This is a genomic window from Dolichospermum sp. FACHB-1091 (assembly GCF_014697585.1).
GTDB lineage: Bacteria > Cyanobacteriota > Cyanobacteriia > Cyanobacteriales > Nostocaceae > Dolichospermum.
The window spans coordinates 1-57,671 of sequence record NZ_JACJSB010000024.1 but is presented as its reverse complement, the minus strand read 5'-3'; the positions used below and the strand labels follow the sequence as shown (position 1 = coordinate 57,671).

Below are 57,671 nucleotides of genomic sequence, written 5' to 3'. Positions count from 1 at the left end.
GGATTTTACTAGGTTTAAAACTTGGACATAGCTTACCAGTAATTGATAATATTAATCTTAATCAGGAGCCGATTCTTGATCCGTTGGATACCGTGTAAACGTCGAGACTTTATTAGCAAGTTAAGAAGGTTAGGTTTTGAGGGTGCTTTTTCCGGTACAAGACACCAATTTATGGTTTATGCTCAAAATCGTCTCACTATTCCTTCTAATGATGAGTATTCTATACCTCAACTGCGAATGATGATTCGAGAAGTAGAGGTTATTTTAGAACGGGAAATAACTTTAGAAGAATGGAATAGTTTATAGAAATAGTATCTTCATATACAGCGATTCCTAGGTCGCGCTTCGCTATCGCACTCCCTCAACTCCCCAACATCCTTTTTTAACGAACCACTCCAGACACAGAGGACACAGAGAGTTTCGCGCAAAGTCGCAAAGGAGCAAAGACGCAAAGAATCGCACTTTTCCCCAATATCCTTTTTTAACGAACCACAAAGACACGAAGAGCGCGAAGGAAGAAGAGAAGAAAAGAGCGATCGCATAGCATATCGTATTAAAAGAAACAGATTGAGGTAAAATATGTAAATATACTTACATTCATAGTTTTACAGATTGATACAGATGAAATTAAGACAAGTAGCAAGCGGATGGGAATTTGAAAGCGAAAAGTATTTAGAAGATTTAGTTTGGAATAATTTAGAAAAACTATTTGGATATAAACCTTTAAAGCGACAGTATCAAGTCAGTGGACAATATTGTGATATTTTAGCTTTTAGTAAAAATAAGGAACTTGTAATTATAGAATTAAAAAACTCTGAAGATAGATATATTGTTCAACAACTTACTCGTTATTATGATGCTCTTTTAGATGAAAAACCTTTTGCTCAACACATCAATTTTCAAGTTCCTGTAGTTCTAATTGCAGTTACTCCAAATTTTCATAGAGATAACTATACTGATCGAAAATATCATCAGCTAAAATTTCATTTTTTGCAGTTTAAAATTATTTGTCAAGAGCAAAAATTTAGTCTAAACATAATTAATGTAGATACTACTCTCAACTGGAAATTAGACTTTGATTATTCTCCAGAAAATCATGTAAATAGAAATATTCCTAGTCCTCATAAGCGATTGTATCAATTAATTGAAAGATGTAACCTTCAACAAAAACAAAAATCTAGCTTACTCAAATTTAGAGAAACAATTTTACAATTTGATGATCGTATGCAAGAAATAGCCGAAGACGGTGGTATTTATTATGGTAACGGTAAAACTAAACATTGTGCTGAATTAAGGTTAAATAGCAGCAAAAAAGAACTTGTACTTTTTTTGTGGCTACCTCGTAATTTTTTATGGGGAGATATACAAGAAAATATTGATAGATTCAGAATTTGGACAGATTGGAATAAGGCAACTATAGTTAAAGCAGTTGATAAAGGACTTGGTGAAATAACTGCAACGGATATTGAATTTGCAAAGCAAAATTCTAAAAATCGAAGTTTAAATATCTTTATATATGAAGCTTTACGTAGATGGTTTGAAAGAATTTAATCTTATTTCTTCTTCTTTGCGCCTTTGCTCCTTAGCGACTTTGCGCGAAACAAACCTCTCCGCGCCTCTGCGTGAGAAAAAAAGGGCGTAGTTCACAAACTACACCCCTAAAATTACCCTAAAGTTGCTTCACCTCACTAACCAACTTAGCCACCATATCCTTAGCACTACCAAACAACATCGTCGTCTTATCCTTATAAAACAACTCATTATCCACACCGGCAAAACCAGCACTCATACCGCGCTTAATCACAATAGTTTGCTTTGCGCGATCAACCTCCAAAATCGGCATCCCATAAATAGGACTATTCTTATCACTACGCGCCGCCGGATTGACCACATCATTAGCACCAATTACTAACGCTACATCAGCCTGTTCAAACTGGGGATTAATATCCTCCATATCATACAACTGCGTATAGGCCACATTAGCCTCCGCCAATAATACATTCATGTGTCCCGGCATTCTCCCCGCCACGGGATGTATCGCATATTTCACATCCACACCCATGCGCTCTAATTGGTCAGCCAACTCCCGGACGCTATGCTGTGCTTGAGCAACCGCCATACCGTATCCTGGTACAATCACCACAGAACGAGCGTAACCCAACATCATCGCCCCTTCTTCAGGATCAATACTGCGGACAGTTTGATTACTCGCACCAGCAGCAGCACCACCACTAGCAGTAGAGACAGAACCAAAAGCACTAAATAAGACACTGAACAAAGAACGGTTCATGGCCTTACACATAATTTCGGTCAGGATTAAACCAGAAGCCCCCACCAAAGCACCAGCGATGATTAACATATTGTTCATCACCACAAAACCCGCAGCAGCAGCCGCTACACCTGATAAAGAATTTAACAGCGAAATGACAACGGGCATATCACCGCCACCAATAGGCAGTACAAACATCACACCCAAGACCAAAGAAACAGCCACCACCCCTAAAAATACGGGGAGGCTATCGGGTGTTATGATTAAATAAGCACTTCCAGCCAGATAAGAACCCAACAGCAACAGGTTAAAAGGTTGCTGTAAGGGGAAAGTAATCGGTGTACCGCTAATTAATCCCTGCAATTTGGCAAAAGCGAGAAAACTACCTGTTAATGTCACACCACCGATTAACACATCTAACAACATAGAAATGTTGACATCGAGGGGGATAGGCTGTGAACTATCTAATAATCGCCAAAATTCAGCGACGGCAATTAATGCGGAAGATGCTCCACCTAAACCATTTAGTAAACCCACCATTTGCGGCATTTCTGTCATTTGCACTTTGTAAGCAATCACAGTACCAATTACCGAACCAATGGCCAAGCCTACCAAAATCATCTCATAATTTAATACTTGTTGATCTAGCAACGTGGCGACAATAGCCAATAACATTCCCACCGCAGCGACAAGATTACCGTTTCTAGCACTAGCGGGAGAACCCAGCTTTTTCAAACCTAAGATAAATAATGACGCAGCGACTAAGTAAGTTAGCTGAATCCCAGTTGGTAAAAAGTCGCTCATGCTTTAACTTCCTTTTTTTTAAACATTTGCAGCATTCTGTCAGTGACTAAAAAACCACCGACAACGTTAACCATTGCCAAAATTACGGCAATTAAACCGAGAATTACCGATAAATTCGTGTTTTTCTCCCCCGCAGCCAGAATTGCGCCAATTACGGAAATCCCAGAAATGGCATTTGAACCAGACATTAACGGAGTGTGTAACGTGGGGGGAATTTTGTTAATCACTTCAAAGCCGATAAAAGAGGCTAAGACGAGTACAAATAAAGCCGGAAGTAATGCTTGTGTCATGTGATTTTTGGATTAAAGAATAAGGCTTACGCAAAGGCGCAAAGGCGCAAAGGCGCAAAGGAAAGAAAGATAGGATACGCAAAAACTCTCTCAAACTCGTATTTCTCTGTGAACTCGGTGCCTCTGTGGTTCATTATTCCGTGATTTTTATTGATGTAAACTAAACCGCTACCGCTTGCAAAGCGTCCTTTACTCGTTGGTTTCTAATTTCTCCACCATGAGTAACACAAGCTGCGTCAACGATATCGTCACCAAAGTTGATTTCTAAGGCTTTGTCTTTAATTAACAATTGCATTAATGAGGTAACGTTCTTTGCGTACAGTTGACTGGCGTGTACTGGCATGGATGAGGGTAAATTAATTGGTCCGATAATTGTTACCCCGTTCCAAATAATATCTTTACCCGCTTCTGTACAGGCACAGTTACCACCCTGTTCTGCGGCTAGGTCTACTATGACTGAACCGGGTTTCATTTGCGCTACCATTTCCTCTGTCACCAGTCTGGGGGCTTGTCTTCCTGGTACTTGGGCTGTGGTAATGACGATATCGGCGTTTTTGACGTGGCTGGCTACTAGTTCTTGGGTGCGCTTTTTACTGTCTTCTGAAATTTCTTTGGCGTAACCACCCGCTGCAACGGTTTCCTCTTCGAGTTTGACTTCGACGAATTTCGCCCCTAAGCTTTGTACTTCTTCTTTGACTGCTGGACGAATATCAAAGGCTTCTACTACCGCTCCTAGTCTTCTGGCGGTCGCTATGGCTTGCAATCCTGCTACTCCTGCCCCCATAATAAATACTTTGGCGGGGGCTATTGTCCCCGCAGCGGTGGTTAACATGGGGAAATATTTCGGTAATGCCGCAGCCGCAATCAATACGGCTTTATAGCCCGCCAGTGAAGCCTGGGAAGATAAGGCATCCATGCTTTGCGCTCTGGTGCTACGGGGAATCAATTCCATGCTCAAAGCGGTAATTTGCCGATTTGCTAATTGTTGGGCTATGACCGGATTTCCCAGGGGATTGAGGAAGCTAATTAATACAGATTCTGGTTTGAGTAACTCAATTTCTGCTCGGCCATCTTCTCTGGTTTGCGGTGGGCTAACTTTGAGTAATATGTCCGCTTCACTCCATAATTGGGCAGAATCGCTGATAATTTTAGCCCCTGCTGTTTCATAGTCGGCATCAGTAAAAAATGCTTTCTCTCCCGCTCCCGCTTCTACAAAAACCTCTAGCCCTTGTTTGACTAATTTGGCTACGGTGTCGGGAATTAATGCTACACGACGTTCACAAACTTCTATTTCTTTCGCAACTGCTATTTTCATGAAATCTCCTCAAGATAAATACTTGATCTGTGCTAAGTATTGATTGATGTAAGTCTTTTATAAACTGATACAGGAAACATAACATGAAGCAGGAATTTTGATAAATTAAAGATGAACTTTGTCTTTCTCTCTGTAAAGAAAAAGAATCTTTGTATGAATATGTAATCATTCTGTACAAACCCAGTTTGATGACTGAAAGGTCAGAGCCACTCATGCCAGAGACAAATTGCTGTAAGATGCAGAACAGAATATGGGAAATTTGAGTCTAACCAATCTATCGTAATTTAAGCGGCGATCGCCACATACTTATTTTAATTTTTATAATAAAATGTGATATTTCTCAATATTTGTATAGGATTAAGTCCCGTTAATGCACTGAATTCTCCAGAATGGTGCGTTAGGCTGTTGCTAACACACCCTACTGTCAAGAATCACTGACTTTCTAGGTTGGTGAGTATGTCAAAAATAAAATCCCTAATAAATACATAGGGTGGACATTCCCCACCCTACCGTATTATTCCATCATCTGTGCTGAGTTCTGTTTATCCAACTTGAGCATTAATACACCCAAAGGAGGTAAACACAAATCTAAGGAATAAGGACGATTATGTAAAGACCAATTATCAGTCCACTTGCCACCTAAGTTACCCATATTACTACCGCCATACTGACGGGCATCACTATTGAACAACTCGGTATAAAAACCCTGTTCTGGAACACCTATGCGATAGTGGGAATGGGGTTGAGGAGTAAAGTTACAAACCACAATGATAAAATCACTGGAATTTTTGTCACGACGGATAAAAGAAACTACACTATGGCTGTTATCAGTACAGTCAATCCACTCGAACCCTGCTTGGTCAAAATCTTGACTGTATAAAGCAGGTTCAGAACGGTAAAAATAGTTAAGAGACTGGAAAAAATCTTTTAACTGTCGGTGTGGTTCATACTGTAATAAATGCCACTCTAAATCTGCCCAAACATTCCACTCACTCCATTGTGCAAATTCCATGCTCATAAACATGGTTTTCTTACCAGGGTGAGCAAACATATAAGTAAATAAACAACGGATATTAGCTAACTTTTGCCATTGATCACCCGGCATTTTACCGATCATATTACTCTTGCCATGGACGATTTCATCGTGGGACAGAGCTAACATGAAATTCTCGCTGTGGTTATACCACATACTAAAGGTAATGTTGTTTTGATGGAACTGACGAAACCACGGGTCCATACTGAAGTAATCCAGCATATCGTGCATCCAGCCCATATTCCACTTTAAATTAAAACCCAATCCCCCTGTATAGGTAGGCCAGGATACCATTGGCCAAGATGTGGATTCTTCCGCAATGGACAGTACACCCGGATAATAACTAAACAGCAGGTGATTAACTTGACGTAAAAAATCCGCAGCTTCTAAATTTTCTCTACCACCGTATTCGTTGGGCAACCATTCCCCTGCTTTCCGGCAATAATCAAGGTAGAGCATGGAAGCAACTGCATCAACACGAATGCCGTCAATGTGGTATTTATCAAACCAGAATAGGGCATTGGCCACCAAGAAATTACGGACTTCATGACGATTGTAGTTAAATACTAAAGTTCCCCATTCCTTATGTTCACCTTTGCGGGAATCAGCGTGTTCATACAAGTGACTACCATCAAAGAAGGCTAAACCGTGACCATCTTTAGGGAAGTGACCGGGAACCCAGTCTACAATTACACCAATGCCATTTTTATGACATTCATCCACAAAATACATAAAGTCTTCGGGAGTACCAAAGCGGGATGTAGGCGCAAAGTAACCAGTTACTTGATAACCCCAAGAACCATCAAAGGGGTGTTCGGCAATGGGTAGAAGTTCCAGGTGGGTATATCCTAATTCCTTGACGTAGGGAATGAGTTTAGCTGCTAATTCCCGATAAGTGAGAAACCGGGCGCCGGTTTTTAGTTCAGAAACCACAACTACAGCTTCATTTTCCCCATTGGGTAATTTTGCAGGTTCAGCACTAGCAGCGTGTAACCAAGACCCTAAATGGACTTCGTACACGGAAATAGGTTGGCTGAGGGGGTCAGTATGTCGGCGCTTTTCTATCCAGTCTTCGTCATTCCAGGTGTAGGAATTTAAGTCTGTAACAATAGATGCTGTTTTCGGACGTGGTTCTTGCTGAAAACCGTAAGGATCAGATTTTTCGTAAATATGTCCTTCAAAATTTTTGATTTCGTATTTGTAATGTTCTCCTACACCGATTTCGGGAATAAATAATTCCCAAACCCCTGTGTGTCCTTTCCGCATTTGATGTTTGCGTCCATCCCACAGGTTAAAATCTCCTAATACAGAGACGTTGCGGGCATTGGGTGCCCAAACCGCAAAATAAACGCCTTTAATACCATCTACTTCTGTAGTATGCGCTCCCAATTTCTCATAAATGCGGTGATGATTGCCTTCACTAAATAAATGCAGATCAAATTCTGTTAAGTGGGCAGAACGGAAGGCATAAGGATCATTCACAACCCGCTCATGTTCCCCTTCTTTAATCCGTAACTGATAATTTTTCAGTTCTGCGGTTTCAATGGTACATTCAAAAAAGTGAGGATCATGCACTGTGTCCATTGGGTATTCTTTCCGCTCTTCTGGAACTACCACCCACACAGCACTGGCATTTGGTAGGTATGCTCGCACTGCCCAAACAGTTTTACCATTTTGCTCGATGAGATGAGAACCCAGGATTTCAAACGGATCATGATGTTGATTATGAACGATGCGATTAACCTGTTCAGGGGCGACCGTGGTTATGGACATGAAGCTACCTATGTGATATACGATGATTAGCTAAATCTACTTTTTATCTCTTTATATTCTCGCATCTTTAGTCATTAGTCATTAGTCATTAGTTATTAGTCATTGAGTAGTGGTAATAATTATTACTTGTCGTTCATACCTTTTTCCTGACTAAATATTTAAAAATGGGAAAAGTTGTAGTAATGCCTTGCGTATTTGTAACAGAAAAAATCGATCGCGGATAGTAGCATTTAATCGTGGTGGCGGACTAATTTCCATTTGTGCTTGTAATTGGGCATATTCGGCCGGCGTAACCACTTTACCATCAATAGGCGATCGCGCTGCTAAAATAATTTCTGTTCGCAATATTTCTTCTGGTATATCTTCTTCTGGTGGTAATGCCATCACTGTTTGACCATAATGACCTACTAAAACGACTAAAATACTAGTAGTAACACTCAGAATAAAAAGAAGTATGGGTTTCATCTATCAAACTTCCCCTGCTTTAATTTCTCAAGTCCCGGTGGTAATGGTTCAGAGCATAATTGGTGGATATTGATAATTCGTGCAAAAACCTGTGGATATTGTTGACGATAATCGGGAATTAGTGCTAAAGGACTCAACAAAGCTGCTGCGGCAATATCAGCTATACTCAAACGGCCACCCACTAAATAATCGCTATTTTGCCAATACATAGATAATACTGACAAAGCATTGGCGAGTCTTTTCTGAGCTAATTCAACAGTAGTATCATTAATACCATATTGTTGTCTAACTATTTTAATCACCATTTGGCTAAATAGTGATGGGTCAATTGATTTACCCTCACCAGCGCGAAATTGATAATATACAAACCTAGTAGCCGTACCTATGCTTTCATCTAACCAATCTTCTAATATCAGAGCTTGACTTTGCTGTGCTGAATCGGGTAAGAATAGAGGAGGTTCAGATTGATAACTTTCTAAAAATTTGAAAATTTCCGTAGAATCAGCAATAGTTGCAGGTTGTCCTGGAATTTCGGGTAATAGAACAGGTAGTGTTGTTAACCCAGTTAACGATTTTACCCTCAAGATATGCAGCCCTGGAGTAAGATTTTCAGTTCGATAACTAATCCCCTTATAACCCAAGGCTAATCGAGCTTTCCGACAATAATGGGATGTACTAAATTGCAGTAGCAACATACACTGACATTATTATGATTACTGGCAAAACCAACAGGAAGAACTGACACTGGGCAAGAATTAAATCCAGCCCAGGAGTTAAGACTCACAATCCTATACTAAGGTTTTTTGGAGGGAGTCGCTGCAGGAGATGTTGTCGCTTTAGGAGATGTTGTCGCTGCAGGAGGTGTTGTCTCTTTAGGGGTAGCGCCAGTATCTGCTGGTTCACCACCTGTTGTTGCAGCTGGAGAACTAGGAGTAGCGGTTGGTCCACCGCCACCTTCACAAGCTCCAAGCATAGTAGCCAGACTTAACATGAGAGCCAAACCAAAAACTTTTGTCTTCATAACTCCTCTTTCACCAATTGTGGGCATAAAATATTTCGCCTGTTGAATAAGATACCTTATTTATTGATTTTTTTTAACGGTTTTTTGATTACATATTTCAACTTATTCTATTTCGTAACACTTCTGTGGGTTATATGTAATATGAACAAATCGTCATTTCAGCTTTCTGAAGGGGTTACAATAGCTCCAACCCGATTTGGAAATGTAACTTTAGGCAAAATCTCATAATCATCGAAGATACAGAATTTACCATCAGAAAAATTATGGTTGTTGAACGTAAATCAGCAGTTTTGGCAAAAAATACTTGGTTCTGGCCTAACTCTCCTTGGTCATTGAAAAGACGACGTTCTCGAAGTCTGGATAAAAAAACACAGAGTTCCTCCAGGCTTGGTAGTGAAACGGTAGCAGTTAAATCCTCTGGTACTCGCAATAACTGGATGAACTTTTCCTTTGCTCCCAGAAATAATACAGCAATAGGGAATTCAATCCCAGAATCAGGAAAAAAAACCACTACTTATGCCCATGAGCAATCAAGGACGAGTGTACACAACATTAGTGATACTGAAACTATACCTGTTTGGTTGCTACGTTTGTATATAGCCAATCGCTATTCGTCCGTTTTAGCATTTTTATTAGTGGTGGCGACATTAATAGTTTATGGTGGGACAGTATATTCCCAGGAGCTTTGGAGTCAGTCTTACCGCAAACTACAAAGTTTACAACGCCATGAGCGACAGTTAAATACTGCAAATGCAGCACTGACTAGCAAGATGGCAGAGGAAGCAGAAAAGCCTGGTACGGAACTGGTATCACCGACTTCCGAGAGAACAATTTTCTTACCACTGACCTCTAATAATTATCCGCACTCATTATTCTCAACTTCCCAACCAGATCCACAACCAGAACCTCCATCTCCACTGGGATATTAAAATAATTTAGGACTTACCCACGAGTGAGCATGGGTGGGAAAACTCCACCCATGAAGCAGAAACCGAGCGACTAACTTGCAAGATACTCATTCATGATGGCTTTAGATTTGCGAAGTTTGCTTAAGGCTTCGCGTTCAATTTGACGAACCCGTTCCCGGCTAATATTCAGGACTTCACCAATTTTAGCCAAAGTTAAGGATTGTCCATCTTTTAGTCCAAAGCGTAGACTAATTACATCCTGTTGTTGGGGGGTGAGTTCTGACATCATCCGCTCTAAGTCATAAGATAGGGAAGTTTGCATGACAAAATCTTCCGGTGTTGCACCTGTATCTTCTAACATTTCCCCAAGTTCAGTATCATAATTATCTCCTAAACGCAAATCTAGAGATAATGGCAGGCGAGCTTTTTCTAGATATTCTCGTACCTGTTTGGGTGTTAGATCCAATTCTTGGGATAATTCAGCTACCGTGGGTGCACGTCCCAATCCCTGGGATAGTTGACGCTGGGCTTTTTTAATTTTATTGAGTTTTTCGGTAATATGAATAGGTAGGCGAATAGTCCGGGCTTTTTCGGCAATAGCACGGGTAATAGCTTGACGAATCCACCAATAAGCATAAGTAGAAAATCTATAGCCTTTGGTAGGATCAAATTTTTCGACACCTCTTTGCATACCAATACTGCCCTCTTGAATGAGGTCAAGTAAATCAACATTGCGCTTAATGTACTTTTTGGCAACAGAAACGACTAGTCGGAGATTGGCTTCTACCATTTTTCGTTTAGCTGTTTCACCTTCGGAAATCGCCCGATTTAATTCTGATACTTCTAAATCAGATGCTGCTGCCCATGCTTCTAAACTTGGTGGATGACCCAACCGGGTAGCAAGACCTTCCCGGATCTCATGCAAGGCAGTAGATCGTTGCACCTGTTTACCATAAAAAATCTCTTCTTCGTGGGTGAGGAGTGGCACACGGCCAATCTCACGCAGGTAAGTCCGCACGAGGTCGGTAGCTGTTTTAGCGGTCTTCATGGCGCTACTCTTTGGTAATGGTGGGTTACACTATTGTGTGCTGTGTTTTGATAGACTCGTGAATCGAATCATCATATTGGGAGGTTGCTACCTAATTGGACTAGAAACCATGATGATGGTTGACAACAAAAGCGCCTAGTCAAAGACTGTTGCTCATCTTTTGGGAAATTAGGTATTTTACCGCTAAATACTACATTTATATCCTGATTTTTACAAGTATCTATGGCCTAGATACAGGGTAGCAAGTCAGATATTTTTTGCGTTTTTAGCGATATTAAGAATTGTAACATTTATGAGAATAATTTGACTACCGCAAAATCCGCACTTTCCCAGCCAACTGACATCACCTCAAAATCTCAAGTTGCTGAACATCTTACATTTAAAGGGTTTGAGCCAAATTCTTCCCGAAAAAAATTCCTTCCTCATATTTGTTAAAATATCTCAATAATAACCATAATTATTCTCTTATAATAATTGCTTAATGTTTGTGTTAATGGTCCATTGTCCATGGTTAGTGGTTAGTGGTTAAGAAAATAGGACTGGGGTAAAGGTAAAATCCGGTTAAAACCTTTTTCCTTCCTGTCCTATCCTTTGACAACACCTTCGCTGAACGCTTCTAGTTCTAGAATGTGGTTCATTCTCTCGTCACTGGGGCTGAAGTCCTAAAAAAATAACTGACAATTGACATTAACTTTGATGACAGTATTCTTGGATAACTTTGACATCTAAAGTAGTATTTTGCAGAGAACGGATAGCAGCGACTGTAGCCCTAGCGCCTGCAATGGTGGTAATAATGGGAATTTTGTAACCTAAAGCTGTGCGACGAATTAGCTTAGAATCTGCATGGGCTTCTTCTCCAGAGGGTGTATTGATAATGAGTTGAATGTTTCCATTTTTGATAGCATCAAGAACATGAGGACGACCTTCATGGAGTTTAAGAATTGATGTCACCTCTAACTCTGCTTTTTGCAGAATTTGGCGTGTACCTTGGGTGGCCATAATTGTAAAGCCTAATTTAATAAACTCTTTAATCACATCAGCGGCTAAAGGTTTATCTCTGTCACTCATAGATACAAATACAGTCCCCTGCAGCGGTAGTTTTTCCCCTGCACCTAATTCTGCTTTAGCGAAGGCACGGCCGAAATCCCTATCAATGCCCATTACTTCCCCTGTTGAGCGCATTTCTGGACCTAATATGGTATCTGTACCCGGAAATTTACTAAATGGTAAAACGGCTTCTTTAACGGCTATATGTGAGGGAATGACTTCTTTGGTGAATTTTAGTTCCTCTAAGGTTTTACCCGACATAACTAAGGAGGCTAGTTTGGCTAATTGTACGCCTGTAGCTTTAGATACGAAAGGAACAGTCCGTGATGCTCTGGGGTTAGCTTCCAGAATATACACCTGGGGAGAATAACTATTATTACCAACTATGGCGAACTGAATATTCATTAATCCCACTACGGATAGAGCTTGTGCTAGTTGTACTGTCCATAAACGGATTTGGTTTAGCACTGCTGGAGATAAGGAAATCGAGGGCAAGGTACAAGCGGAATCACCTGAGTGAATACCCGCTTGTTCGATATGTTCCATGATGCCACCGATAACAACGTTACCAGTGTGATCTGCGATCGCATCTACATCTACTTCAATGGCGTTTTCCAGGAATTTATCAATTAAAATGGGGTGTTCTGGTTCTACTTGAACTGCAAAGGTCATATACCTTTCCAATTCAGTATCAGAATAAACTATTTCCATCGCTCGTCCTCCTAGTACATAACTAGGACGCACCACCACTGGATACCCAATACGTTTGGCAACAATTAAAGCATCTTCATAACTTCTAGCCATACCATTAGGCGGTTGAGCGATATTTAATTCTTGAAGAATCTTTTCAAACCGTTCTCTGTTTTCCGCCATGTCTATAGAATCAGGTGATGTTCCCCAAATCTTTGTATTAATACTATTCCCTGTTCCTTGTAAATACTCTTGCAACGGTACAGCCAATTTTAATGGTGTTTGACCACCAAATTGGACTATTATCCCCTGGGGATTTTCCGCTTCAATGATATTGAGAACGTCCTCTTTTGTTAACGGTTCAAAATAGAGGCGATCGCTGGTATCATAGTCTGTAGAAACCGTTTCTGGGTTAGAATTGACCATAATAGTTTCATACCCGGCATCATGTAAAGAATACGCAGCATGACAACAACAATAATCAAACTCAATCCCTTGGCCAATACGGTTGGGACCACCTCCCAAAATCATCACCTTGGGTTTATCGCTAGGTAATACTTCCGTTTCTTCTTCGTAAGTAGAATAATAGTATGGAGTCAAGGCCTCAAATTCTGCCGCGCAGGTATCAACGGTTTTATAAACGGGGATAACTTCTAAGTATTTGCGATAGGCGCGAACTTCGTCCTCCTTAGTTTTAGTACAATATGCTATTTGGCGATCGCTAAAACCATTTCTTTTGACTGCATACATCTGTTCTTTTGTCAACTGCTTTAATGGAGTGCGTTTGAGAAACTTTTCTATTTCTAGCAGTTCTTGTAACTTATCTAAAAACCAGGGGTCAATAGCTGTTAATTCGTAAATTTCCTCATTACTAATTCCCAATTGCATAGCATGACGTACAGAGAAGATTCTTTCTGGGTTTGGTGTCCGCAACTGGGCGCGAATTTGTTCACCGCTGGGCAATTTTTCGGACTTATCAGCGCCCCAACCAGCGCGGCCTGTTTCCAGGGACCGCAAAGCCTTTTGAAAGGATTCATTAAATGTGCGGCCAATGGCCATGGCCTCACCCACTGACTTCATTTGTGTCGTGAGTACCGAGTCAGAACCAGGGAATTTTTCAAATGCAAACCGGGGAATTTTTGTGACAACATAGTCAATTGTCGGTTCAAAACAAGCGGGAGTTTTCTTGGTAATATCGTTTTGTAGTTCATTCAACGTATAACCCACCGCCAACTTAGCCGCAATTTTGGCGATAGGAAAACCCGTAGCTTTGGAAGATAAAGCCGAACTTCTAGATACACGGGGATTCATTTCAATTACGACTACATCACCATTTTCGGGATTTACTGCAAACTGGATATTAGAACCACCGGTTTCTACACCAATTTCCCGGATAATTTTAATGGCCATGTCCCGCAGCCGTTGATATTCCTTATCGGTGAGAGTTTGAGCGGGGGCAACCGTGATAGAATCTCCTGTATGAATCCCCATGGGGTCGAGATTTTCAATAGAACAGATAATAACAACATTATCGGCTAGATCTCGCATTACCTCTAATTCATACTCCTTCCAGCCCAATAAAGACTGGTCAATGAGAATTTGGGAAACCGGACTAGCGTCAATACCCACCTGGGCCATTTCTTCAAATTCTTCTTGATTATAGGCGATACCGCCCCCCGTCCCCCCCATTGTAAAGGCTGGACGGATAATTAGGGGATATGTACCGATTTCTAAAGCGATCGCTTTAGATTCTTCTAAAGTAGAAGCTGTACCGCTGGGACACACTGCTACGCCAATTTTCGCCATGGCCTCGTTAAACAGTTTCCTATCTTCGGCTTTTTCAATGGCTGGTAATTTCGCACCAATTAACTCGACATTGTACTTTTCCAAAACGCCATTTTTTGCCAAAGCCACAGCTAAATTCAACGCGGTTTGTCCACCCATAGTTGGTAACAAAGCATCTGGTCGTTCTTTGTCGATAACTTTTTCCACTATTTCCGGTGTCAGCGGTTCAATATAAGTGCGGTCTGCTGTTTCAGGGTCAGTCATAATTGTCGCTGGGTTGGAATTTACCAGCACTACTTCATAGCCTTCTTCTCGCAAGGCTTTACAGGCTTGAGTTCCAGAATAATCAAATTCACAGGCTTGGCCAATGACAATGGGACCTGAACCCAACAGGAGAATTTTTTTGAGGTCTTGACGACGGGGCATAGTTTTTACCTTAGATGACAAAAATACAAATCTTGGACTATTTTAAAGGTCTTTACCCCCCATCATGCCATTCATTATCAACTTTTCCGGGTAGCAATTGCTAACAGGGGAAAGAATTATGGATATGGAGGATTTTTCTGACTAGTTTTCATATTTTTTGTTCACGCAGAGGCGCAAAGACGCAGAGAGGTTAAGTGTTTATTTATTGGTTATAAGTTATAATAATTAAGTTGTTGCTAAATATTTTTATTTGCTTAATTATTCTTTTTGAAATAGATTATCAATAAGTTATTTTTAGATATATGTGAAATATTTGAGAAATTGCATTTATATTTACATGGATAAATGAGAATATTTTTAATTAGCTAAATATAGAAAATATGCAATTATAAAAAATGGCAGAAAGGATAATTTACACTTTTCTGCCAAAAGGATTAATTTTGTAAAATTCTCAATTACTAAAAATTTTTACCATTTAAGTTTAGTTGAGTTGAGATTACGAAAAGTTTAGTTTTCAGCCCGTTGGACAAAACCCAAGGTTAAACTATCTTTAGCTAAGAAGTGAGCTAAATGATAAGCTCTTTCTTCAGTTTTTAAGAGGATTTTTTCGTACAAATACCTTGTACCTCTATCACCCAAACTCTCAGCCTGTGAAGCTTGACGGCGAATTACACCAATTAATGCTTGTTCGGCTACTAGATCATTTTCTACCATCTTCCGCGCCGAAAATACACCATCTGCTTCTGTTTCAAAACAGCATAATTCAGCTAATTTACTAAAACTTGCTGCTGGTATTCCACCCAAACCATTTAAACGTTCACCGATTTCATGAATGTGATCTTGTACTTCTTTGTAGCTGGAATTGAAAAATTCATGCAGGGAATTAAATTCTGCACCTTCAACTACAAAATGATGTTTTTGATATTGTAGATACAATGCCTGAAAACTAGCTAATACGACATTGAATCCTTCAACAACTGGTGCGGTTACACTGTGATCTAATAATACAGGATTGTCATAAACCTGACCAAAATTGTGTAATATAGTTTGCGTATCAGACATGGTTTTCCTCTCTTTTTAAGAGTTATGGTTTTTAACTGCTTACCTTTAACATCTTAGCATTTTTAAAATAAAAACAAGGCTACTAAATATTAAAAAATTTGACATTACTAGTAATTGCAATCATCAATTTTTGTAATATATCTACCTTTGTAGCTATATATATTGACTTAAATTGCAAAATGTGCATATCCCCCAATTTAAAAACGATGAGATTTTTTCTCAAAATTAATGACAATATTTTGCACTTAGTGTATTCTGGAGAAAGAGGCTAAACTCCCACTAAGTTGTAAATTTAGGCTGTGAGTTTCTAGTTTAACTGCAATTTTATGGCATTTTGGGGGCTATCCACTTGAAATCTTCTAGCTCAGAAACAGACAAAAAGCACGTTATTGATATAGATTGGGCAGACCGTTGGCAGGTTTATCAACGCTTACAAGAATTAGATATAATTTGTATTTGTGAGACTAACCAGCCCTTAATGGTAGAAATAAATAACCCCACCGCAGCTATTCAACTCTGGAGTGTAATTCAACAATTCAGTGCTTCTCGTCAAGACTTGATTGAAAACATCGAAAATAGTTGGCGTATTCGTTACCAAAAATTTTAGTTAGATAGGGGAAAAATGAGTATATATACTAATTCACAAGTGACAGAATTTTGTTTTGAGGGCAGATTTTTGGATTTTGTCATCAAGGATGGATATAAGCTAAAAGGCTTGTTATTATGGACTTCCGAAGGTGAATGTTATATAAAATTAGCCAAACATTTACGGAGTGCTTTTGATTTGCGTTTACCTCAAGGGACTTGGTTACAAGTTGTGGGGACAAAACAATACAACGCCAAAAAAGATCAGGTAACATTGGTAGCGGAACGAGTTATGGCTGCAAGTGCTGATATGGGAACAGTTACAGCCCAAAATCTAGCTAAGACGAAACCGGACAAAGTGCAAACAATTCTAGTTTGTCAAAAATCTGATTGTATGAAGCGCGGAGGTAAAGCTTTGTGTCAAGCTTTGGAGTCAGAATTAACAAATTATGGTTTAGAAAATTCAGTCGCTATTAAAGGTACTGGCTGTATGAAAAACTGTAAAGCTGGTCCTAATTTAGTTATGCCTGATAAAACTCGTTATAGTAAAGTTAAAGCCGAACAGGTTGCAGATTTAATAGATAAGCATTTTTCTGGGGAAATTCGGGAGAAAAGGGAGGATTTAATGGTAAATATTCCCAGCTTTGTTGAAGTTTAGTTTAGATCCGTAGGGTGCGTTAGCGACAGCGTAACGCACCCTAAACTTGATTAAGAAAACAATCATTACTTTTAATTATTTATTATCATTAATTCTACGTTACGCTGTTATTGGTTATTGTTGGGTTTCCTTGCGTCAACCCAACCTACGTTCTTTTAATTATTTATTATCATTAATTCTACGTTACGCCGTTATTGATTATTGTTGGGTTTCCTTGCGTCAACCCAACCTACGTTCATAATTGTAAATCCTCATCTAATATTGTTCCGATATCTCTTGCACTATGAATAACTCGCAAAATATCAATTTCTGATTCAAAAATGCGATAGAAAATCAGATATTTTCTAAATCCTTTAATTGATTGTTGTCGAATATCTGTTAAATTAGGATGAGAAAATTGACAGATTTTTCCCATAGCTGGAGTTTTAGCTAATTGTTTAAATGTTGTTTCTGCTGCTATTAAAAAACGGTCAGAAACATCTAAATTATCTTCTGCTATGTAGGTTGCTAAATCTATCAAGTCACGGATAACTTGAGGTCTTTTTTTAATTTCAAACATCACAGCTAAATTGCACCTTGACGGTTGTTAATTTTGTCTCTGACTGCTTGACGAATATCTTCCCATTCTTGTGCTGTCATTTCTGTAGCTTCTCCAGAATTTAATCCTTCTAAAAGCATGGTCTGTAGTTGTTCTTTTGCTCTTTGTTTTTGGTCTTGTCGTACTAATTCCCGAAAGTATTCGCTAACACTGCTGTAACCACCTTGTGCTACCAGTTGTTCTACGTAAGCTCGCATGGTGTCAGGTAAGGAAATATTCATACTTTTCATGAGGTGATTTCCGTGAATGTTATTTTCTATATTATGGCAGGTTTTGTCATTTTCTGCCATTACTAGAAAAAACGATTGATTATAGTTGGTGTTGTTGGGTTTCCTTGCGTCAACCCAACCTACAAATATATGGTTAGTTAATTGCAACAGAAGATACATTAAGGGATGATAGGAAAATCATTATTTCTTGTATTAATGGATGTTGTTGTAATATCTTAATTTCTTCATCATTGATATTGCTAAATATTTTCTCGTTGATTGATTTTTCTGTGCCTAAAACTATCTCTAAAAATTCTTTAGGTTTACTTTGCGCTAGTTGCCATTCTAAATCATTAAATTCACGTTGGGCTATTTTTTCAATTAATGGTTTATTTTGGAGAAATATAATTTCCATTTCGGGAATAGCTAAAGATACTTGAAAAGGGGTTTTAGCCGCAGCACGACGTAATAAATAATTAATTAAATCCGTTTTTTGAAATATTTGAGATTCGTTATCTGTATGTGTATCTAACATTAATATTACAGGAATATGTCTAGTAGCAATGAGGGAACTTGCTAATGATCTTACTTCATACTGACTTTCACCTACTACTATTTTCACATCTTGAATTAAATTTTTAGGCAGTAATTTTTCTAAGATTTCTTGGTTTTTATTACCTTCTAATACTATATAAGATAAAGTCATAATACAGCCTCAGTTTTAATATTGAAAGTTAGAGTCAAAATAAATATGGCTCTACCGTTTCCTTTATGTGAAACAACATTTATTGTAGGTTGGGTTGAGGTACGAAACCCAACACTCCTTACTATCCTATCACTAATGTTGGGTTTCCTTGCGTCAACCCAACCTACTTTGATTATTTTAGGTTAATTTGATTTTAAAAAGTTTGGTTTGAAATGTTTAAAATGCTTAAAATCAGAAAGTCTACTTTCTAAACTTTCTATTGCTTTTATAACATCATTTAAAGTTCCATTTACTGAAACTGCTTCAACATCATCAATCCATATAGCTAATTCAAGAGCAAGTTTTTTATTTTCGTTTTTCCTGTAGTTAACCTGTCCTCGTTCTCTTATATATTGATAAGCCTCACTAATACTTTTTGGCTCGGTTTCTGTTATCTCATGACTATACATTTCAAGTAACAGATGATCAGCACATTTCCGAAATAGCAGCATTTCTTGATTTTCACGATGTATACTGCCATATATCCACATTGTTCCTGGATTGGGGTGAATCTTGTAGTGATCATGTATCCTATTAACTTCTGATTTTAGTTGTTCTACTAAATGCTCAATGTCTTTCTCAAATTGAGTCGGTTCTTTTTGTGAGGCAATACTAAATGGGTTATTGAACATAATTAAGATTCAGAACAATTTATAGCCTAATATTATATTAGTATATCATAGCTTTTTTGTCTATAATTAATATCAAAATTACGTAAGGCGTAAAATATTTTAAGTGATGAACAAAAATAATATTTACGCCTTAACGCATAATTATTTGGATGCCAAAAACCTAATTACCAAGTAATTCTCTTCTCCGTCTCTCCTGTTCCTGCTGCCAAACCCTTGCGCGTGTTTCCTGATATTCTCCTACTGCTTTTTGGGATTCATTCTTTAGTGATTGCCTCAATACACGAGCTTCATCTTCATCTCCTAAAAGAGAAATCACTTCTCTTCTTTGTGGTTTATCAAGTTTAATAAACCATTGGATAAAAGCTTTTAAAATTGCCTCTCTTGAACCTGATACTTCGTCATTAGCCATAACACAAGAAGGACAAACGTATGGTAAGTAGGATGAAAGCCAAGATGATATTAAAGCCGAATAAGACCTATATTTTTGGCCGTCGGAAATACTTAGTTTGCTCTTGTTGCATACGTCACCAGAGATATTTTTAGCAATAATACAGTCTAACAACTTGGAACCGTAGTGTGGATTCTCATAGTTATTAAAGTTATTTGCTAATCTTCCAACAGCTACAGAACCAGGATACCCTGGTAGTATTTCTCCTGTTGAAGCGAGTTCAGGGAGTTTATCCAAAATTAAGGAGTAATGATATCGGGAGTAGATACATTCGTTTAAATTTTCGTTATCTATCCGAGAAATATCCAAGAGCATTTGTTGATAGTATTTTTTAGAAGGAACATCTTCCTGACAACTATCAGCCACCTCAGCCAGTGATTTCATATTAACCTGAGCATCACTTTTCATTGGCGTTAAAAACAAAGCCGAGCTAGTTACAAATAAAGCAATTAAACCTTTAAAACTTTAACTGTGAATTTCATTATTGATTACCCTCTTTGATTACCTGTTCTAATTCATCGGAAGCTTTAGGAATGAGATGTGTATTTTCCGAAGGTTTAGTCACATCAACTACATTATCATGTGAACGTGGTGTATTTTCCTGTTTTTCCCTCGCTTTTTGTGGTTTAGGTGGTAATTGTCGTTTCTTTGGAGTTAACACAATTGTTTTTTGTGATTTTCTTCGCAAAGCCTGGTTAGCCTTTTCAGCTTGTATTGCTGCTTGTTGTCTTTGTTTCTCTCGCAGTGCTGCTTGTTCTTAAGGAAAGGGATTTAGAGGAGCAACTGGGAAAATTGGAAATTTGCACAATACCCACCCCTTCATCTCCCCAGATGTGTCAAAATAAGAAATTGTCATCCGAAATATTATAAGGTAATTTAGTGACTTCAACTGCTCAAGCTAGTGCGAGTGCGCGTCGTGCGGTCTTTCCATTTACAGCCATTGTCGGTCAAGAAGAAATGAAACTGGCGCTACTGCTAAACGTAATTGACCCAAAAATTGGTGGTGTAATGATTATGGGCGATCGCGGCACCGGAAAATCTACAACTATCCGCGCATTGGCGGACTTATTACCGGAAATACCTGTTGTTGCCAATGACCCCTTCAACAGCGACCCCAACGACCCGGACTTAATGAGTGATGAAGTGCGTCAACAAGTAGCCCAAGGGTTAGAAGTTCCCATTGCTCATAAAAAGGTGCAAATGGTAGATTTACCATTAGGCGCAACAGAAGACCGGGTTTGTGGCACAATTGACATTGAAAAGGCTTTATCTGAGGGTGTGAAGGCTTTTGAACCAGGACTACTAGCTAAAGCCAACAGGGGGATTTTGTACGTTGATGAGGTCAATTTGTTAGATGACCACTTAGTAGACGTTCTTCTGGATTCCGCAGCTAGTGGTTGGAATACCGTTGAACGGGAAGGAATTTCTATTCGTCACCCCGCGCGGTTTGTGCTTGTTGGTTCAGGAAACCCGGAAGAAGGGGAACTGCGTCCTCAATTACTCGACCGTTTTGGAATGCACGCAGAAATTCACACAGTTAAAGAACCAGCTTTGCGAGTGCAAATTGTGGAAGAAAGAGGGGAATTTGACCAAAATCCTGCTGTGTATTTGGAAAAACACCAAACCCCCCAAGTAGCATTACAACAGCAAATTGTCAATGCTCAGGAATTATTACCACAAGTTAATTTAGACTATGATTTTCGGGTGAAAATTTCCGAAGTTTGTTCAGAATTAGATGTGGATGGTTTGCGGGGTGATATTGTTACTAACCGCGCTGCTAAAGCCTTAACCGCTTTTGAAGGCCGGACAGAGGTTACAGTTGACGATATCCGTCGGGTAATTACTTTATGTCTGCGTCACCGCTTGCGGAAAGATCCCTTGGAATCTATTGATACTGGCTATAAGGTGGAAAAGGTCTTTTGTCGGGTTTTTGGTGTGGAACTTCCAGAAGATTCCTCACATAAAAACGGTACAGGTATAAAAGCAGGCACTCGTTAGTTAGTTGGCGTTGCTGAATGAAAGTGTGAATTTGTCTCACGCAGAGACGCTCCAGGGATAAAGACTAAGAGTTTGAGAAAGGTAATTCTTGATTTTTATGCCTCAATTCAGCCAGACCTAATTAGTTAATATAGTACTGGTGGTTAGTGCAGTAGCTACTAACAACTGACCACTAACCACTAACAAATAACAAATAAATTATGAGAACTTGGAATTTTTGGTTAAATAGCTTGATTTTATCTAGTCAATATCATCCACCAAGATTTGTGGAATTTTTAATGTTGACATTAGCGATCGCTATGCTAACAATTTCTATCATTGTACCAGATAAACCTTACACCATACTAGGTTTAAGTTTTGTAATTGGGTCATCAACTTCTATTTTAGTCCGGGAAGCAATGTCTTCTCATGGTAACAGCCGCACAGTTTTAAATCAACAACGCATGACCCAATTAACAGCATTACTATTATTAGGAATTAGCATTTACGGTTTTGCAGATTTAATCCAGACTCTGTAATCAAATAGGATTCCTATAAGATTCCCATATCAATCCTATCTAATGGTTGCAGTAATTCATCAAAGGGAAATAACTCCAAATTATTTTCTTCATTATCAGGTAATGTTTCGGAGTTAATTGTCTCTAGTTGTTGAAGTAATTCCCAAACTTGATTTTGTAAGACATCCCGTTCCTGTTGTAAAAGGGATATTTGATTTTGTAGTTGATTAATTTCAGATTTTTGTACTGATATTTTGCTTTCTAGATCATTAATGGTATTTTCTAGATTATTTCTTGTTGTGGTTATCTGTTCTAATAAATCATTTTGTTTGTTAATTTCCAGTTCTTGATTTTTAATTTCTATCCGCAGTTCATAAAGTTTTTCTTCTAGTTTTGGTTTGAGTCTTTCTAACAAAATCAGATCATTTTCTATTTCTTTCTTCTCTTGTTTAAGTGTATCAAGTTGAGTTTGAATTTGGTTGATTTCCGAGCGAGATACGTTACAATTTAGTTCTAATCGTCGCTTTTCTATGATCAGATTATTGTGGCTATTACTCAGTTCTATATGACTGCTTTCTAATTGGTTAAATTGATTTGTAAGATTATCAACTTCCGATTCAAGTTGCTTTTTTTGAGCAGCAAATGTACCTATATCTCGATGTAAACTATCCCTTTGACTACGACAATCTCCAATTTGTTTTTCTAGTTGTTGAGTTTCTGTATACAATAAATTTCTATATTCTTCTAATTGCTCTATTTCTCGGAAAATGCGGGATTTCAATCCTTCTAAATCCCGAATACGTTTCTGAAGTGAACCAATAATTCTCAGTTCATCATTTCTCCGTCTTTTATCAACAATAAATGCGGCTGAATATGTTGATAAAACTGTTATTATCCCGGTGAGGAAGGCTTTAGAAAAATCCCAGTTAGGGACAAGACTTAAACCAAAACTTACACTAAAGGCGGTTATTCCTAGCAGGAATTGATGACTGACTGCTGGAGGCATTTTGCGAGGTCTTAGTATAGTCAAATTGTTAGAATGATTAGTAATTAAAGTCATTATTCCTCACATTTTAATTTGTAATTATGCAATTCTAATTATGCCTAGATGAAATGGTAAGTAACTTTGATTATGACTCTGTAGTGATATTTTTATTTTCACCAAATACGGCCAAATCTGCTTTTAAAAAGTCAATAAACTGTCTTGCTGTTCTGCCAGAACGTCCATGATGACGGGTTGCCCATTGTAAAGCTTTATATTCTAAATCTCCCGGAGCAATACTGATGTTTTTTGCTAGGTGCTGGACAATTTGTAAATAGGTTTTTTGATCTGCTGCTTCAAAGGTTAATGTTAGACCAAAGCGATCGCTAAAAGACAACTTTTCCTCCATTGTATCCCATCCATGAACTTCATTGTTATCCTTGGGGGCCGATCTATCCGTGAAAAATTCTCGGATTAAGTGCCGACGGTTAGAGGTAGCATATACAACTACATTTTCTGGTCTAGCCGTTATATTCCCTTCTAAAACTACTTTCATCATTTTAAAGGCATCATCATCTTCTTCAAATGATAGATCATCGACAAAGATAATGAATTTTTGGGGAACTCCTCGCAACTGTTCAACAATTTTCGGTAAATCTGGTAATTCTGACTTAGACACTTCTATTAAGCGCAGCTTTCTATGACTATACTCATTTAATAAAGCTTTGACCAAAGAAGATTTGCCCGATCCACGACTCCCATAAAGTAATACGTGCAGCGCCGTTTCTCCTGACAATAAAAACTCTGTATTTTTCACTAAAGCGTCTTTTTGCCATTCGTAACCTACCAAGGTAGACAGTCTCACTGTATCCGCATAAACAATGCCCACTAACTGCCCATTTTGCCAACGAAAAGCATGGTATTGAGCAAATAAACCGGTTCCATGTTGCCCATAATAAGTGGCTAAATCTTCTACAGCATCACCCCAATTTTCTAACTGGGAAATAAACGCCATTATATCCGTTTCTATGGCTACTGTTTCCGGTTCTCGATACCAGACTACAGGGGAAATGGGTAAATGAGTCGCCATTTGCACCCACTCGCTCAAAACTGCACTATTACATTCATAGAAACTTTGTAATACTTGTAAATCATGGCGGACAGCAGCGACTAAAGCCGGAGGTAATTTGCTAAATTCCTGCTGTTGTGCCAATCTGCTAAAAGGATTATCCGCTGTGAGAATTTGCCTAATTAGGTATTCTTCCCAGGTTTGATGCCTACCTGCTAAAGCGTGGAAATAACTACCGTAGGCTTGGAGGCAATCCCGCCCGTCTGCATCAGTATAACGGATGGTTTGTAATAAATTCAGAAAACTTTTGCCTACATCGCCTTGTAGTACAGATTGGTACAGTAAAAGGGAGGCGGCTTGACGTTGCAGAAATTGAACTGGTGTATAGGATGTATTGCTTGCCGTCAGCATTGCTAGATGATTCATCAATCAACTGGGTAAATTGTCTCTAACCATGAATTTAAGTATAATGGCGACTTTTGACTATGGCATTTTTATCTGAGTTCATGGCATTATTGATTACCATAACTTACGCTAATACTGTGTCGAAATGGCATCACAATTGCTCCACTGTTAATGTGTAATTGCGTTTTAATCCTCGTTCAGATATCCCTACCCAAATTTGATATGTTCCTTTTGTCCATTCTTTATCGCTTACACTCGCATCTTTGCTTCTACCAGTATCATCACCACAACGAACTGTTTCCTTATCTGGACCTTTGATAAGCAAAGTTGTGTCCGTGTCCTTGTCACTACTGTTAACTAAGATTGTTAAGTTATTAAAGTTCTCTTCTAAAACCAGAATATAATCAGGATTGGACTCAGCAAAACCAATACAAACGTTTTTATTTTTGTCACGGCCTCTGATAATGGACAATGAATAAATACCGCCTGTAACACCTGATACTTTTTGTTCCATTGGTTTCATACCTGATGACAGTTTTAAAGTCCCAAAATTTGGTGTTTGTCCTGATGCTAATCTAGTATTTGCAAGTATAATTACGGCAAATAGCCATGCTAATTGAGACTGAAATCGGAGATGAGGATATTTCATATTAAGGTTAATTAGAGGGAACAGGGAAGAAATAAATGAAAATTAACCGCAGATTAAAATTTATGAGTGTTAGTCAGGATTTAATTCTCTAATGCAGTTTTAATAATACTCCACCTGTGAGTCTTCCTGGTTGAGTATGATAACTGCTGAATGTAAGTGATTGCAAATTATTAAAGAGTGGTTTATCTAGTAATTCCACGAATTTAAGCATAGGTATTTGACGTTCAAGAATATTTCGACTAGTTTCCCAGTCTAAATAAATATATCCTTGATTTGGCTGAGGAATTACACCAAGACTACTTTTAAATTTGGGATTCTCCAGTAAAGATCTTTGCTTTTGACTCAAAATTTCTTTTAGTATGTTTAAGTCGGAAGTGAAAATCTCGTAATTATTCAAAGTTGTATGTACTCCTTTGACTTTCGTTTCCAAATTGATAGATTGATTATTCTGGTTTGTGGTTATAATTTGTGTCCAAGCTGATACTTTCTGTCCATTTAAGGTCAGGGAAATAACATTAAAACCACTACTATTAGCAATATTATCTAAATGTGCTATACCTGCTGCTAATTGTGGCTTTTTTTCGACCACAAATACCCAATTAGGAGTTGTGTTTTCTGAATTGGGTAATAAAGCTAAAGCATATTCTCCTGTTACCCAACTGAAAATATCTTGACTAAAGTTTAAATTCAAGTTTTGCTGGATTTTTATCAAAGGTTGTATTAGTCGAGAAATACCATCTTCACTAGAACCGTAAATAGTTGCTGTTCCTTGTTTCCACAGTTTTGCTAAATCACTATTACCTAAATTACTCAAATTCGCTCCAGAAATTGCCAAATTTGTTGATTCGGGAATATACTGTAATGCTGCAACAGGTTGAGATAATGGCAAAGATGGAGGTACAATTTGGGAGTTTGTTAAAAAGGTACTTTCTGCTAACAATCCTTGAGAATTTAAGGCTAAAGATAGAATTTGGCTATGATAAGTTGACTCTGCTAATTCTAATTTCTGCCATTTGCTAATTTCGGGTAAATTAAAGAAGCTGACAGCTAGAGAATTTTTGGGTATTTGTTGACTAGCTTTTTGATATTCAAGAGAACTAACTAAGTTTAAATCTGGTGCTTGTAAATTATTAATTGCTGCTTTGATGACTTGGGGATGATTTGCAAATAGAACAAAATTATTAACAATTGCACCAGCTAAACTATTTGATATTTGGGACGCTGAATATTCTTGATGATCATAAATAACTTTGACACCTTTATATCGTTCGACCTCTAAATTATTTCCTGCAAAAGCTCGTTTAGAAAATAATAATTCTAAAAATTCGCGGCTTTTTACTGGGTTTTTGGTTGCAAGTGCCATTAAATACCCTGTTTGTAGTCCGTTGTCTGGGTCGCGGTCTATATCTAGGGTTGTGACAGCTAGGGTAATTTCATGATTCAGCCAGGGTTGAATATCATCTTGGTAATCTATATTACTTTTGGCTAATAGACTATTTTTGATTTGAGACAATTCCCTTTTTTGTGCTATTTTCTGTAAAGCGTCGGGATTTACCAATAATGAAACCATTGCTGGTGAGAATTTCGGGACGAATATGGCCGCTCTGGGTTGAGAATTGGGAACTAGAAAGCTGGGGGAATTTTTGCCGAAAACCCAGTAAAATACCGCAAGACTAACTATTAATAGCGTTACGAAAGCAACTACAAGGAAATTTAAAGGTGAGGGTTTATTATTCAGATTATTATTCACACTAGTTATATTTTCCAGTTTTTTCTGCCAACATAAATAGTATAGGATTTTTTAGAAAAACTGCATGACGGATAAATCATTTGCTCAACCCTTTACTCAAATTAGTGTTGAATACCTAGCACAATGCCTTAGGGCGGATGAAGGCACGATTCAGTTAATAGATGTGCGTGAACCCCAAGAACTGGCCATATCACGAATAGAGGGATTTGTCAATCTTCCTTTAAGTGAATATGAGCAATGGAGTCAACAAATATCTACTCGCTTTGATCCTTCTATGGAAACTCTAGTTCTTTGCCATCATGGTATACGCTCCGCTCAGATGTGTCAATGGTTAGTTGGTCAAGGATTTACAAATGTTAAAAACATTATGGGTGGTATTGATGCTTACTCAATTTTAGTTGATCCTTCAGTTCCGCAATATTAGGGAAGAGGGAAGAGGGAAGAGGGAGTTTAGCTAGTTAAATATTTGCCAACTAATACTAACTAATGCTATGCTTTTCTTATGGCATACATACCACTTAGAAAAGCGGTCGAATTTCTGGGATTGCATCCAAACACCTTGAGGAGATATGCAGATGAGGGGAAAATCAAAAGCATTAAAAACCCGGCAGGACAAAGATTATACGATGTCGAATCATACATCACGGGCGATTCAATTAGAACTCCCACTATTTGCTACTGCCGGGTCAGTTCCTCAAAACAGCGAGATGACCTTGATAGACAAATCGCCTATATGCAATCCCTGTACCCAGACGCAGAAATCATCAAAGATATTGGCTCAGGACTCAACTTCAAAAGAAAAGGTCTGCGCTCCCTACTGGACAGACTTTTGCAAGGAAATAAATTCATCCTTGTTGTTGCCTGTCGGAAACATTCTCTCCTTCTACTCTTCTAGTTTATCAGTTTGCATATTCACAAAGAAATATTAATATTTTGTAACTAAAACCACAGCTTGTGTTAGGTTGCTATGAGATACTACTGAAAAAGTTGGGAATTTACCTTATGTTCTGTTTTCAGCTATGTGTTGATAACAAATACAGCAAATAAATGCGGAAGGTAAATTTTGTGTTTAATGAACACAATATGTGTATATAATTTGCTATCTTATATTAATTAATAATTAATTCTTTTTTGGGGTTTTGGTGGTGGAAACCACTCATTTTTTCAACTTTTGATTAAAATTTGCCTACAGTAAAAATATCAGCTATGCAAGTCCATTTGACTAATCGCCAACAAAATATACTTTCGGCCACTGTACGTCATTATATCGCTACAGCAGAGCCAGTGGGATCTAAAGCCCTAATTGATGGTTTTGATTTAGGTGTTAGCTCGGCTACTATTCGCAATGTCATGGGGGGCTTGGAAAAATCAGGGTTACTTTATCAACCGCATACCTCTGCGGGGAGAATTCCTTCTGATTCTGGTTATCGGATTTATGTAGATCAATTAATTGTACCATCAGAGACGTTAGTGAAAGAAGTAGAAGCGGTATTACAAAAACGTCTACACTGGGAAGATTGGAGTTTAGAAGCTTTGCTACAAGGTGCGGGACAAATTTTAGCAACATTAAGCGGCTGTATTAGCTTAATTACGATGCCGCAAACGACAATAGCAAAATTACGCCATTTACAATTGGTGCAAATTGAAGCTAGTAGGATTATGTTGATTGTGGTCACTGATAGTTATGAAACCCATTCTAAGGTAATGGATTTATTCTCAGAATCATCAGTAATTAAACCGAATGAGGAGGTAATTGATCATCAATTGCAGATTGTTTCTAATTTTTTAAATAGTCACTTACGAGGACAAAGTTTATTAGAAATAGGCTATCTTGATTGGAATGAATTGGATCAAGAATTTCGAGTTTATGGTGAATTATTGAAAAGTTCTCTGGTAGAATTAACTAATCGCGCTCTTGCACCCACAGCTACACAAATTATGGTAAGGGGTATCGGAGAGGTTTTACGACAACCAGAATTTTCTCAAGTACAACAGGTGCAAACAATTATGCAATTGTTGGAAGAAGAACAAGACCAACTTTGGCATTTAATTTGTGAAGAGCCAGAAATAGATGATACTAGTAAATCGAAGGTAACGGTAAGAATTGGTGCAGAAAATCCTCTCAAACCTATTCGCACTTGTACTTTGATTTCTGCTATTTATCGTCGGGGTTCTGTGCCGGTGGGAAGTGTGGGGGTTTTGGGTCCAACTAGGTTAGACTATGAAAGTGCGATCGCTGTGGTCGCCGCAGCAGCAGATTATCTCTCAGAAGCTTTTAGTTAGTTAATTTCCATGAAATTGGTCTGAAAAATTGCCATGATCACAAGGGAATAGGGAACTGGTTTTTTGGTGACTTTAGCTATTTTTAAATGCTTTTGTTTTTTCAATTTTTTATATTTCAATCATGATGAGAAAAATCACTTTTGGTCTATTATGGCTAGGATTTATTTCCTATGCCTTTTTCTTTGCTCCTCCTGAACAACCTGATACTTTTGAGTTAATAAAAAGTCTCTCTACAGGAAATTGGCAAGAAATTAATCCCCTGATTATATGTTTATTTAATATTATGGGGATTTGGCCTTTTATATATAGTGCAGTAGTCTTTTTTGATGGTAGAGGTCAAAAAATCCACGCTTGGCCTTTTGCTATTGGTGCTTTTGCTTTAGGTGCATTTGCACTTTTACCATACTTGGCTTTAAGAGAACCTAATCAAAAGTTTATAGGTGAAAAAAATTCATTTTTGAAAATACTGGATTCCCGCATTTTGGGAATTTTATTAACTTTAGCTGCAACGGTTTTATTTACCTTTAGTTTACAAGGAAATTGGAGTAATTTTGTCGAACAGTGGCAAAATAACAGGTTTATTCATGTCATGAGTTTAGACTTTATCATGTTGAGTTTATTATTTCCGACCTTATTAGGAGATGATATGATGAGACGAGGTTGGCAAAATCATCAATTATTTTGGTTATTTACAATTCCTTTATTTGGATCTTTAATATATTTGTGTGTCCGGCCACCTGTAGAATGCTGAGAGGATGTTTGAAAAGTATTAAAGGAAGTACGCCGGCGCGAACTAACAGAAAATCAAGCTTTTCAAAACCACGCAGGTGGGTTTTGCCTGTGTAGCCGCGATTTAGAATCGCCCGAGTTAGTATGAATTTAGACTTTTCAAACAACCTCTTAACAGCTTAGTATTTTTATCATTGAAAAAAATATCGACGACGAGTTAAATTGCGTAAATAGCGATAAATTAACCAAGCTAAAACTCCTAAACAGAGATTGAGAGCAATATCCCTAATTATAAACCAAAAAATCGCTGGCTCAAACCAAAGTTCCCACCGCAAAGGACTAATTTTTCTATACAAAATCAAAAATCTAAATATAGAATTTCCACCCAAGAAAAAAATTAATAATACTAAACCCTTTTGCCAATTACGTGCTGAGGATCTATGTCCACCAATTAACACTAAAGGACCTTTACCCTGTAATTTTCTCAGTAATTTTTCCCACCTCCAAAACATCCATAACAGCAAGGGAAATAAACCATAAGTAAGTAAGTATAAGGGCTGTGGAAACCTGCCAGCAATAGATAAAATATTAACTAAAGCATGAAAAAAGACAGAATTTAACCAAGCGGTAAAAATTAAATTCCGATCTCGATCGCACCTGGTCTTAGTACCAAAATATACCGCCAAAGCGTAACCCCAAGGAGCGGAAAACATGACATGAACTGGTGTACCAATAGTCCTTTCTAAAATTGAGGATGTACCATTAAATAGATAAATCCAGGTTTCTTCTGCTGCAAACCCTAACCCTACTGCTATAGTAAACAAAAATACGGTAGTACATCGCAAATAATACTGGCGTTGTAAATAGCAAATGGGCAGAATAACTGCTACTAGTTTACAACCTTCCTCAATTGGTGCTATTGCTAATATTTGCCGAAATATTATACCAGAAAAATGACGCTGTATCTGTTGCCAGTTTAAAAGCCAGTTAGCAGTGTTTTCCAGAGCAAATTCCAGCCCAAGGGCAACAAAACCAGATACAGCACCGATAATGAACAATATGAGTAAATTTAACAGAGGTGGGGCAGCGGGGGTTCTGCGGTAGTAAAACCACAAAAACAGCAAGGGGGGAATCACTGCCCATAGCACTAGTAATAAATTATTCACTCACCTGGGCAATTACAGTACGATGACGAGGACTATTGCTAGTAATAGTAGGAGCGTTAAAACCGGCTTTAATTAAAGCCTGTTCAATGTCCAAACTAAAATATTCGTCTAAATAAGGTTCGGTGCTTTTGAGCAGCGTCAAAATATAAGGTGGCATTTTTTTGTAATTTTCTGCTTTGGGGTTCATGTCCATAATTGCTAAGTGGCCACCTGGACTTAAGATACGTCTAGCTTCAGCAAAAATCCTGTGAGTTGCTGATTGTGGTAATTCATGACACATCAGGAAGATGGAAACTAAATCAAAGGAAGCATTTGTAAAACCTGTAGATTCTGCTTGAGCGTGAACCCAGTTAATTTGAGTTTGATGTTCTTGACTACGATAATTAGCTACAGCTAAAAAGTAAGGAGATAAATCTAAACCGATAATTTTGGCTTGAGGATAAGCTGCTTGTAAGGCAAAGGTACTTAATCCTACCGCACATCCTAAGTCTAATATATTTTGTGGTTGGGGATAAATTTTTTCTTTGAGAATATTGTGGTAACTTTGACGCAGTTTGGTGTCACCTTGAGAACCGGCTTCAGTCCAGATACTAGCATGAACGGTGCGAGCAGCTACTTCTAATTCAAAAGCTGCTGGCCAACCTAAATTTCCTTGTTCGTAGGCATGAAATGTCCGCAAATAGTATTCTGGGTAATTAACTTGGGGATTTTCAACTTTTGATAGGTCCTTTACCCAGTCACGCTGTTGCAGTTTTTCCACTTCTTGAGTCCAGGGTACACCAAGTTTTTCAGCCCGTTTAATCATCATTTGTCGGGCTTGGTGTTTGGCCAGGTTTGCTAGGGGTTTAATCGCTAAAATGTCATTAATGAGGCGAGAAGCTAAATCAGGGGTATTGTTGATGGTAGTTGTCATAAATCAATTTTGGTAAGTAGCCTTTACATACATTAAATCCTAAGAATTTGATCAAATTCAATACTTACTTGCAATATTATCAAAATTATCAAAGTATCTGATAAACTTAATAAACTTTTAATGGGCGTGATTGATAATTCTTGATGTTTAAGGATGATTATTAGTTCTCAGCTTTTGGGCTGCCAGATAGATTTTAGTCCATTCACTTAGAACTTGATTGGTTTTACATTGTAGTTTTTGGGCTATTTCTTCCATGGAATTACCAGCTTTACACAAATTGAGAACTTCCTGGGCTAAAGGGGTTAATTGTTCTTGAAGTTGTTGCAATTCTGTTGCAGTTAACCCTAAATTATCTTGTTGTAAGGATGCAGAAAGCCAGTTATCTACTAATTCTGGTTGATGTTTAATCGCAAATATTCGCACAGCATGATAACTAATTTTTTCGCGGAGACGATATACTTCTTTAATAGGTTTATTAAGTTGTTTGGCAATTTGTTCTTGAGATTTACCTTGCAGATATAACTGCAACCAATCTACAGCTAGTTGTCCAATATTTGCTAACAAATATTCTGCAAATTCTTCTTGGACTAATTGACGGTTAGCTTGTTGTTCTTCTAAATATTGAATTTCTTCATATTGTGCGATCGCTTGATTATCAATTAAGCTAACAGGATTATCGTTATTTTCCGTTATAATCTCCTGGGAAACAAGTTTCACTAATTCGCTGGTAGGTACTTGTGTTAAGCCTCCTCTCTGGATTCTTCGTAGGTAATTAACAAACCTGTACATTAATATTGGTTGATTCCGAACTGGACGTAAACAATATTCTTCAATACTAGCAAATAACAACATATCCCGCAATCTTTTATCTGTTGTTAATGCGCTAATTTGGCTCATTTGTTGTTGAATATAGGAATCACTTTGTAATAATTCTTGAAGCACTTCTTGAAGTACATCAACAATACTACGCTGACGATCTCTGCTTAGAGATATCCAAGACTGAATTTTGTTTCTAATCGTAACTACGCTACTCAAACGACTAATAAGTTGACAATAAGCCCTTTCTCTGCTCATTCCTAAATAGCGTTTGTGCAAAATTCGCCACCGATATTCCATTGCTTGTTTAGCAATTTCTAATTCTTTGGGGTTAAGTAAATCAAACCGGTTTAAATCTATTCCCAACAGCCAGGAAATAATAGTTTCTTTATTAGCCTGACTTTGTTCTGGACATTCTGTAGCCAGTCGTTGTTGCCAATATTGAGCTATATTTGCCCCATTTTGTGTCATAGCAATATTGCTCTCCTCGAAATTAGATTTGGTGATTTAGTAGCAAATAATAATTCCTAATTGATCAGGACTTATGCAAAATATTCCTCAAACCCTCATTTCTCTGTGTTCTCTGTGGCTGGAGTGGTTCGTTATTCAGTGACTCGTGCGTAAGTCCTATTGATTTATTGTTAGAGATTGTTTGAAAAGTCTAATTTATTACTTGCTTTTGTGACTGGAAATTGCGGTTCATCTTGCACACAGACAAAAACCACTAAGATGGGTTTTGTCTGTGTAGCCGTGATTTCTAATGGCCGATTTTAGGGCGAATATAATTAATTCGCTACTAAACCAGCCAAGTTCACTTGGGTAGAGTCATGAAAAACCAAGGATTTCTAACCTGCTTATGCAGGTCTTATTTCTGTAGCCATGATTCCCCATGGCAAATCTTAGTATTAATTTAGACTTTTGTATTCATCTTCTTGCTCTTTACCCATTACCAGACAAAATATTAAATCAACCTCTGTTAGAGGCGGCAATGATGGGATTTTCTACGGAGTCTCTATACTGTTGTACTTCTGCTGTATAAGCGATTGGTAATACAGCCTCTACGTTTTCATGGGGACGGGGAATAATCACCCAAGATTCCAAAGTACCACCATAAACTTTTTCTACAGCATCTACACCAGCGGCCATAGCGGCTTTCACTTCGGAAACATCACCACGAATGTTAACTGTAAACCGGGCGCTACCAACTCTGATATAACCAACTAGGGTAACTCGTCCTGCTTTTACCATTGCGTCTGCTGCTGCGAGGACAGCGGGAAAACCCTTAGTTTCTAATGATCCAACGGCCTGTAATGACATTTCTCATCTCCTGTTTTGAATATAAAGTTATAGATGGCTACAAATTAATTGTATGAAGGAATACTTCAATTTTTGATAGCGCATTTACTTAGAAAATACGGAAAGGTTCGGATTTCGATGTGAAGTGAATGGGTAAGACCGTTTCTACGTTTTCCGGAGGGTTGGGAATAATGTAGTGGGTAATAACCTGACCACCATAGATTTCTTCACCCGCAGTAATACCTGCGGCCACGGCTGTTTGGACTTCGGCAACGTGTCCCCTGACGGCAACTATCAAGCGACCACCTTCGGCGATACCATAGTACACAATGGTGACACCCGCTGCTTTGACCATGGCATCTGCTGATGCTAAAACCGAGGGAAAACCTAATGTTTCAATTACGCCAACTGCCATTGGCATGGGCTGAATCTCCTACGTTAGGGATAATTGATTCTTATTTTACGAGGATTGTGTACCGATTTTTATTTTTGTGGAAATTTTCTTTTTTAATTAATTGCTGGGTATTGCTGCAAGTGGTACGCGCTGATGTAAACTGGGTTTTATGTTTCCAAGTTTTCTCCCCCCCGCAGTTGGGCAACTCACACAAACTACATCTATCGCTTTGGCCCAAAATATCCAACGTCAGGCGATCGCTGTTCCCTGTATAAATGCAACTATTGATACTACTTATGTCCATCAAGGTCAGGGTGGTACACCGATTTTATTAATTCATGGTTTTGATAGTTCTGTCCTTGAATATCGGCAAATTTTGCCTTTACTAGCTGAAAATAATCAAGTTTGGGCGGTGGATTTGTTAGGGTTTGGCTTTACGGATAGATTACCGGGAATTACTTATAGTCATGAATCAATTAAAACTCATCTTTTCTCTTTCTGGCAAACTTTAATTAATCGGCCTGTGATTTTGGTGGGTGCGTCTATGGGTGGTGCGACCGCTATAGATTTTACCCTTACTTATCCAGAAGCTGTAAAACAACTGGTATTAATTGATAGTGCTGGTTTGAAAGCTAATTCCCCATTAAGTAAGTATATATTTCCTCCTTTGGATTATTGGGCTACGGAATTTTTACGAAATCCGAAGGTACGCGATCGCATTTGTAGAACTGCTTATAAAAATCCTAGTCTAATCTCTGCTGATACTTTATGTTGCGGAGCCTTACATCTACAAATGCCGAATTGGACTCAAGCTTTAATTGCTTTTACGAAAAGTGGCGGTTATGGTGCTTTTAAATTTCCACAACTGGCCAAAATTGCACAACCAACTTTAATTTTATGGGGTGATAGCGATAAAATTTTAGGAACTGGGGACGCTAATAAATTCGCTAAAGCCATTCCTCAAAGTCAGCTAATTTGGATTAAAAATTGTGGTCATATTCCCCATTTAGAACAACCAGAAATTGTTGCCCAACTTATGTTAGAATTTCGGAAATAAAGGAAGGTTAAGTATATTAACCCAGCATTTTTCCGATTTAAGAAGATAATCAAACATCAATGATGATCAATACACAGTAAGAAAGATGGATAAAACAAAAATCAAATCTCTTATTTCTCATTTAGGATTTATAGAACAAGAATCGGATATTTTTCAACAAAATTACCTGAAAATCTATACCAACCATAAAAACTATGTAATTAAAGTTAATTTTGCCACTGAGAAAATTGATTATGGGGATAAAATTTCAGTAGAAGATGAAACTACCTCTAATTTTAGTCAACCTGAGAATTTCGTTGTTTTAGAATGTGTTAATAGATTATTAGAAAAAGGTTATGAACCTAAACATTTAGTCTTAGAACGTAAATTTCCTTTAGGACGAACTGGTAAAAGTGGAAAATCAGATATTTCTGTTTTTGATAGAGAGGAAAAATCTTTAATTATCATTGAGTGTAAAACCTGGGGTAAAGAATATGAAAAAGAAAAAAATCGGATGATAGAAAATGGTGGACAACTATTTTCTTATTTGCAACAAGATAAAAACACTCGCTTTCTTTGTCTTTATACCTCACAACTTAATGATGATGGTTTACTTATTTATGAAAATGCCATTATCCAAATTAAGGATAGAGAAGAAACTTTAAGATTATTAACAGAAAGTAAGGAAGAGATAAAAAGCTATAAAGAAGCTAAAACAGCAGAAGAATTATATACAGCTTGGAAAGAAAATTTTAACTGCTATTTTGCACCTAATGGAATTTTTGATCCAGAAGTGCAAGCTTATAATCCTGAATATATACCCATTAAGAAAAAAGATTTACAACCCTTTACTGAAGGAGAAGGACGTAAATTATTTAATCAATTTGAAGAAATCTTACGTCATAATAATATCAGTGATAAATCAAATGCTTTTAACCGAATTTTATCTTTAATTTTATGTAAGATTGTTGATGAGCAAAAAAATGAGAATGATATCACTGACTTTCAAATTATTGAAAGTAAAGATACACCTGAACAGATACAGGAAAGGTTACAAAAATTATATGCTAAAGGAATGAGAGAATTTCTGAAAGAAGAAATTGTTTATTATTCTGAGGAATATATTGATACATTAGTGAGTAATTTCTCCATACAAACGACTCAAGAAAGACTTAAACAAATATTACGGGAATTAAAATTTTATAGTAATAACGAATTTGCTTTTAAAGAAGTTCACAACGAGAAATTATTTTTGGAAAATGCTAAAGTATTAAATGAAATTATTACTTTATTGCAATATAAAAAATTTAGATATTTTTATAACGATAACAATGGCTTAAAATATCAAAAACAATATTTAGGGGATTTCTTTGAACAATTATTAGATGCAGGTTATAAACAGTCTGAAGGACAGTTTTTCACACCTTTACCTATTGCCAAGTTTATCGTTAAATCGCTGCCTTTGCGAGAAATAATTGAAGCTAAATTAAATCAAGAAAAAGTAGATTTTTTACCTTATTTAATTGACTATGCTTGTGGTAGTGGTCATTTTTTAGTAGAAGCAATTGAAGAAATACAAAATATTGTTGATATAATTAAACCTGAATTTACCAAAGATGTTAATAGATATATTAGACAATATCAAGAATCATCAGATTGGGCTGAAAAATTCATTTTTGGGATTGAAAAAGATTATCGTTTAGCCCGTACCGCAAAAGTAGCTTGTTTTATGAATGGAGACGGACAAGCTAATATTTTCTTTGGCGATGGTTTAGAAGATTATAATGAAAGAGAACGTCAACTTGCGCCTAGTTATGATGTAGTTATTGCTAATCCTCCTTATTCAATTCATGGATTTAAACCCCATGCTTTAAAATTAAAAGATAAATATACACTTTTTGAATCTTTAACTGATAGTTCATCAGAAATAGAAGCTTTATTTATCGAAAGAACTGCCCAATTATTACATACAGGAGGAAAAACTGGAATTATTTTACCAAGTTCTCTTTTAAATAATACAGGTATTTATGCTCGTGCTAGAGAGATTATATTACAAAATTTCCTGATTAAAGCTATAGTTGAATTAGGTTCAAATGCTTTTATGGCTACAGGAACAAATACTATAGTTTTATTTATGGAAAAGCGGGAATCTCGCTGGAAACAGGATTATAATTATGTAGCTGAAGATTATATTATTAATAACAGAGAACGTCCCCATGATTTTATAGATAGTGAATCTTTATTTAGAAGTTATGTTGATTATCTCGGTTTAGATTTTGATGATTATAAAACTTTTGTAGGACGTAGCAGTAATGATGCTATTAAAGCAACTGAATGGTATAAAGATTATCCTCATTGGTTTGACAATTTAACAGATGTTAAAAATTTACAAAAACGTAAAGATTTCAAATCTTTAACAAAAGAGGAACAACAGGAGAGAATTGAAAGATTATTTTATGAAAAAGTATTACCTATTGAAAAGGAAAAGTTTTATTATTATTTATTGAGTTATGAACAAGAGTTTATTATTGTCAAATCTGGTAATGATATTCAAAGTAATCGAGAATTTTTAGGTTATGAGTTTAAGAAAGGAAGACAAGCAGGAATGGTTGTTTATCAAGATAGTGAAGATAAAGATAAAACTGCTTTATATGATGAGGATAATCTATTTAATTCTGACAAGGTAAATTATTATATTTATCAGTCTTTTTTAGGTAATATAGAAAATCCGGCTGATGCTGTTAAGGATTATGTTTCTATTGTTGATCTAGTTGATTGTATTGATTTTAAAAGAGTTGAGTTTGACAAACAAATTAGTTTATCAACCAAGACAAAAATTAATTTTCAACAAATATGGCAATCAAAATTTAACTTAATTAAGCTGTCAGAAGTTGCCAATTTTGAAAGGGGAACTTCTATTACAAAAGCATCTGTTAAACAGGGTAATATTCCTGTAATTGCTGCTGGTATGCAACCAGCTTATTATCACAATGTATCAAATTTTGAAGGTAATATAATTACTATAAGTGCTTCGGGTGCAAATGCTGGATATGTAAACTATCATAATTATCCTATTTTTGCATCTGATTGTTTTGTAATTCAATCGAAAAATACAAATGAAATATTAACAAAAATAATTTTTTATTTTTTAAAACTAATTCAAGATATTATCTATCAATTACAAAGAGGACAAGCACAACCTCATGTTTATATTAGCGATTTGCAAAAAATACAAATCCCTCTACCCCCTAAAGAAGTACAAGAACAAATTATTCAAGAAATTGAAGTATTAGAAACTAGAGAACAGGAATTAAGAAATAATATTGAACAATTACAAACAAATATCCAAGAGAGATTAAATGACTCTTTTAATACTGCACCTAAAATAAAACTATCTCAAGCAGCATTTTTAGAAAGAGGTCGTTTTAGTCATCGTCCTAGAAATGCACCTCATTTATATCAAGATGGTACATATCCTTTTATTCAAACAGGAGATGTAGCTAAGGTCAAGGGAAGAAATATTATCTATTCTCAAACATTAAATGAGGAAGGATTAAAAGTTAGTAAGCTATTTGAACCAGAAACTATTTTAATTACAATTGCGGCTAATATTGGAAGTACAGCGATTTTAACTTATCCTGCTTGTTTTCCTGATAGTATTGTTAGTATTAAACCTAATGAACAAATGAATATTGATTACTTGGAATATTATTTAAGAACTCAACAACAATACTTAAATGATATTGCACCTCAAAAAGCACAAAAGAATATCAATTTAGAAATACTTCGTCCTTTATTGGTTGCTTGTCCTGAAAAAAATGAACAAGATAGAATTATTAATGAAGTGTTAGATATGGAGAAATATATCCAAAATTATGAACAAGAAATTCAAGCTATACCACAACAAAAAGAAGCAATATTACAAAAATATTTATAAAAATCAAGCCAGCTATCAGGAGTCAGCTTTATACATTCTGACTTCTGACTCGGTAACTCCTAACTTCAATCATATAACCAGGTATTTTTAGAAAAATCTTCATTATCTTGAGTTGGTTTTTCTTGAAGTCTTTCTATGGATCTATGGGATTTTTTGTATTGAATAGATTTGGAAATTTGACTAGATTGTTGACTAGATTGTTGACTAGTTTGTTGACTAGATTGTTTAAAAACCTTGATTTCTTCTAACAACTGAGAATTAGAATCTGCTAATTGTAATGCTGTTTGTTTCGTTTCATAAAGTTCTTCTGTCAAGCGTTCTGTTAATGCTTTCTTTTCAGAAATTACCATTTGTAAAGCACTAATTTTCTCAATGAGAGTAGATTCTTTTTGTTTTAATGTATCCACGGTTTTTTGCAATTCTTTTATAATTGCTTCCAGTTCCGACTGAGTTTTAATTGTGGTAATGGGAGTCTCAGGGGTTTGTATTTGTGGTTCTAATACTGGTTCAGCAATAATTTCAATTATTGGTTCACCTTGAAGGGGTATAAATTTCTTGCTTTCTTCCTGTGTTAAATTAGAGGTATTTTTTTTAGCCATGAGATTATGAACTCCAATTATATCGTTATTATTCCAGTATAAACCTGGAAGTGACAAAAAAACATAGATACCCAACTTCTTCCATAAATATGATATGAATTGATCTGGATTTATCTGACACAGAGTGGTTTCAGGTTGAAATCATGATGACTGTGAGTATCAGCAAGGTTAAATATCAAACTGTCTTGACTTCCAAGTTTTCTGGAGTGATTTCTAAAGTTGATAAAACTTCTTCCTCAAATAATTCTAAATCAAACCAAAAAGTAGTACCAATACCAACCTCACTGACTAAATTAACTTGACTGTGATGTCTGTCAATAATATTTCTGACAATTGATAAACCTAAACCTGTTCCTTCCAGGGTATGAACCCTATTTTCCACGCGAAAGAAGCGGTCAAAAATCGCTTGTTGATCTTCTGGTGCTATCCCAATTCCTGTATCACCGATTTCAATTCTCACTTTACCAGGTTGATGATAAGAATTAGAATTATCATCTAGTTGATAAGCTCTGATAACTACCTTACCACCTGCGGGAGTAAATTTGAGAGCATTACCAATTAAATTACCAAAAACTTGCAATAATAAATCGTAATTTCCTAAAACTAAAGGTAAATTAGGAGTTAATTCCTGGAATAGTTCCACACCTTTATCTTTAGCATTAAGTTGATAGGTACGTAATGTTTGTTCTAGTGCTTGTGGTAAATCTACCTTATCAAAATTGTAAGTCCTTCCAGATTCAAGTTTTGATAAATCCAAAACGTCATTAACCAAACGGGTAAGTCTGTCAGTTTCATTATTAACTGTTTGCAAAAATTCCTGTCGTTCTTCAATTCCTAAATCTTCACCATAATCATGTAAGGTTTCAATATAGGTTTTGATGTTAAATAATGGTGTTCGTAATTCGTGGGAAATATTGCTAATAAATTGGCTTTTGGCTTCATTTAATTCTACTTCACGGGTAATATCCTGGACGGTAATAGCGATACCTTTAATACTTTCCCGTTGTAGGTTCAAAACAGTTGTTAAAAGAATGCGAACTGTGCGTTGAGTTGGTTGGTTAAGTGGGATACGAAATTCAGCACTTTCACATTCACCAGCCGCCATTTCATATAAAGTCCGGGATATTTCCATTTGCACACTTTGGGGTAAATGGCGTAAAATATTATTACCAACAACATCCATATTTTCCCAATTAAAAATGCGTCTGGCCGTGGGATTAACTAATATCACCTGCATATTATTATCAATCAACACTGCACCATCAGCAATGGTAGAAACTAAGGTTTCTAACTTAGCTTTTTCTGCGGTTAATTCTTCAATATTTTGTTCTTCATAGCGTTCTAAACGTTCGGCCATTTCATTAAAACTAAGAATTAGTTCACCTAATTCACCTCCTAATGGTATATTTATGCGTTGTTTAAAATTACCAGCAGCAATTTGTTTCACACCTACGAGTAATTCCTTGATAGGTTTAGTAATGGTTAAAGCATTAATTACCCCCGCTAAAATTACCATTACCCAAATCGTGATAAAAACCGCCAGGGTAACATCACGGGTGAAATTAGTGGATATGACGGCGGTTTGGTTGGGATTAATACCCACTGCTAATACACCTAAGTATTTTTTATTGACTATCAAGGGAACAAATACATCTGTAACTATCCCGTCAGGAGTATTATGTTGTCTGACCAGAGGCTGATATTCATCACCAGGATAATCTTCTGGTAATTGTATCCGGCGCTTAATACTCAGGGAATCTTCTACCTCTGGCTCCCAAAAAGGAATACCAAAGAAGATTTCCCCAGTTTCGTCAGCGTAAAGCAGATAGCGGACGCTGGTGGTGGTACTATAAAAGCGTTCGGAAAATTGGGCTACCTCAGTCAAGTTATGATCAGCAATTAGGGGGGCGACATTAGCTGCTAACAATAACCCTAAATCACGGCCAAAGCGGGTATCATTAAAACGTGCATCTTGTTGAATTGTGTTCACGGCCCAGAAGGTCAAACCACTCATGACCAGGGAAACCGTCAAGGTAGCGACGGCCAGAAGTTTAGTCTGAAGGGTGAACTCTGACCACCAATTAGCGATCGCTTTTGATACACATGAAGCAAATTCATCTCGGAAATTTCTGAAAAAGTCCAGCATTTTAAAATCCACTTGTTAGTAGTTCCTTGTTTTCTATCCCAAAAACTCAAAATTAAGGGTTAATTTCCTGAAATTTCTAGGAATTGAGGCTGGGGACAGAATATATTTTTTCCTTTACCTCTTCTTTCTTTATTTAACTATGTTTTTAGCCTGATCATGAAAACTTTGATGTTTAGCTTCATTAAATTAAATACCCAAATCCCCGATTTCTATGAAAAGTCAGGGATCTATATCACTTTTTCACTTCTTTACTAAAATATAAGCATTTGTATATTCAGGTAATTTATGAATGTACTGTTGAAAATCTTTTTCACTCGCAAAAGTTCCCGCTAAAAAATCAAGTTGATAAAGGTTGGGTAAAAATGCTCCACCTGTATCCGCAATTACGCCCATTTTTAACCGTTTTTTCCCATTCTGATTATCTTCGATGACAATTATTCTCCCTAAACCAATATTCAGAACATCTCCAGCAAATGTTACTCCTGGTTTAATGGATATTTTGGCATCTATTTTATATCCATAGCCTTTAATTGCATCAACTTCTTTAAAATACCAGTACCGCTTTTGTGAAGTTGCTTTTACTCCCCGAATATAAGACATTCCATTATTTTTATCTACATTTAAAAATTCTTTAGTTCCATCAGTAAAATTAACTAATACTGTTCCCTGCATTAGTGCTGCTTCTAAACCGTTTCTGGTTAAATAAGCAATAGGTTTAACTTTACCAAATTCTTTACCTCCTGGTTCATAAATACCTGATAAAACATCTTGTTTTGTATATTTGGTGTAAAATTTATCCTGGCTTAATTCTTGTTTCAAGGCATAAACTGGTGTATTATATTTAGAGGTTTTTTTTCGAGAACCAGGATGGATAAAAGCCGCATATTTTGTGATTCTTAATTGTTTCTGTTGAGGATTTTCTGGGTTATGTGCTGACCATTTAATCACGCGAAAATTGGTGTTAATAAAATTTGGATCTTGTAACCTAGTTGTCTGTTTCTTAGCAATATCTTCTTCTAAAACTGCGATCATGAAATCTAATGTTTTCAGAATATCTTTAACTGTAACTCCCTGAGTTATTAATATTCCCGTCCTTTGAATATCTGGATCTTCTGAAGCATATTTTTGAAAATATTCTCTGGTATTTGTGAGTACAGATAATAAATCAGTCTGATTAAAATTTATTTGATTATTTGGTAGTTTTCCTGTTGTTAATACCTGATGAGAATTGATACTATATTGATATTGTTTCCATTCATTAATCACTGAATATAATATAGATTTATGAGATGGTTTTTGAGTCAATAAATTATTAGATAATCCTACAATTTGATAATCTACTATTGGGGACAATGATAAATTTTCTGTAGTCTGTTGTTTTTGAATTGGCTGTTTATTCATGAAACCGACTACCAATAAACTGGTAATAAATGCTGTAATTTTGAATTTTTGATTGAATAAGACCCGCATAATTTATCAAGATAAACAATGATTACCCTCTATTCTAACATTATTCCCTGTTATGGGTTAAGTATTCTCAAGCGTCGTAATAATCTCGTCAGTGGTGGTTCGGGTTTGAGTTTAAAGGCTAGAATTTGGGTCTGTTGTAACCTTCTGAAATTATTATCGCTGATCAGAATTAGGGATTGTTCTCCGCTGGGTAATTTTGCTCCCAAGGTTAATCCTTCAATATTATCTAATGATACATTCAAGTTCCGTAGATCTAATAATAGTTTTTTCTCTACTGGTTTAATTTCAGAGGTGTCAACTTTTGCAATGCTGTCGAAATTACGAATATCCGTAGCGTTGTTTAAGGAAATCTGAAATAGAAAAATTGTAAATCCCAAACCTGTAAAACTTCTTTCTATACTGATAAAATGACCTTGATTATCAAGTGCTAATAAATCTGATAAACCACTAGCAAACTTACCAGTAGGATTAAAGAAAGGTTTGACTGGTTGCGTCTGGTAGAGAAATTCCCGTTCTGGCTGCTTGGTTAAGAGGTTATATTCTAAAATCCGACAAGGAGTACCAATACCGCTTTTAGCTTCTTTACCATCTTGAATTAAAGCGTTTTCGGTGGCTGTAAACAGAAATTTTTCATCAGGTGTTATGGTGAGACTTTCAAAACCTAAGTTACTACGGATACCTTTTTTCTTTTGTGGATCTGGTAAAAATTTATCTGGTATGGGTAGGGTACTAATTGTTTGTCCAGAAGCCAAGGAAAATTCATCAATAAAGGGATTTACTTGATTGTATATATAAGCTTCAGATGAGACAAATATAGTATTTTTACTGGTGAATGCAATTCCTTCCGTATCACTAGTATTTGGTAAAAATAGTTGATTATTTGTATTTAATAAGTTTGTTACATTTACGGTAGTAACGCCATTATCCGTTAATTTACCTTGGCTGAGGTCAATTTTAAATGTATAAAAACGAGGAGGTGCTTTTTGCCCTGTATCATCGGATATCAAATAGTATAAATTATTTTTAGCGTCGTAAGTAATTCCCGATAAACCACCAACTTCAGTTTTTTGGAAAGATAAGCCTGTGGGTAAGGTCGCTTCTCCAATAAATTCTACACTACTGACGATTAAAGAGGAAGATGAGAAATGACTAAAGAAAGAACCGATAAGAATGATCACGAGGAAAAGTTTCTGGGGCTTGGGGAGACGTATCATAAACATAAAATAATAGAAGTAAAATTTTTTATAGGTTTATTACCAAATTACCACAATCACCTGGAAAAAAAACTAACTAGCCAATCTTTGACGGTACGGGTGGCGCGACAGTCATCTTCATTGTACTCTTGAATAATTGATAATAATGCGCGATCGCCTGTTTCTAACCATTGATCATACCAATAAATACATTTAGCTCCATTAGCTTCCTGTTCACGCCATTCAAAACCTAGCCAGCGAGCGATAGTTTTTAACGCGTAACTATCTATTGGTAAAACTACGCTTTGAGTTAATTGTTCATATATGTCAACAAACCGATTGAGGACAGGACGTATTTCGCTATAGGGTGTATGGTAAAGTTTCCCAAGTCGTTGAACTGTATCCACTTCATAAGCACAAAAATGATAAATTGGTGCTTGCGGGTATTGACTGACTAAAGCTAAAAATTGCTGCCAAATTAATTGTTCTTGATCTGGTGTTTCGGCTAAAAAGGAGTAAAATTGTTCAGTGTTGGCAATTCTATCCACAACTAAAACACCTAAAAGATAATTTAAATTTAAATCTGGCTGGGCTTCAATATCAAAATAAAGTTCAATAGGGGCTACAAAAGTCAGATATTCTGGAGAACAAGGATCAGGAAGGGTTAAAGGTTGTTTATTTAACACAGATTGGGCTTGAATAACTAATTTACCAGCTATATTACTATCAAACCCTGTCAGATTTTCTAAGTTGCTGGGTTGGGTACAAGCAAGTGCTTCTAAACTGGTAATATCCAGGTTTTGCAGTTGTGTGTAGCGAATAGGTGTTACACCTGGTAACAAAGAAAGGTGTTGTTGAGCTTGAGCGATTCCATAACAATGATTATACCAATGACAAAGGTTACATTTTTGCCGGGAAATAAAAACTTCCGGCGGATTTACCGAATCAATTACTTGAGTATATTCATCGAGAATATCCAGCATTTGTGGTATCCATTTATCTAAATCCACCAAATGTGTTTTGTCTTTATTTCGCAATATCAGCCCTGCTTTTTCCAAAATTATATCCTGAACCGTGGCTAAAACTTGGGCATGAAAAGCAATCACTACTTGATATTCTTGTTTAGGACGTTTACCCAATTCAATATTCACCGGCACATAGTTCCAGTTTCCAAACCGGGACTTTCCCGGCTGTTTGACAAGTAAGTCCGGGCGACTAAGTAAGCTATATTTTTCATTATAAGTAGTTAATAGTACACCATGATGAATATAACTTACACCTCGCTGCATTAATTCTATAGTAGCTGCTGCTGCTGCTTGCCAATTTCCTGAAGGATAATCAGGCTCATAGTAACTTAATTTTGTGACTATCCGCTGATGATTCAGGTTTTTGTCTTGTTGTAACTTTAATACCAACTCATTGCGAATATCTCGCTGATGATAATCACCGTGAGTGTCTAAAAAAGAACGTCGCTGACAGCGTTGAAATTGTAGTAAAAGTTGAGCATTAATTAACATCCTTTTAAGCTAACAATAGTTCAGAAGATATGGAAGTAGCTGTAACCGCAAAATTAATTATATTTTCCATGATAAACTCAAAAATAGTAAAGCTGATTTTGTAGCCGCGCTAAAAATAATTAATAACCAAGTAGGTAGAGTAGAAAATTTATCAATATGTAACAATATGTAAATTCATGGTCTATCTTCTTATAAATAATGCTATGATAGAGGGCGTGCGCGGGTGTAATTCAGTGGTAGAATGTCATCTTCCCATGGTGAACGTCGTGGGTTCGAGTCCCATCGCCCGCTTTTTATGATTCCTATATAACCTATATTCTGCACCCCAGGTGTCAGAATTGGTAATTTCGGATTTTTGAGCACCTCAAAGGATAAATTTTAGATAGGGATAGCGAAGTGCTGCTACAAGCAGTTCTCAAGTCTCCAAAAGACCAATTTTCGTTATGTGACAGTTTAGGGTACGGAAGGTGGATTTTATGGCTACGCCATGTAAGCTATCAGCCAGCCCTATATAGTATTCATATAACTTTCTAAAGCTACTCCACCCATGAAAAAATTGCAAATTGATTTTAACCATCAAGCCATTTATAACAGTCGTGAAAATGGCTATCTTAAATTTCAACTTAATCAACAGACAGGTGCTATTTTATCCATCACTTATACTCAAGAGGCAATTGTTATACCAATTTCATTGGTTACATCTATTCCGAATATGCCTGCTTGTATATTAGGATTGATGAATTGGCGCAGTCATATAATTTGGGTAGTTGATTTACAGAAGATGTTTAATTTAGAACATCTTAATCATCAATTGCATCAGTATAATATCATTGTTATTCAAGTAGAAGCAATGATTTTAGGTTTAGTTGTCCAAGAAATTCAAGGGACAACTAAGTTTATTCCTGATGATATTCGTTCTCCTGTAGGACAAGTAGCATCTAGTTTAGTACCTTATTTATGTGGTTGCGTGGTGCAAGAAGAAGAAATATTATTAGTATTGGATGCGGTACATATTTTAGAGTCAGCTATTCTGTTCACTAATAATTAATGTGCTAATACGCACGAAATCGGGTTAAAATGTTTTTATTTTATGGATGCATTGTGAGGAGTGTATGTTTAATAAAACTAATATCAAAAAAAGTGGTGATTCTGAAAATCAAGCATCTTTAATGTCTCCAGCAAAAGTTATTGATAGTAGAGGGAAAAATTCTAGTTATCCGCAAGATTTGGAGCATAGAGTGAAATATTCACGCAAATTTAAATTGAGTATACAAGCTACAATTTTTTTTATAGCTATTGGGACTTTACCAGTATTCGGAATGGCCTCCATGGCTTATGTTTTTGGTAGCAAATTGATTAATAAACAAATTATTATATCCCAAGAAACTAAAGCAATTGGCTTAAGTGATGAGGTTAATAGTTTTATTAGACAACGCTATCAAGATATTCAGGTATTGTCTAATATAACATTTTTAAGTAATAAAAATACCAGAAAAAAACCAGGATCAGAAAAATTGATAAAAGTAATAAAATCGAGGAAAACAGACAAATTTGATGCTAGTATAATTAACATAAAAACACAAGCCGCTTTAGATAGCTTGATGAAAAATGGTAAGGTTTATGATAGCATTGCTGTATTTGATTTCCATGGAAAAGTGATTATGAAATCAGAAGGAGAATCTTTAAGTTCAGAAAAAGAACTTACCTATTTCCAAGAGGTAATTAAACAAGATGCTCCTATTATTAGTCCACCAGAAATAGTTGAAAATATAGGCGCGGTGATTTATGTAGCAGCACCAATAAAGGATGGATTTAATGGTAATACTATTGGTATAGTAAGAACCCGTACACCTTTAAAAGTTTTAGAAGAATTAGTCAGAAGTTATATAGATGATACTCAGGAATATTATCTTTTAGATAAAAAAGGGAGAATTTTAATTAGTTCCTATCAAAATTTATTTGGCCAAGATTTTCAGGGTATTTATCCTAGTTTAGCTAATGTTGTAAGTGCTAAAGATACTGCAATATTTACGGAGGTTTCCCAAAATAATCAAAGTCAGCAATTAAAATTAATTACTTATTTACCATTAGGGAAATTATCAGTTTTGCAGGATATAAATTGGCAGTTAATTGTCGAAAAGGATACAGGGATCGCCTTAAAGCCACAAAGAGAATTTTTGCTATTAATTGTTATTACAACATCAGGAATTGCGTTATTGACGACATTATTTGCAGCTTGGTTAGCCCAGAGAAATATAGAGATAAAAAATGTAGAAGTAAATAGTGAATCTAACACTGATAAAGAGACTGTAAACCGGCAATATTTATCAAATAATCTTCAGGATATTGTGAATCAAATGCAACAGGCTGTTAGTGAAGCTGAACAAACTAACCATAGCTTAGAAACTATTGAAAATATGACTATTGCAATGGAATCTATAGCTAATATAAGCAAGCAAACTATTACTATAGTCAATGATATTAATCATGGTGCTACTGAAACTGGAGCAGCGATAGATTTAACATTGCAAAACATTTTTTTATTCCAAGAAACAGTTACTGAAATAGCTAAAAAAGTGAGGCGTTTAGGAGAATCCTCTCAACAGATTTCCCGTGTAGTTTCTGTAATTAATCAAATTGCTATACAAACTAATTTATTAGCAATTAATGCGGGAATTGAAGCTGCAAGAGTCGGAGAAGAGGGACAAGGTTTCGCTGTAGTTGCTGAAGAGGTAGGAGAATTAGCCGCCAGAATTGCAGCTGCAACTCAAGAAACTGAGGAAATAATTGCAAAAATTCAACGAGAAACTGGCGAAGTAATACAAGGGATGACAATGGGAAATAATCAAGTATTTGCAAGTATCAATACTATTAAAAACGCCAGGGAAAATTTACAGCAAATTCTTGATGTATCAATACAAATGGATAATTTAGTGCAGTCAATTTTAAGTGCAACTACATCTCAGGTGCAAACATCACAAAATCCCGATCATTACCACCAAATTTCTCAATCTTTGGAAAAACAAATGGAAATTTCTCAGGAGTTAAAAGAGACTGTCGAAACTTTCCCAGTTAATTGATATTGTGATTCTGGAACTAATAACTAATGATTAAGGACTAATAACTAATGACAGAAGATAAAGAATTGGAAATCCAGATGCAATTTTTAGAAGAAGCAACTGATTATCTGAATATTTTAGAAGGGATATTACTAGAATTTGACACCTGTAAACCGATTGAATTAGAAAACATTAATACTGCAATGCGAGCCGCCCATTCTATTAAAGGTGGAGCGGCTATGATGGGATTTAGCGTATTAAGTGATTTAGCTCATCGTCTGGAAGATGCTTTTAAAGTTTTAAAAACTCAGAAAAATTCCCTACAACTTGATACTCATTTACAAAGTTTATTCCTATCCGGTGTTGATTGTCTACGGCGGATTGTTGAATTATTCTCAAAGGGTAAAAATCTAGATCATAGTTGGCTAATAGAATTTTGTTACCCAATTTTTGATCAACTTTATGAGCGTTTAGGTGAACCATCTTCAGAGAATATTACAACATTAATATCATCAGAAGATAATCAAGAAATTATCCCTTTATTGTTTGAAACTGAAGTTGAAGAGTATTTAAAAAATCTAGAATCTCGACTGAAAAATAGTAATAAATCGGGGTTAAGATCCGAATTGTTGATTATGTCCACTGAGTTAAGCGGGCTAGGAGAAATGCTAAATTTAAAAGCATTTACCCAACTATGTGAATCAGTTAGTCATTACTTAGAAAAGTATCCTGATTGCTGTGTAGAAATTGGCAATTTAGCATTAAAAGCTTGGAGACAATCTCAAGCTTTAGTATTAAGTAATCAAGGTAGTAATTTACCTACAAATATTGATTTTTGTGATGTTATTAATGATAGTAATCATCCAGATATATCATCAAATCCCCAAGGTAATTTGTTGAATAAAACGAAACTTATTAGTTATGATGAGCAATTATTTGTAGATATAGAACTACCTCCAGAAATTAAGTCCGTTGAATTTGTTGACTTGAATAGATTTTCGGTTTCAGAAAATCAGCTTAGAGATACAGACTATAAATATAGTGAACAGCGCAAAGCTGATATTAATTCACATACTAAAGAACGGGAAAATCAGGAAAATACAGTTAGAGTTCCTAGTAAAAATTTAGAGAAAATTCATGATTTGTTTGGAGAAATTATTATTCAAAAAAATGGGTTAAATGTCCAAATTCAAAGATTAAGTAAATTGGTTCGTAGTCTCAGTCAGCGAGTCGAAATTCTTGATCAAGAAAATCAAGAACTACGGACAGCTTATGCAAAAATGATGACTCATAATCATCTAAAAGAGAAGTTAGTCAATCATAGTAATCAAGAAATAGAAAATAACTTTTTGGAAGAAGATTGCTATCAAAAATTAAATTTGTTGTCTCAGGATGTCATGGAAACTATTGTTCAAGTTGCAGAACTTACCAGTGATATTCAATTAAGTGTGGACGATACAGACCAAATAGCGCGGAAACTGAATAAAACTTCTAAACAATTACAAAGACAATTAACTCAAGCGAGAATGCGTCCTTTCTCGGATTTGGTCGAGCGTTTTCCTAGAGCTATTAGAGATTTGAATGTGGAGTATGGAAAAAATGTGCAGTTAAAAATTGAAGGTGGTAATACTTTAATTGAAAGGAGTATTTTGGAATCATTAAATGAGCCTTTAATGCACTTATTACGCAATGCTTTTGATCATGGAATTGAAGATCCTGTTACCCGTCAAATTCAAGGAAAACCCGAACAAGGCTTGATTGAAATAAAGGCATTTTACCATAGTAATCGCACAATTATTACTATTCGTGATGATGGTCGAGGTATTTCTTTAGACAAAATTCGTCACCGCGCTTTAACAATGGGATTAGATGATTCTTTATTAGCAAATGCGAGTGATGAAGAAATACTATCATTAATTTTTGAAGCAGGTTTCAGTACATCAGAACAGATAACAGCTTTATCTGGTCGGGGTGTGGGAATGGATGTAGTGCGTAACAAACTCAAATTAGCGCGAGGTGATGTAAATGTTGATACTAAATTAGGAGTAGGGACTACCTTTACTTTATCAGTACCATTTACTTTGTCAGTAGGCCGGGTATTACTAGTAGAGAGCGATCGCCTATTGTTAGCATTTTATACAGATGTGGTAGAGGAAATTTTCTTACTAGAAAATCAGCAAATCTTTCTCCAGAATGATAAAGAATTTATCAAATGGCAAGATATGCAAATACCATTACTGCGTCTAAATAGTTACTTTGAGTTTAATTGTCCCCGCTCCAATAATTTAGAGTTAGAAACTCCGCCCATAATTAATGCTACAAGTGTATTAATAGTTAAAGATGATCATAAACACGTCGGAGTGCAGGTAGAACGCTGCTGGGGTGAACAGGAAGTGGCTATTCGTCAAGTAGAAGGCAATATTCCTTTACCGACCGGTTTTAATAACTGTACAATTCTGGGTGATGGTCGGGTAGTTCCCCTAGTTAATACTAATGATTTAGTATCATGGATTACTACTGGCAAACGTCCCCAGGTGAGTCATAAGTTACCCACAACAAGATTAAAAACTCCTTTCTTAAAACCGTCAAAAGTAGCAATTTCAAGTAAACCCCCCCGTCAAAAAGGGAAAATTTTGATTGTGGATGACTCCATTAATGTGCGTCGCTACTTAGCCCTAACCCTAGAAAAAGGTGGGTATCAAGTAGAACAAGGGAAAGATGGTCAAGATGGCTTAGAAAAGCTAGAAAATGGGTTACAAGTCCAAGGGGTAATCTGCGACATTGAAATGCCCAGAATGGATGGTTATAGCTTTTTAGAGCGAATTAATGCTAATAGAGACTTGAGAGATATTCCTGTAATTATGCTGACATCTCGCAGTAGTAATAAACATCGTCAACTAGCGATGAAATTAGGGGCAAAAGCCTATTTTTCCAAGCCTTATAATGAACAAGAACTATTACAGACATTAGCGGAGATAATTTTTCAGACAGCAGAAACAAAGTCATCAAATTAGGAAATTAATGTAAAGGTATTTCTATGTTAATTTGGTGAATATTGGGCAAAAATATTTGAAGAGTAAGCTTTATTTTTAGATGATACAGCACTTCCCGATGTTATGAGGTACAAGAACCCCACCCCCAACCCCCTCCAATATCAAAAATTTATCCTTTTCTTCCCCCCGCTGCGGGGGGATTGAGGGGGGTGCGAGGAGGGGGCTTAAGATGTACCTCATAAGAGCGGAAACCCCTGTAATATTTCTGTAGAAGGAAAAACAACAAATGGAATAACTACAGGTAAATATTCATGGGTATAATTCTCTCTTACTTTCGCTCGATAAAATTCTTCTATACTACCTACTAATATTTTAGAAATACTCACTCTCCAATCTTTGAAGTAGTCATCAGGATGGGAAAATGTATGTTCACTATCAGCAGTCACTAAAATAATGTCTCGATTAGAAATTAGTCGTAGTTCACTTTCAAAGTCTGCGAAAGCACCAAAAATAGTTCTTGTCACTGAGTTTTTCAACGCTGAAGCTTCTTTACCTGTTAGGTAGCAGCTATCTTTAATTTTATCAGCGTCTCGACTATATTTATCTACAGCATCATGAATATTTTGTCTGTTTAACTCAATATAGTTAAGAGTGACATTATTTTGATCTCCATCAGATAAAATACACTCAGAGATTTTTTTAAAAATTGCTATATCAGTCCCTCCATCTCCGATAATACCGATATTTCTTGTTAACATCACATTTTTCCTCATTACTCACCTGATTAACCAATTGTCCCTTCATACCACAATTCTGCTAACTGATATTTTGGTATCTCTACTGTCTTTTTACCTGTAGTTTCATCCTCTATAATTTCACCTTCTACACTACCTATACCTACAAGTGTTTCTAGAGATGTATTGAGATTTCTAACATCACTCTTTCTATTGCGTTTTTCTAACCGCACTGTATAAACATGATCTAAAGATTATGAAATTCGCGTAAAACAGAGGGACTATGGGAAGTAATGATAAATTGAGATGTAAAACCTTCTGAAGTTGGAGATGTCATTTGCCAAATCCAACGCATTAATTCTTGAATATTTCCAGGATTGACACCATTTTCAATTTCTTCTAAAAGTATCAAACTCGGTGTTCTATAAATAGAAGCAAGAAGACTGATAGCTGCTGCTTTCATAAATCCATCTGAAACCGCATCTGGTGGAAATTCTTGTAGTGAATTATTTTGCCCAAGATCGAAAATCCACGCAAGTTTTGAAATTTTATCATTATACCGAACACCGTGAAAGTTATGATCAAATCGCCTCATCAAAGCAGTAAATCTTGTAAATGTCCGTTCTTCTTTTTCTTTGATATATTTAATAACTGCTTGTAGTCCACGACCTGTACTACCTAATTCAGAAGGAATTTTAATAAAATCACTCTTGTTTCTTTCATCCTGAGCATCATCAATATCATGAATTTGATCATCTTTAACTAGACCTTTAAGAAAAGCTGGTTGGAAGTGATAACTATATGTGTTTGCAAAATCACCAAAAAAATCTCTACATAGTTTTTTTTCTGCTGTTTGCAAAGATGTGTTATCTTCAATATTTTGTCTTAAAGCAATTAAATTAGTTGGCTGATCATATCCACTGACAATTATTTTTTCATCATTATTATCTAGTTTAAATGTTATTTTTTCTTTGCAACTAGCAGATTCTGGAAAACTTTTATTCTCATGTAATTCTATTTCATAAATAATACTGCCATTGGAGTTATTCCAAGATATTTTAAATCCCATTGGTTCGCCATCAGCTAGTCTATAACGATGAGCATATAAGTCTCTGTGGACATTAACTGTTTTTCTAGCATTAGCATTTCCAGGGCGGCCTCTTCTGACAAGACTACAAAAATGTTGTATACCTGCTAGAAGATTAGACTTGCCTGAATTATTATTACCAATTAATAAGGTGACTGGATGAAGTTCTACAGTGGTCAGCTTATGGGTTTTAAAGTTTTTAAGTGTAACTTGTGTAAACATAATTGTTTTCTGGCAATAGCTTAAATTTTAATTACATTATTACTGTTGATAGCAATTTGAGAATTAACTTGCTAAAAATTAACTTTAACTAAAATTACCGTAGCGATGCCTACTAGCAAGGCATCGCGGATTTTAGATTTGTGATTGATCCGTAATCTAAAATCTAAAATCCAACAGGGGATTTAATGGTTTACCGCTGCTGCTTCCCGTGCTGCTGCTGCTTGATCTGGGTGAATATTCAAGCGTGTGAGGTTAATTCGACCTTTATTGTCAATTTCTCGCACTTTGACAATCACTTCATCACCAACAGCGACCTCATCTTCAACTTTACCAACGCGGTAGTCAGCGAGTTGAGAAATGTGAATCATGCCTTCTTTTCCGGGCAAAAATTCCACAAAAGCGCCAATAGGTATAATCCGGGTAACACGACCGATATAAACATCACCTTCATGGAGTTTACGAGTCATGCCTTGAACAATGTTCCGTGCTTTCTTAGCCCTATTTTCATCAACTGCGGAAATAGTGACAGTACCATCATCTTGGATGTCAATTTTTGCACCAGTTTCTTCAGTGATGCCCTTAATGGTTTTACCACCAGGTCCAATGACTAGACCAATCATGTCAGGATCGATCTTAATTGTCAACAGCCGAGGGGCAAAGGGTGAAGTTTCTTCCCTGGGGGTGTCAATAGTCTGGAGCATTTTTTCCAGGATGTGCAACCGCGCTGGTCTGGCTTGGTGAACAGCGTCGGCGATGACTTCTAAAGACAACCCGGATATTTTCATATCCATTTGCAAAGCGGTAATACCAGTATCAGTACCGGCAACTTTGAAATCCATATCACCTAAAAAGTCTTCAATGCCCTGAATATCGGTAAGGATTCGCACTTCGTCCCCTTCCTTAATCAAGCCCATAGCCGCACCGCTGACGGGTTTAGTAATTGGTACACCAGCATCCATCAAGGATAAACTAGAACCGCAAACTGAACCCATGGAAGTAGAACCGTTGGAAGAAAGCACCTCGGAAACTACGCGAATTACGTAGGGAAATTTATCTTTAGGTGGCAATACAGGCAACAATGCTCTTTCCGCTAATGCACCATGTCCGATTTCTCTTCTCCCGGGGGCGCGTAAGGGTTTGGTTTCGCCGACGGAGAAGGGTGGGAAGTTATAGTGATGTAGATAACGTTTAGCTTGGTCTAGTTGCAAGTCATCGTTAAGATTTTGAGCGTCTCCGGGAGTTCCCAGAGTACACATTGATAATACTTGAGTCAGTCCCCGGTTAAATAAACCACTGCCATGTACTCGTTTGGGTATTATACCAACTCGACAAGATATAGGACGGACTTCATCAAGTTTACGCCCATCAACGCGCACATTATCTTCGATAATTTGACGGCGCATGAAGTATTTGGTAATGCTTTTAAAAGTATTACTAAGGGCGTTGGAGTCTGCTGTTGCGGCGATGCGAATGGGGTCTTCTTCTGATAAAGCTTTGATTTCATCAGATATACTATCCTTAACTGCATCTAGGGCAATATCACGATCAGTTTTAGTTAACTCAAATTGCGCTAAGATTTTCTTAATCTCTTGATTAGCGCGATCGCGGATATAATTTTCTAAAGTCTGATCTGGTTCGGGTGGTGCTTCTTGCACAAGTTTTAAACCTAATTCATCCAGCAAATCTAATTGGGCTTGAATTAAATCCCGTACAGCTTCATAGCCAAAATCAATCGCTTCAATAATATCTCGCTCTGGCAATTGATTTGCACCGGCTTCCACCATGATCACCCCATCAGGTGAACCAGCCACGACTAAATCCAAATCTCCCGCTTCAATTTCTGCGTAGGTAGGGTTAATAATAAAATCATCACCCACTAAACCTACTCGCACAGCGGCCATTGGTCCATTAAATGGAATTTGGGCAATGAGGGTAGCAATTGAAGCACCTGTCACTGCTAACACATCGGGAGGGACCTGTTCATCCATGGACATAGTTAAGGCCACAACTTGCAAATCATCCCGTAACCAGGAAGGGAATAAAGGACGCAGCGGGCGGTCAATCAAACGACTGGTAAGAATGGCCTTTTCCGGTGGACGACCTTCCCGGCGCATGATTCCTCCGGGGATTCTTCCCGCCGCATACAGTCTTTCTTCATAATCTACCGTCAGTGGCAAAAAATCAACACCTTCGCGGGCTGCTGACCTTGTGGCTGTCACTAAAACAGTTGTATCCCCTGATTGTATCAAAACCGACCCACCTGCTTGGGGGGCTAGTAGGCCAACCGTCAGTCGAATATCCCGTCCATCAAAGGATATTGACTTTTCAAATTCTGCCATTCAGTTTTTTTTCCTTCTCTTACGCGTTTCTCACTCTGTGGCAATCCTAACATTTATGCAGTCTAGACGGCTTGTGTCATGAACAAACATAAAACAAAATTTCCTAAGTTAGCAGTACAGTAGGCTTTATATCTGGGTTTGTCATCTCAGCTATATTTTTCAGAAGGATTTCATCATAGTTCATCAATCAATTAAGATGTAATTAACTGTATGGTAATTCTCAAAAAAGGAATGGTAAACCCAAGCTATACAGCACTTCCCGATGTTATGAGGCACAAGAACCCCACCCCCAACCCCCTCCCCGCAAGCGATGAGGGGGCTTAAGATCTACCTCATTCAAGTGCATACCGCTATATATTAAATTGTATCAGGATCTATATTTAATTCCCGCAATTTTGCTGCTAAACGTTCTGACTTTCTCGCTTCTTTTTCTGCGGTTTCTTCAGGTGTGGGAACTAGCTCTCCTGTTGGTGTAAAATACCGTAATAGTCCTTGATCAATTCCTAAATATAAACCTAGCTGACGACTCCACAAATGTCCTTGCTGATTTTCTTCTAAAGGTTGATATTCTCCGTCTACTA

The 57,671-nt window shown here is 36.7% G+C and carries 51 protein-coding genes, 1 tRNA gene and 1 pseudogene (1 of these 53 running past the window's edge); 18 read left to right on the top strand and 35 right to left on the bottom strand.

Annotated elements, in window-relative coordinates; translation table 11 throughout:
• The 3 genes from H6G25_RS15385 to H6G25_RS15375 form a co-directional block, all read left to right on the top strand.
• Window positions 1-98, top strand: partial view of a type II toxin-antitoxin system HicB family antitoxin gene (locus H6G25_RS15385; protein WP_190393240.1) — the 3' end only. It extends 175 nt beyond the left edge of the window; the window shows 98 of its 273 coding nt (coding positions 176-273); the start codon falls outside the window, past its left edge; it ends in the stop codon at window positions 96-98.
• Window positions 76-306, top strand: coding sequence for a type II toxin-antitoxin system HicA family toxin (locus H6G25_RS15380; protein ID WP_190393239.1), 231 nt, complete (start codon window positions 76-78; stop codon window positions 304-306). Before H6G25_RS15385 ends, H6G25_RS15380 begins: the two co-directional genes overlap by 23 nt.
• Window positions 307-621: 315 nt before the next feature.
• On the top strand, window positions 622-1,551 hold the full coding sequence (locus H6G25_RS15375; RefSeq protein WP_190393238.1) for an endonuclease NucS domain-containing protein: 930 nt from the start codon (window positions 622-624) through the stop codon (window positions 1,549-1,551).
• 118 nt (window positions 1,552-1,669) lie between these two features.
• On the opposite strand, the gene H6G25_RS15370 is transcribed toward H6G25_RS15375, so the two are convergent.
• The 7 genes from H6G25_RS15370 to H6G25_RS15340 form a co-directional block, all read right to left on the bottom strand.
• Window positions 1,670-3,073, bottom strand: coding sequence for an NAD(P)(+) transhydrogenase (Re/Si-specific) subunit beta (locus H6G25_RS15370; protein WP_190393237.1), 1,404 nt, complete (start codon window positions 3,071-3,073; stop codon window positions 1,670-1,672).
• Entirely contained in the window at window positions 3,070-3,363 is a 294-nt protein-coding gene (locus H6G25_RS15365; protein WP_015081070.1) for an NAD(P) transhydrogenase subunit alpha, read from the bottom strand. The genes H6G25_RS15370 and H6G25_RS15365 overlap by 4 nt, the downstream gene beginning before the upstream one ends.
• Before the next feature lie 160 nt (window positions 3,364-3,523).
• Window positions 3,524-4,678: a Re/Si-specific NAD(P)(+) transhydrogenase subunit alpha gene (locus H6G25_RS15360; RefSeq protein WP_190393236.1), complete on the bottom strand. Its 1,155-nt coding sequence runs from the start codon at window positions 4,676-4,678 to the stop codon at window positions 3,524-3,526.
• A 514-nt stretch (window positions 4,679-5,192) separates the two neighbouring features.
• The gene (gene glgB / locus H6G25_RS15355; protein ID WP_190393235.1) at window positions 5,193-7,484 is read right to left on the bottom strand and encodes a 1,4-alpha-glucan branching enzyme; all 2,292 of its coding nucleotides are present in this window, start codon (window positions 7,482-7,484) and stop codon (window positions 5,193-5,195) included.
• Between the two features lie 150 nt (window positions 7,485-7,634).
• Window positions 7,635-7,949 (bottom strand): hypothetical protein, encoded by a 315-nt coding sequence (locus H6G25_RS15350; RefSeq protein ID WP_190393234.1) that lies wholly within the window; start codon window positions 7,947-7,949, stop codon window positions 7,635-7,637.
• Window positions 7,946-8,644, bottom strand: coding sequence for a glutathione S-transferase (locus H6G25_RS15345; protein ID WP_190393233.1), 699 nt, complete (start codon window positions 8,642-8,644; stop codon window positions 7,946-7,948). The genes H6G25_RS15350 and H6G25_RS15345 overlap by 4 nt, the downstream gene beginning before the upstream one ends.
• A gap of 98 nt (window positions 8,645-8,742) precedes the next feature.
• Window positions 8,743-8,970 carry a hypothetical protein gene (locus H6G25_RS15340; RefSeq protein ID WP_190393254.1) on the bottom strand — a complete coding sequence of 76 codons (228 nt, stop codon included), beginning with the start codon at window positions 8,968-8,970 and terminating at the stop codon, window positions 8,743-8,745.
• 263 nt (window positions 8,971-9,233) lie between these two features.
• Between H6G25_RS15340 and H6G25_RS15335 the strand changes: the two genes are divergently transcribed.
• Complete coding sequence (locus H6G25_RS15335; RefSeq protein ID WP_190393232.1) at window positions 9,234-9,899, top strand: hypothetical protein; 666 nt, start codon at window positions 9,234-9,236, stop codon at window positions 9,897-9,899.
• Window positions 9,900-9,969: 70 nt separating this feature from the next.
• Here the strand turns inward: H6G25_RS15335 and H6G25_RS15330 are convergent, their stop codons facing one another.
• From H6G25_RS15330 to H6G25_RS15320, 3 genes are all read right to left on the bottom strand, one after another.
• The gene (locus tag H6G25_RS15330; protein ID WP_190393231.1) at window positions 9,970-10,926 is read right to left on the bottom strand and encodes an RNA polymerase sigma factor, RpoD/SigA family; all 957 of its coding nucleotides are present in this window, start codon (window positions 10,924-10,926) and stop codon (window positions 9,970-9,972) included.
• A 687-nt stretch (window positions 10,927-11,613) separates the two neighbouring features.
• On the bottom strand, window positions 11,614-14,874 hold the full coding sequence (carB, locus tag H6G25_RS15325) for a carbamoyl-phosphate synthase large subunit (protein ID WP_190393230.1): 3,261 nt from the start codon (window positions 14,872-14,874) through the stop codon (window positions 11,614-11,616).
• Between the two features lie 507 nt (window positions 14,875-15,381).
• Window positions 15,382-15,936: a Dps family protein gene (locus H6G25_RS15320; RefSeq protein ID WP_137906554.1), complete on the bottom strand. Its 555-nt coding sequence runs from the start codon at window positions 15,934-15,936 to the stop codon at window positions 15,382-15,384.
• A 349-nt stretch (window positions 15,937-16,285) separates the two neighbouring features.
• Between H6G25_RS15320 and H6G25_RS15315 the strand changes: the two genes are divergently transcribed.
• Both H6G25_RS15315 and H6G25_RS15310 read left to right on the top strand, forming a co-directional pair.
• Window positions 16,286-16,543, top strand: a complete 258-nt coding sequence (locus tag H6G25_RS15315; protein ID WP_190393229.1) for an Asr1405/Asl0597 family protein — start codon at window positions 16,286-16,288, stop codon at window positions 16,541-16,543.
• 15 nt (window positions 16,544-16,558) lie between these two features.
• Window positions 16,559-17,179, top strand: coding sequence for a (2Fe-2S) ferredoxin domain-containing protein (locus H6G25_RS15310; RefSeq protein WP_190393228.1), 621 nt, complete (start codon window positions 16,559-16,561; stop codon window positions 17,177-17,179).
• Window positions 17,180-17,414: 235 nt separating this feature from the next.
• On the opposite strand, the gene H6G25_RS15305 is transcribed toward H6G25_RS15310, so the two are convergent.
• The 6 genes from H6G25_RS15305 to H6G25_RS15280 form a co-directional block, all read right to left on the bottom strand.
• Window positions 17,415-17,738 (bottom strand): type II toxin-antitoxin system RelE/ParE family toxin, encoded by a 324-nt coding sequence (locus H6G25_RS15305; RefSeq protein WP_035368182.1) that lies wholly within the window; start codon window positions 17,736-17,738, stop codon window positions 17,415-17,417.
• 5 nt (window positions 17,739-17,743) lie between these two features.
• On the bottom strand, window positions 17,744-18,067 hold the full coding sequence (locus tag H6G25_RS15300; protein ID WP_228036400.1) for a type II toxin-antitoxin system ParD family antitoxin: 324 nt from the start codon (window positions 18,065-18,067) through the stop codon (window positions 17,744-17,746).
• 73 nt (window positions 18,068-18,140) lie between these two features.
• Window positions 18,141-18,692: a hypothetical protein gene (locus H6G25_RS15295; RefSeq protein ID WP_190393227.1), complete on the bottom strand. Its 552-nt coding sequence runs from the start codon at window positions 18,690-18,692 to the stop codon at window positions 18,141-18,143.
• Between the two features lie 182 nt (window positions 18,693-18,874).
• The gene (locus tag H6G25_RS15290; RefSeq protein ID WP_190393226.1) at window positions 18,875-19,363 is read right to left on the bottom strand and encodes a hypothetical protein; all 489 of its coding nucleotides are present in this window, start codon (window positions 19,361-19,363) and stop codon (window positions 18,875-18,877) included.
• 160 nt (window positions 19,364-19,523) lie between these two features.
• The gene (locus tag H6G25_RS15285) at window positions 19,524-20,219 is read right to left on the bottom strand and encodes a hypothetical protein (protein ID WP_190393225.1); all 696 of its coding nucleotides are present in this window, start codon (window positions 20,217-20,219) and stop codon (window positions 19,524-19,526) included.
• Window positions 20,220-20,292: 73 nt separating this feature from the next.
• A complete protein-coding gene (locus H6G25_RS15280; protein ID WP_190393224.1) occupies window positions 20,293-20,472 on the bottom strand; it encodes a hypothetical protein in 180 nt (59 codons plus the stop codon).
• Between the two features lie 218 nt (window positions 20,473-20,690).
• On the opposite strand from H6G25_RS15280, the gene bchI reads away from it, so the two are divergent.
• Together bchI and H6G25_RS15270 are read left to right on the top strand one after the other, a co-directional pair.
• Window positions 20,691-21,809, top strand: coding sequence for a magnesium chelatase ATPase subunit I (bchI, locus tag H6G25_RS15275; RefSeq protein WP_190393223.1), 1,119 nt, complete (start codon window positions 20,691-20,693; stop codon window positions 21,807-21,809).
• Window positions 21,810-22,009: 200 nt separating this feature from the next.
• The gene (locus tag H6G25_RS15270; RefSeq protein ID WP_190393222.1) at window positions 22,010-22,327 is read left to right on the top strand and encodes a hypothetical protein; all 318 of its coding nucleotides are present in this window, start codon (window positions 22,010-22,012) and stop codon (window positions 22,325-22,327) included.
• A 13-nt stretch (window positions 22,328-22,340) separates the two neighbouring features.
• On the opposite strand, the gene H6G25_RS15265 is transcribed toward H6G25_RS15270, so the two are convergent.
• The 4 genes from H6G25_RS15265 to H6G25_RS15250 form a co-directional block, all read right to left on the bottom strand.
• Window positions 22,341-23,366: a hypothetical protein gene (locus H6G25_RS15265; protein WP_190393221.1), complete on the bottom strand. Its 1,026-nt coding sequence runs from the start codon at window positions 23,364-23,366 to the stop codon at window positions 22,341-22,343.
• Between the two features lie 70 nt (window positions 23,367-23,436).
• Window positions 23,437-24,783, bottom strand: coding sequence for an ATP-binding protein (locus H6G25_RS15260; protein ID WP_190393220.1), 1,347 nt, complete (start codon window positions 24,781-24,783; stop codon window positions 23,437-23,439).
• Window positions 24,784-24,913: 130 nt separating this feature from the next.
• Window positions 24,914-25,411 (bottom strand): hypothetical protein, encoded by a 498-nt coding sequence (locus tag H6G25_RS15255; protein ID WP_190393219.1) that lies wholly within the window; start codon window positions 25,409-25,411, stop codon window positions 24,914-24,916.
• Between the two features lie 88 nt (window positions 25,412-25,499).
• Window positions 25,500-27,161 carry a DUF3352 domain-containing protein gene (locus tag H6G25_RS15250; protein ID WP_347239198.1) on the bottom strand — a complete coding sequence of 554 codons (1,662 nt, stop codon included), beginning with the start codon at window positions 27,159-27,161 and terminating at the stop codon, window positions 25,500-25,502.
• A 64-nt stretch (window positions 27,162-27,225) separates the two neighbouring features.
• On the opposite strand from H6G25_RS15250, the gene H6G25_RS15245 reads away from it, so the two are divergent.
• From H6G25_RS15245 to H6G25_RS15230, 4 genes are all read left to right on the top strand, one after another.
• Window positions 27,226-27,585 carry a rhodanese-like domain-containing protein gene (locus tag H6G25_RS15245; protein ID WP_190393218.1) on the top strand — a complete coding sequence of 120 codons (360 nt, stop codon included), beginning with the start codon at window positions 27,226-27,228 and terminating at the stop codon, window positions 27,583-27,585.
• A 78-nt stretch (window positions 27,586-27,663) separates the two neighbouring features.
• Window positions 27,664-28,056, top strand: a complete 393-nt coding sequence (locus H6G25_RS15240; RefSeq protein WP_242034988.1) for a recombinase family protein — start codon at window positions 27,664-27,666, stop codon at window positions 28,054-28,056.
• A 311-nt stretch (window positions 28,057-28,367) separates the two neighbouring features.
• On the top strand, window positions 28,368-29,444 hold the full coding sequence (gene hrcA, locus H6G25_RS15235) for a heat-inducible transcriptional repressor HrcA (RefSeq protein WP_190393217.1): 1,077 nt from the start codon (window positions 28,368-28,370) through the stop codon (window positions 29,442-29,444).
• Window positions 29,445-29,565: 121 nt separating this feature from the next.
• Window positions 29,566-30,195: a DUF2834 domain-containing protein gene (locus tag H6G25_RS15230; protein ID WP_190393216.1), complete on the top strand. Its 630-nt coding sequence runs from the start codon at window positions 29,566-29,568 to the stop codon at window positions 30,193-30,195.
• A gap of 169 nt (window positions 30,196-30,364) precedes the next feature.
• On the opposite strand, the gene H6G25_RS15225 is transcribed toward H6G25_RS15230, so the two are convergent.
• From H6G25_RS15225 to H6G25_RS15205, 5 genes are all read right to left on the bottom strand, one after another.
• Window positions 30,365-31,339: a PrsW family glutamic-type intramembrane protease gene (locus H6G25_RS15225; RefSeq protein ID WP_190393215.1), complete on the bottom strand. Its 975-nt coding sequence runs from the start codon at window positions 31,337-31,339 to the stop codon at window positions 30,365-30,367.
• On the bottom strand, window positions 31,332-32,252 hold the full coding sequence (locus tag H6G25_RS15220) for a class I SAM-dependent methyltransferase (RefSeq protein ID WP_190393214.1): 921 nt from the start codon (window positions 32,250-32,252) through the stop codon (window positions 31,332-31,334). The genes H6G25_RS15225 and H6G25_RS15220 overlap by 8 nt, the downstream gene beginning before the upstream one ends.
• 147 nt (window positions 32,253-32,399) lie before the next feature.
• Complete coding sequence (locus H6G25_RS15215; RefSeq protein WP_190393213.1) at window positions 32,400-33,539, bottom strand: HetZ-related protein 2; 1,140 nt, start codon at window positions 33,537-33,539, stop codon at window positions 32,400-32,402.
• Window positions 33,540-34,034: 495 nt separating this feature from the next.
• Complete coding sequence (locus tag H6G25_RS15210; RefSeq protein ID WP_137906469.1) at window positions 34,035-34,385, bottom strand: carbon dioxide-concentrating mechanism protein CcmK; 351 nt, start codon at window positions 34,383-34,385, stop codon at window positions 34,035-34,037.
• An 88-nt stretch (window positions 34,386-34,473) separates the two neighbouring features.
• Window positions 34,474-34,785: a carbon dioxide-concentrating mechanism protein CcmK gene (locus tag H6G25_RS15205; protein ID WP_137906470.1), complete on the bottom strand. Its 312-nt coding sequence runs from the start codon at window positions 34,783-34,785 to the stop codon at window positions 34,474-34,476.
• Window positions 34,786-34,927: 142 nt separating this feature from the next.
• Between H6G25_RS15205 and H6G25_RS15200 the strand changes: the two genes are divergently transcribed.
• Together H6G25_RS15200 and H6G25_RS15195 are read left to right on the top strand one after the other, a co-directional pair.
• Window positions 34,928-35,815 carry an alpha/beta hydrolase gene (locus tag H6G25_RS15200; RefSeq protein ID WP_190393212.1) on the top strand — a complete coding sequence of 296 codons (888 nt, stop codon included), beginning with the start codon at window positions 34,928-34,930 and terminating at the stop codon, window positions 35,813-35,815.
• 85 nt (window positions 35,816-35,900) lie between these two features.
• The gene (locus tag H6G25_RS15195) at window positions 35,901-39,731 is read left to right on the top strand and encodes a restriction endonuclease subunit S (RefSeq protein ID WP_190393211.1); all 3,831 of its coding nucleotides are present in this window, start codon (window positions 35,901-35,903) and stop codon (window positions 39,729-39,731) included.
• A 65-nt stretch (window positions 39,732-39,796) separates the two neighbouring features.
• On the opposite strand, the gene H6G25_RS15190 is transcribed toward H6G25_RS15195, so the two are convergent.
• From H6G25_RS15190 to H6G25_RS15170, 5 genes are all read right to left on the bottom strand, one after another.
• A complete protein-coding gene (locus tag H6G25_RS15190) occupies window positions 39,797-40,330 on the bottom strand; it encodes a hypothetical protein (RefSeq protein WP_190393210.1) in 534 nt (177 codons plus the stop codon).
• Between the two features lie 175 nt (window positions 40,331-40,505).
• Window positions 40,506-42,476, bottom strand: a complete 1,971-nt coding sequence (gene nblS, locus H6G25_RS15185; protein WP_190393209.1) for a two-component system sensor histidine kinase NblS — start codon at window positions 42,474-42,476, stop codon at window positions 40,506-40,508.
• Window positions 42,477-42,716: 240 nt separating this feature from the next.
• Window positions 42,717-43,946 carry a hypothetical protein gene (locus H6G25_RS15180; RefSeq protein WP_190393208.1) on the bottom strand — a complete coding sequence of 410 codons (1,230 nt, stop codon included), beginning with the start codon at window positions 43,944-43,946 and terminating at the stop codon, window positions 42,717-42,719.
• Between the two features lie 50 nt (window positions 43,947-43,996).
• On the bottom strand, window positions 43,997-45,166 hold the full coding sequence (locus H6G25_RS15175) for an esterase-like activity of phytase family protein (RefSeq protein WP_190393207.1): 1,170 nt from the start codon (window positions 45,164-45,166) through the stop codon (window positions 43,997-43,999).
• 50 nt (window positions 45,167-45,216) lie between these two features.
• Entirely contained in the window at window positions 45,217-46,656 is a 1,440-nt protein-coding gene (locus H6G25_RS15170; RefSeq protein ID WP_190393206.1) for a TM0106 family RecB-like putative nuclease, read from the bottom strand.
• Window positions 46,657-46,875: 219 nt separating this feature from the next.
• Between H6G25_RS15170 and H6G25_RS15165 the strand changes: the two genes are divergently transcribed.
• From H6G25_RS15165 to H6G25_RS15150, 4 genes are all read left to right on the top strand, one after another.
• Window positions 46,876-46,947 (top strand) — tRNA-Gly (locus H6G25_RS15165).
• A 256-nt stretch (window positions 46,948-47,203) separates the two neighbouring features.
• A complete protein-coding gene (locus H6G25_RS15160; RefSeq protein WP_190393205.1) occupies window positions 47,204-47,704 on the top strand; it encodes a chemotaxis protein CheW in 501 nt (166 codons plus the stop codon).
• 64 nt (window positions 47,705-47,768) lie between these two features.
• Entirely contained in the window at window positions 47,769-49,736 is a 1,968-nt protein-coding gene (locus H6G25_RS15155) for a methyl-accepting chemotaxis protein (protein ID WP_190393204.1), read from the top strand.
• Window positions 49,737-49,783: 47 nt separating this feature from the next.
• Window positions 49,784-52,729, top strand: coding sequence for a hybrid sensor histidine kinase/response regulator (locus H6G25_RS15150; RefSeq protein WP_190393203.1), 2,946 nt, complete (start codon window positions 49,784-49,786; stop codon window positions 52,727-52,729).
• Window positions 52,730-52,944: 215 nt separating this feature from the next.
• On the opposite strand, the gene H6G25_RS15145 is transcribed toward H6G25_RS15150, so the two are convergent.
• The 5 genes and pseudogenes from H6G25_RS15145 to H6G25_RS15130 form a co-directional block, all read right to left on the bottom strand.
• Window positions 52,945-53,469 carry a hypothetical protein gene (locus tag H6G25_RS15145; RefSeq protein WP_190393202.1) on the bottom strand — a complete coding sequence of 175 codons (525 nt, stop codon included), beginning with the start codon at window positions 53,467-53,469 and terminating at the stop codon, window positions 52,945-52,947.
• Between the two features lie 23 nt (window positions 53,470-53,492).
• Entirely contained in the window at window positions 53,493-53,675 is a 183-nt protein-coding gene (locus H6G25_RS21290; RefSeq protein WP_242034987.1) for a hypothetical protein, read from the bottom strand.
• A 14-nt stretch (window positions 53,676-53,689) separates the two neighbouring features.
• Window positions 53,690-54,751, bottom strand: a complete 1,062-nt coding sequence (locus H6G25_RS15140; protein ID WP_242034986.1) for an ATP-binding protein — start codon at window positions 54,749-54,751, stop codon at window positions 53,690-53,692.
• Window positions 54,752-54,933: 182 nt separating this feature from the next.
• Window positions 54,934-57,090, bottom strand: coding sequence for a polyribonucleotide nucleotidyltransferase (locus tag H6G25_RS15135; RefSeq protein WP_190393201.1), 2,157 nt, complete (start codon window positions 57,088-57,090; stop codon window positions 54,934-54,936).
• A gap of 357 nt (window positions 57,091-57,447) precedes the next feature.
• Window positions 57,448-57,671 (bottom strand): annotated as a pseudogene (locus H6G25_RS15130) (Uma2 family endonuclease); the annotation flags it as partial.

Bases quoted from the DNA above. Each gene is read 5' to 3' on its own strand.
- H6G25_RS15375 (WP_190393238.1), top strand. From the start codon at position 622: ATGAAATTAAGACAAGTAGCAAGCGGATGGGAATTTGAAAGCGAAAAG.
- H6G25_RS15370 (WP_190393237.1), bottom strand. From the start codon at position 3,073: ATGAGCGACTTTTTACCAACTGGGATTCAGCTAACTTACTTAGTCGCT.
- H6G25_RS15365 (WP_015081070.1), bottom strand. From the start codon at position 3,363: ATGACACAAGCATTACTTCCGGCTTTATTTGTACTCGTCTTAGCCTCT.
- H6G25_RS15360 (WP_190393236.1), bottom strand. From the start codon at position 4,678: ATGAAAATAGCAGTTGCGAAAGAAATAGAAGTTTGTGAACGTCGTGTA.
- glgB (WP_190393235.1), bottom strand. From the start codon at position 7,484: ATGTCCATAACCACGGTCGCCCCTGAACAGGTTAATCGCATCGTTCAT.
- H6G25_RS15350 (WP_190393234.1), bottom strand. From the start codon at position 7,949: ATGAAACCCATACTTCTTTTTATTCTGAGTGTTACTACTAGTATTTTA.
- H6G25_RS15345 (WP_190393233.1), bottom strand. From the start codon at position 8,644: ATGTTGCTACTGCAATTTAGTACATCCCATTATTGTCGGAAAGCTCGA.
- H6G25_RS15340 (WP_190393254.1), bottom strand. From the start codon at position 8,970: ATGAAGACAAAAGTTTTTGGTTTGGCTCTCATGTTAAGTCTGGCTACT.
- H6G25_RS15335 (WP_190393232.1), top strand. From the start codon at position 9,234: ATGGTTGTTGAACGTAAATCAGCAGTTTTGGCAAAAAATACTTGGTTC.
- H6G25_RS15330 (WP_190393231.1), bottom strand. From the start codon at position 10,926: ATGAAGACCGCTAAAACAGCTACCGACCTCGTGCGGACTTACCTGCGT.
- carB (WP_190393230.1), bottom strand. From the start codon at position 14,874: ATGCCCCGTCGTCAAGACCTCAAAAAAATTCTCCTGTTGGGTTCAGGT.
- H6G25_RS15320 (WP_137906554.1), bottom strand. From the start codon at position 15,936: ATGTCTGATACGCAAACTATATTACACAATTTTGGTCAGGTTTATGAC.
- H6G25_RS15310 (WP_190393228.1), top strand. From the start codon at position 16,559: ATGAGTATATATACTAATTCACAAGTGACAGAATTTTGTTTTGAGGGC.
- H6G25_RS15305 (WP_035368182.1), bottom strand. From the start codon at position 17,738: ATGTTTGAAATTAAAAAAAGACCTCAAGTTATCCGTGACTTGATAGAT.
- H6G25_RS15300 (WP_228036400.1), bottom strand. From the start codon at position 18,067: ATGGCAGAAAATGACAAAACCTGCCATAATATAGAAAATAACATTCAC.
- H6G25_RS15295 (WP_190393227.1), bottom strand. From the start codon at position 18,692: ATGACTTTATCTTATATAGTATTAGAAGGTAATAAAAACCAAGAAATC.
- H6G25_RS15290 (WP_190393226.1), bottom strand. From the start codon at position 19,363: ATGTTCAATAACCCATTTAGTATTGCCTCACAAAAAGAACCGACTCAA.
- H6G25_RS15285 (WP_190393225.1), bottom strand. From the start codon at position 20,219: ATGAAAAGTGATGCTCAGGTTAATATGAAATCACTGGCTGAGGTGGCT.
- H6G25_RS15270 (WP_190393222.1), top strand. From the start codon at position 22,010: ATGAGAACTTGGAATTTTTGGTTAAATAGCTTGATTTTATCTAGTCAA.
- H6G25_RS15265 (WP_190393221.1), bottom strand. From the start codon at position 23,366: ATGACTTTAATTACTAATCATTCTAACAATTTGACTATACTAAGACCT.
- H6G25_RS15260 (WP_190393220.1), bottom strand. From the start codon at position 24,783: ATGAATCATCTAGCAATGCTGACGGCAAGCAATACATCCTATACACCA.
- H6G25_RS15255 (WP_190393219.1), bottom strand. From the start codon at position 25,411: ATGAAATATCCTCATCTCCGATTTCAGTCTCAATTAGCATGGCTATTT.
- H6G25_RS15245 (WP_190393218.1), top strand. From the start codon at position 27,226: ATGACGGATAAATCATTTGCTCAACCCTTTACTCAAATTAGTGTTGAA.
- H6G25_RS15240 (WP_242034988.1), top strand. From the start codon at position 27,664: ATGGCATACATACCACTTAGAAAAGCGGTCGAATTTCTGGGATTGCAT.
- hrcA (WP_190393217.1), top strand. From the start codon at position 28,368: ATGCAAGTCCATTTGACTAATCGCCAACAAAATATACTTTCGGCCACT.
- H6G25_RS15230 (WP_190393216.1), top strand. From the start codon at position 29,566: ATGATGAGAAAAATCACTTTTGGTCTATTATGGCTAGGATTTATTTCC.
- H6G25_RS15220 (WP_190393214.1), bottom strand. From the start codon at position 32,252: ATGACAACTACCATCAACAATACCCCTGATTTAGCTTCTCGCCTCATT.
- H6G25_RS15215 (WP_190393213.1), bottom strand. From the start codon at position 33,539: ATGACACAAAATGGGGCAAATATAGCTCAATATTGGCAACAACGACTG.
- H6G25_RS15210 (WP_137906469.1), bottom strand. From the start codon at position 34,385: ATGTCATTACAGGCCGTTGGATCATTAGAAACTAAGGGTTTTCCCGCT.
- H6G25_RS15205 (WP_137906470.1), bottom strand. From the start codon at position 34,785: ATGCCAATGGCAGTTGGCGTAATTGAAACATTAGGTTTTCCCTCGGTT.
- H6G25_RS15200 (WP_190393212.1), top strand. From the start codon at position 34,928: ATGTTTCCAAGTTTTCTCCCCCCCGCAGTTGGGCAACTCACACAAACT.
- H6G25_RS15195 (WP_190393211.1), top strand. From the start codon at position 35,901: ATGGATAAAACAAAAATCAAATCTCTTATTTCTCATTTAGGATTTATA.
- H6G25_RS15190 (WP_190393210.1), bottom strand. From the start codon at position 40,330: ATGGCTAAAAAAAATACCTCTAATTTAACACAGGAAGAAAGCAAGAAA.
- nblS (WP_190393209.1), bottom strand. From the start codon at position 42,476: ATGCTGGACTTTTTCAGAAATTTCCGAGATGAATTTGCTTCATGTGTA.
- H6G25_RS15180 (WP_190393208.1), bottom strand. From the start codon at position 43,946: ATGCGGGTCTTATTCAATCAAAAATTCAAAATTACAGCATTTATTACC.
- H6G25_RS15175 (WP_190393207.1), bottom strand. From the start codon at position 45,166: ATGTTTATGATACGTCTCCCCAAGCCCCAGAAACTTTTCCTCGTGATC.
- H6G25_RS15170 (WP_190393206.1), bottom strand. From the start codon at position 46,656: ATGTTAATTAATGCTCAACTTTTACTACAATTTCAACGCTGTCAGCGA.
- H6G25_RS15160 (WP_190393205.1), top strand. From the start codon at position 47,204: ATGAAAAAATTGCAAATTGATTTTAACCATCAAGCCATTTATAACAGT.
- H6G25_RS15155 (WP_190393204.1), top strand. From the start codon at position 47,769: ATGTTTAATAAAACTAATATCAAAAAAAGTGGTGATTCTGAAAATCAA.
- H6G25_RS15150 (WP_190393203.1), top strand. From the start codon at position 49,784: ATGACAGAAGATAAAGAATTGGAAATCCAGATGCAATTTTTAGAAGAA.
- H6G25_RS15140 (WP_242034986.1), bottom strand. From the start codon at position 54,751: ATGTTTACACAAGTTACACTTAAAAACTTTAAAACCCATAAGCTGACC.
- H6G25_RS15135 (WP_190393201.1), bottom strand. From the start codon at position 57,090: ATGGCAGAATTTGAAAAGTCAATATCCTTTGATGGACGGGATATTCGA.